The organism is Niveispirillum sp. FG148, assembly GCF_057809655.1.
The window spans coordinates 55,462-112,058 of sequence record NZ_JBMDKJ010000019.1 but is presented as its reverse complement, the minus strand read 5'-3'; the positions used below and the strand labels follow the sequence as shown (position 1 = coordinate 112,058).

General features: G+C 65.4%; 49 protein-coding genes (1 of these 49 running past the window's edge). 24 read left to right on the top strand and 25 right to left on the bottom strand.

The window, feature by feature from the left end; genetic code table 11:
• Positions 1-91 precede the first annotated feature (91 nt).
• The 4 genes from ACODTW_RS18940 to ACODTW_RS18925 are packed head-to-tail and all read left to right on the top strand — an operon-like array spanning position 92 to position 6,631.
• Positions 92-2,740 carry a nitrate reductase gene (locus ACODTW_RS18940; RefSeq protein WP_488947612.1) on the top strand — a complete coding sequence of 883 codons (2,649 nt, stop codon included), beginning with the start codon at positions 92-94 and terminating at the stop codon, positions 2,738-2,740.
• Positions 2,715-4,178: a siroheme synthase CysG gene (gene cysG, locus ACODTW_RS18935; RefSeq protein ID WP_488947611.1), complete on the top strand. Its 1,464-nt coding sequence runs from the start codon at positions 2,715-2,717 to the stop codon at positions 4,176-4,178. The genes ACODTW_RS18940 and cysG overlap by 26 nt, the downstream gene beginning before the upstream one ends.
• Before the next feature lie 54 nt (positions 4,179-4,232).
• The gene (locus ACODTW_RS18930; protein WP_488947610.1) at positions 4,233-5,639 is read left to right on the top strand and encodes an amidase; all 1,407 of its coding nucleotides are present in this window, start codon (positions 4,233-4,235) and stop codon (positions 5,637-5,639) included.
• The gene (locus ACODTW_RS18925; protein ID WP_488947609.1) at positions 5,636-6,631 is read left to right on the top strand and encodes a P1 family peptidase; all 996 of its coding nucleotides are present in this window, start codon (positions 5,636-5,638) and stop codon (positions 6,629-6,631) included. The genes ACODTW_RS18930 and ACODTW_RS18925 overlap by 4 nt, the downstream gene beginning before the upstream one ends.
• A gap of 33 nt (positions 6,632-6,664) precedes the next feature.
• Here ACODTW_RS18925 and ACODTW_RS18920 read toward each other — a convergent pair whose 3' ends face one another.
• Complete coding sequence (locus ACODTW_RS18920) at positions 6,665-7,849, bottom strand: aspartyl/asparaginyl beta-hydroxylase domain-containing protein (RefSeq protein WP_488947608.1); 1,185 nt, start codon at positions 7,847-7,849, stop codon at positions 6,665-6,667.
• 97 nt (positions 7,850-7,946) lie between these two features.
• Positions 7,947-8,909, bottom strand: coding sequence for a patatin-like phospholipase family protein (locus ACODTW_RS18915; protein WP_488947607.1), 963 nt, complete (start codon positions 8,907-8,909; stop codon positions 7,947-7,949).
• A gap of 101 nt (positions 8,910-9,010) precedes the next feature.
• Between ACODTW_RS18915 and ACODTW_RS18910 the strand changes: the two genes are divergently transcribed.
• The 3 genes from ACODTW_RS18910 (at position 9,011) to pgmG (ending at position 12,909) form a co-directional block, all read left to right on the top strand.
• On the top strand, positions 9,011-9,892 hold the full coding sequence (locus ACODTW_RS18910; RefSeq protein ID WP_488947606.1) for a sterol desaturase family protein: 882 nt from the start codon (positions 9,011-9,013) through the stop codon (positions 9,890-9,892).
• A gap of 109 nt (positions 9,893-10,001) precedes the next feature.
• Positions 10,002-11,336, top strand: coding sequence for a UDP-glucose dehydrogenase family protein (locus tag ACODTW_RS18905; RefSeq protein ID WP_488947605.1), 1,335 nt, complete (start codon positions 10,002-10,004; stop codon positions 11,334-11,336).
• Positions 11,337-11,514: 178 nt separating this feature from the next.
• Positions 11,515-12,909, top strand: coding sequence for a phosphoglucomutase/phosphomannomutase PgmG (gene pgmG / locus ACODTW_RS18900; protein WP_488947604.1), 1,395 nt, complete (start codon positions 11,515-11,517; stop codon positions 12,907-12,909).
• A gap of 128 nt (positions 12,910-13,037) precedes the next feature.
• Here the strand turns inward: pgmG and malQ are convergent, their stop codons facing one another.
• A complete protein-coding gene (gene malQ / locus ACODTW_RS18895) occupies positions 13,038-14,600 on the bottom strand; it encodes a 4-alpha-glucanotransferase (protein WP_488947603.1) in 1,563 nt (520 codons plus the stop codon).
• A gap of 112 nt (positions 14,601-14,712) precedes the next feature.
• On the opposite strand from malQ, the gene ACODTW_RS18890 reads away from it, so the two are divergent.
• Positions 14,713-17,931: a glycoside hydrolase family 15 protein gene (locus tag ACODTW_RS18890; protein WP_488947602.1), complete on the top strand. Its 3,219-nt coding sequence runs from the start codon at positions 14,713-14,715 to the stop codon at positions 17,929-17,931.
• A gap of 216 nt (positions 17,932-18,147) precedes the next feature.
• On the opposite strand, the gene ACODTW_RS18885 is transcribed toward ACODTW_RS18890, so the two are convergent.
• Both ACODTW_RS18885 and rsmI read right to left on the bottom strand, forming a co-directional pair.
• Complete coding sequence (locus tag ACODTW_RS18885) at positions 18,148-18,528, bottom strand: YraN family protein (protein WP_488947601.1); 381 nt, start codon at positions 18,526-18,528, stop codon at positions 18,148-18,150.
• Positions 18,515-19,480, bottom strand: coding sequence for a 16S rRNA (cytidine(1402)-2'-O)-methyltransferase (rsmI, locus tag ACODTW_RS18880; RefSeq protein WP_488947600.1), 966 nt, complete (start codon positions 19,478-19,480; stop codon positions 18,515-18,517). Before rsmI ends, ACODTW_RS18885 begins: the two co-directional genes overlap by 14 nt.
• Positions 19,481-19,511: 31 nt before the next feature.
• On the opposite strand from rsmI, the gene ACODTW_RS18875 reads away from it, so the two are divergent.
• Entirely contained in the window at positions 19,512-20,843 is a 1,332-nt protein-coding gene (locus tag ACODTW_RS18875) for a penicillin-binding protein activator (protein WP_488947599.1), read from the top strand.
• An 18-nt stretch (positions 20,844-20,861) separates the two neighbouring features.
• Positions 20,862-21,431 carry a L,D-transpeptidase family protein gene (locus ACODTW_RS18870; protein WP_488947598.1) on the top strand — a complete coding sequence of 190 codons (570 nt, stop codon included), beginning with the start codon at positions 20,862-20,864 and terminating at the stop codon, positions 21,429-21,431.
• A gap of 72 nt (positions 21,432-21,503) precedes the next feature.
• Here ACODTW_RS18870 and ACODTW_RS18865 read toward each other — a convergent pair whose 3' ends face one another.
• Positions 21,504-22,442 (bottom strand): SAM-dependent methyltransferase, encoded by a 939-nt coding sequence (locus ACODTW_RS18865; RefSeq protein WP_488947597.1) that lies wholly within the window; start codon positions 22,440-22,442, stop codon positions 21,504-21,506.
• A 169-nt stretch (positions 22,443-22,611) separates the two neighbouring features.
• Between ACODTW_RS18865 and ACODTW_RS18860 the strand changes: the two genes are divergently transcribed.
• Positions 22,612-23,187: a Pvc16 family protein gene (locus ACODTW_RS18860; protein WP_488947596.1), complete on the top strand. Its 576-nt coding sequence runs from the start codon at positions 22,612-22,614 to the stop codon at positions 23,185-23,187.
• Positions 23,188-23,199: 12 nt separating this feature from the next.
• On the opposite strand, the gene ACODTW_RS18855 is transcribed toward ACODTW_RS18860, so the two are convergent.
• Positions 23,200-23,850: a LuxR C-terminal-related transcriptional regulator gene (locus tag ACODTW_RS18855; protein WP_488947595.1), complete on the bottom strand. Its 651-nt coding sequence runs from the start codon at positions 23,848-23,850 to the stop codon at positions 23,200-23,202.
• A gap of 334 nt (positions 23,851-24,184) precedes the next feature.
• On the opposite strand from ACODTW_RS18855, the gene galU reads away from it, so the two are divergent.
• The 4 genes from galU to ACODTW_RS18835 all read left to right on the top strand — a co-directional run bounded on the left by galU (position 24,185) and on the right by ACODTW_RS18835 (position 29,513).
• A complete protein-coding gene (galU, locus tag ACODTW_RS18850) occupies positions 24,185-25,054 on the top strand; it encodes a UTP--glucose-1-phosphate uridylyltransferase GalU (protein ID WP_488947617.1) in 870 nt (289 codons plus the stop codon).
• Between the two features lie 249 nt (positions 25,055-25,303).
• On the top strand, positions 25,304-25,729 hold the full coding sequence (locus ACODTW_RS18845) for a DUF2946 family protein (protein ID WP_488947594.1): 426 nt from the start codon (positions 25,304-25,306) through the stop codon (positions 25,727-25,729).
• A 105-nt stretch (positions 25,730-25,834) separates the two neighbouring features.
• Entirely contained in the window at positions 25,835-28,129 is a 2,295-nt protein-coding gene (locus ACODTW_RS18840; protein ID WP_488947593.1) for a TonB-dependent receptor, read from the top strand.
• 4 nt (positions 28,130-28,133) lie between these two features.
• Positions 28,134-29,513, top strand: coding sequence for a PepSY-associated TM helix domain-containing protein (locus ACODTW_RS18835; RefSeq protein ID WP_488947592.1), 1,380 nt, complete (start codon positions 28,134-28,136; stop codon positions 29,511-29,513).
• A 174-nt stretch (positions 29,514-29,687) separates the two neighbouring features.
• On the opposite strand, the gene ACODTW_RS18830 is transcribed toward ACODTW_RS18835, so the two are convergent.
• Positions 29,688-31,010, bottom strand: coding sequence for an RsmB/NOP family class I SAM-dependent RNA methyltransferase (locus tag ACODTW_RS18830; RefSeq protein ID WP_488947591.1), 1,323 nt, complete (start codon positions 31,008-31,010; stop codon positions 29,688-29,690).
• A gap of 156 nt (positions 31,011-31,166) precedes the next feature.
• On the opposite strand from ACODTW_RS18830, the gene msrA reads away from it, so the two are divergent.
• The 4 genes from msrA to ACODTW_RS18810 all read left to right on the top strand — a co-directional run bounded on the left by msrA (position 31,167) and on the right by ACODTW_RS18810 (position 32,808).
• Positions 31,167-31,676, top strand: a complete 510-nt coding sequence (gene msrA / locus ACODTW_RS18825) for a peptide-methionine (S)-S-oxide reductase MsrA (RefSeq protein WP_488947590.1) — start codon at positions 31,167-31,169, stop codon at positions 31,674-31,676.
• A gap of 81 nt (positions 31,677-31,757) precedes the next feature.
• Positions 31,758-32,036: a YciI family protein gene (locus tag ACODTW_RS18820; protein WP_488947589.1), complete on the top strand. Its 279-nt coding sequence runs from the start codon at positions 31,758-31,760 to the stop codon at positions 32,034-32,036.
• Between the two features lie 20 nt (positions 32,037-32,056).
• Positions 32,057-32,470, top strand: coding sequence for an EVE domain-containing protein (locus ACODTW_RS18815; protein ID WP_488947588.1), 414 nt, complete (start codon positions 32,057-32,059; stop codon positions 32,468-32,470).
• Positions 32,467-32,808, top strand: coding sequence for a Rieske (2Fe-2S) protein (locus ACODTW_RS18810; RefSeq protein WP_488947587.1), 342 nt, complete (start codon positions 32,467-32,469; stop codon positions 32,806-32,808). The genes ACODTW_RS18815 and ACODTW_RS18810 overlap by 4 nt, the downstream gene beginning before the upstream one ends.
• On the opposite strand, the gene ACODTW_RS18805 is transcribed toward ACODTW_RS18810, so the two are convergent.
• Positions 32,799-33,029 (bottom strand): hypothetical protein, encoded by a 231-nt coding sequence (locus tag ACODTW_RS18805; RefSeq protein WP_488947586.1) that lies wholly within the window; start codon positions 33,027-33,029, stop codon positions 32,799-32,801. The genes ACODTW_RS18810 and ACODTW_RS18805 overlap by 10 nt on opposite strands.
• Positions 33,030-33,371: 342 nt before the next feature.
• Between ACODTW_RS18805 and acs the strand changes: the two genes are divergently transcribed.
• Positions 33,372-35,315 (top strand): acetate--CoA ligase, encoded by a 1,944-nt coding sequence (gene acs, locus ACODTW_RS18800; RefSeq protein WP_488947584.1) that lies wholly within the window; start codon positions 33,372-33,374, stop codon positions 35,313-35,315.
• Between the two features lie 89 nt (positions 35,316-35,404).
• Here acs and ACODTW_RS18795 read toward each other — a convergent pair whose 3' ends face one another.
• Both ACODTW_RS18795 and ACODTW_RS18790 read right to left on the bottom strand, forming a co-directional pair.
• Complete coding sequence (locus ACODTW_RS18795) at positions 35,405-36,682, bottom strand: pentapeptide repeat-containing protein (RefSeq protein WP_488947583.1); 1,278 nt, start codon at positions 36,680-36,682, stop codon at positions 35,405-35,407.
• A gap of 6 nt (positions 36,683-36,688) precedes the next feature.
• Positions 36,689-37,660 (bottom strand): protein phosphatase CheZ, encoded by a 972-nt coding sequence (locus ACODTW_RS18790; protein WP_488947582.1) that lies wholly within the window; start codon positions 37,658-37,660, stop codon positions 36,689-36,691.
• 310 nt (positions 37,661-37,970) lie between these two features.
• On the opposite strand from ACODTW_RS18790, the gene ACODTW_RS18785 reads away from it, so the two are divergent.
• Positions 37,971-38,852, top strand: coding sequence for a ribose-phosphate diphosphokinase (locus ACODTW_RS18785; protein WP_488947581.1), 882 nt, complete (start codon positions 37,971-37,973; stop codon positions 38,850-38,852).
• 12 nt (positions 38,853-38,864) lie between these two features.
• Here the strand turns inward: ACODTW_RS18785 and htpX are convergent, their stop codons facing one another.
• Positions 38,865-39,839, bottom strand: coding sequence for a zinc metalloprotease HtpX (gene htpX / locus ACODTW_RS18780; protein WP_488947616.1), 975 nt, complete (start codon positions 39,837-39,839; stop codon positions 38,865-38,867).
• Positions 39,840-39,981: 142 nt separating this feature from the next.
• On the opposite strand from htpX, the gene ACODTW_RS18775 reads away from it, so the two are divergent.
• Both ACODTW_RS18775 and ACODTW_RS18770 read left to right on the top strand, forming a co-directional pair.
• On the top strand, positions 39,982-40,146 hold the full coding sequence (locus ACODTW_RS18775) for a succinate dehydrogenase assembly factor 4 (protein WP_488947580.1): 165 nt from the start codon (positions 39,982-39,984) through the stop codon (positions 40,144-40,146).
• Positions 40,147-40,273: 127 nt separating this feature from the next.
• The gene (locus tag ACODTW_RS18770; protein ID WP_488947579.1) at positions 40,274-40,777 is read left to right on the top strand and encodes a thermonuclease family protein; all 504 of its coding nucleotides are present in this window, start codon (positions 40,274-40,276) and stop codon (positions 40,775-40,777) included.
• A 7-nt stretch (positions 40,778-40,784) separates the two neighbouring features.
• Here ACODTW_RS18770 and ACODTW_RS18765 read toward each other — a convergent pair whose 3' ends face one another.
• The 8 genes from ACODTW_RS18765 to ACODTW_RS18730 form a co-directional block, all read right to left on the bottom strand.
• Complete coding sequence (locus ACODTW_RS18765) at positions 40,785-41,816, bottom strand: Rieske 2Fe-2S domain-containing protein (RefSeq protein WP_488947578.1); 1,032 nt, start codon at positions 41,814-41,816, stop codon at positions 40,785-40,787.
• 100 nt (positions 41,817-41,916) lie between these two features.
• Positions 41,917-43,710, bottom strand: coding sequence for an acyl-CoA dehydrogenase (locus tag ACODTW_RS18760; RefSeq protein WP_488947577.1), 1,794 nt, complete (start codon positions 43,708-43,710; stop codon positions 41,917-41,919).
• A gap of 93 nt (positions 43,711-43,803) precedes the next feature.
• Positions 43,804-45,258 (bottom strand): TrkH family potassium uptake protein, encoded by a 1,455-nt coding sequence (locus ACODTW_RS18755; RefSeq protein ID WP_488947576.1) that lies wholly within the window; start codon positions 45,256-45,258, stop codon positions 43,804-43,806.
• Between the two features lie 193 nt (positions 45,259-45,451).
• Positions 45,452-45,715, bottom strand: coding sequence for a DUF2312 domain-containing protein (locus tag ACODTW_RS18750; protein WP_054168339.1), 264 nt, complete (start codon positions 45,713-45,715; stop codon positions 45,452-45,454).
• 175 nt (positions 45,716-45,890) lie between these two features.
• The gene (locus ACODTW_RS18745) at positions 45,891-46,784 is read right to left on the bottom strand and encodes a DMT family transporter (protein WP_488947575.1); all 894 of its coding nucleotides are present in this window, start codon (positions 46,782-46,784) and stop codon (positions 45,891-45,893) included.
• A gap of 98 nt (positions 46,785-46,882) precedes the next feature.
• Positions 46,883-49,024: an elongation factor G gene (gene fusA, locus ACODTW_RS18740; protein WP_488947574.1), complete on the bottom strand. Its 2,142-nt coding sequence runs from the start codon at positions 49,022-49,024 to the stop codon at positions 46,883-46,885.
• Positions 49,025-49,267: 243 nt separating this feature from the next.
• Entirely contained in the window at positions 49,268-51,208 is a 1,941-nt protein-coding gene (locus ACODTW_RS18735) for an acyltransferase family protein (protein ID WP_488947573.1), read from the bottom strand.
• Between the two features lie 31 nt (positions 51,209-51,239).
• Positions 51,240-52,490, bottom strand: coding sequence for a helix-turn-helix domain-containing protein (locus ACODTW_RS18730; RefSeq protein ID WP_488947572.1), 1,251 nt, complete (start codon positions 52,488-52,490; stop codon positions 51,240-51,242).
• On the opposite strand from ACODTW_RS18730, the gene ACODTW_RS18725 reads away from it, so the two are divergent.
• Positions 52,476-53,273 (top strand): hypothetical protein, encoded by a 798-nt coding sequence (locus tag ACODTW_RS18725; RefSeq protein WP_488947571.1) that lies wholly within the window; start codon positions 52,476-52,478, stop codon positions 53,271-53,273. The two genes, ACODTW_RS18730 and ACODTW_RS18725, sit on opposite strands and share 15 nt — an antisense overlap.
• An 86-nt stretch (positions 53,274-53,359) precedes the next feature.
• Here the strand turns inward: ACODTW_RS18725 and rplQ are convergent, their stop codons facing one another.
• From rplQ to ACODTW_RS18700, 5 genes are all read right to left on the bottom strand, one after another.
• Positions 53,360-53,785 carry a 50S ribosomal protein L17 gene (gene rplQ / locus ACODTW_RS18720; protein ID WP_488947570.1) on the bottom strand — a complete coding sequence of 142 codons (426 nt, stop codon included), beginning with the start codon at positions 53,783-53,785 and terminating at the stop codon, positions 53,360-53,362.
• Between the two features lie 155 nt (positions 53,786-53,940).
• The gene (locus ACODTW_RS18715; protein ID WP_488947569.1) at positions 53,941-54,957 is read right to left on the bottom strand and encodes a DNA-directed RNA polymerase subunit alpha; all 1,017 of its coding nucleotides are present in this window, start codon (positions 54,955-54,957) and stop codon (positions 53,941-53,943) included.
• Positions 54,958-55,088: 131 nt separating this feature from the next.
• Positions 55,089-55,487, bottom strand: coding sequence for a 30S ribosomal protein S11 (gene rpsK / locus ACODTW_RS18710; protein ID WP_054168333.1), 399 nt, complete (start codon positions 55,485-55,487; stop codon positions 55,089-55,091).
• Positions 55,488-55,505: 18 nt separating this feature from the next.
• Complete coding sequence (rpsM, locus tag ACODTW_RS18705) at positions 55,506-55,874, bottom strand: 30S ribosomal protein S13 (protein ID WP_488947567.1); 369 nt, start codon at positions 55,872-55,874, stop codon at positions 55,506-55,508.
• Between the two features lie 367 nt (positions 55,875-56,241).
• On the bottom strand, positions 56,242-56,597 hold the 3' portion of the coding sequence (locus ACODTW_RS18700) for an adenylate kinase (protein ID WP_488947566.1). Its footprint extends 289 nt past the window's final position; only the last 356 of its 645 coding nucleotides appear in the window; its start codon lies beyond the right edge, outside the window; its stop codon occupies positions 56,242-56,244.

Sequence of the window (56,597 nt, the reverse complement as noted above, 5' to 3'; positions counted from 1 at the left end):
GAGTCTATATCGCGGCAGACGCCGCTCTGCGCTGGGCCCCGGCTTTCGCCGGGGTGACGGAAGAAGCAGAAAAGCAGTCCAAGGAGCCCCCATGCCCACAACCGACATCAAGACCACCTGCCCCTATTGCGGCGTCGGCTGCGGCTTGATCGTCAGTCAGGCGCGGGATGGCTGGGTGGTGGGGGGCGACCCGGAGCACCCAGCCAATTTCGGCCGCCTCTGTTCCAAAGGCTCCGCCCTGATCGACACGGTGAATGCGGAGGCACGCGGCGATGTCCGCCTGCTGCATCCCCAGATCGGCAATACCCGTGTCGGCTGGGAAGAAGCAATTGCGGAGGTGGCGACCAGGCTTTCCGCCACCATCGCCGAACATGGGCCCGATGCCGTCGCCTTCTATGTCTCCGGCCAGTTGCTGACGGAGGATTATTATGTCGCCAACAAGCTGCTGAAGGGCTTCATCGGCAGCCCGCATATCGACACCAATTCCCGCCTGTGCATGGCCTCCACCGTCGCCGGGCACAAACGCGCCTTCGGGGCGGATGTGGTGCCGGGCTGTTACGAGGATCTGGAACTGGCCGATCTGGTGGTGCTGGTCGGGTCCAATCTGGCCTGGTGCCATCCGGTCCTGGCCCAGCGCCTGCGCAAGGCAAGGCGTGACCGGGGCACCCGCGTCGTCCTGATCGACCCGCGCGCCACAGCCTGCAACGATCTGGCCGACCTGCATCTGCCCGTGAAGCCCGGCACGGATGTGGCCCTGTTCAACGGGTTGCTGGCGCATCTGGATAATGCCGGCGCCATCGACCGCGCCTATGTGCTGCGCCATGTCACGGGGTTGGAGGCGGCGCTGGAGGCGGCGCGGGCCGATGCGCCTGATGTGGCCGCGACCTGCGGCCTGGACCCGGCCGACCTTGCCCGTTTCTATGACTGGTTCACGGCCACCCCGCGCACGGTCACCGTGTTCAGCCAGGGGGTGAACCAGTCGTCGCGCGGGACGGACAAGGTCAATGCCATCCTGAATGTGCATCTGGCCACGGGCCGGGTGGGCAAGCCGGGGTCCAGCCCCTTCTCTGTCACCGGCCAGCCCAACGCCATGGGCGGGCGGGAGGTGGGCGGTCTGGCCAACCAGCTGGCGGCCCACATGAACCCGGACGATGCGGGCGATGTAGAACGGCTGCGCCGGTTCTGGAAGGCGCCGGCCCTGAAGGGCGGGCAGGGTCTGAAGGCCGTGGACATGTTCCGCGCCATCCGTGACGGGCGGATCAAGGCGCTGTGGATCATGGCCACCAACCCCGCCGTCAGCCTGCCGGAAGCCGATCTGGTCCGCGAAGCCCTGGCCCTCTGCCCCACGGTCATCGTGTCGGACATTGTGGGCAGCACCGACAGCCTGGATTACGCCCATATAAGCTTGCCCGCCGCCGGCTGGGGGGAAAAGGACGGCACCGTCACCAATTCCGAACGCCGCATTTCCCGGCAGCGCCCCTTCCGCCCCCTGCCAGGCGAGGCCCGGCCCGACTGGTGGATCATGGCGAAGGTGGCGGCGGCCCTGGGCTTCGGCCCGGCCTTTGCCTGGACCAGCCCGTCCGCCATCTTCCGCGAACATGCCGCCCTGTCGGCGTTTGAGAATGATGGGCTGCGCGCCTTCGATATCGGTGCCTGGGCCGACGCCAAGGACAATGCCTACCAGTCCATGCCGCCCTTCCAATGGCCGCAGCCGGCGGGGGCCAAGCGCGGCACGGACCGGCTTTATGCCGATGGCCGCTACACCCATGCCAATGGCCGGGCCCGCATGTGGCCTGTGTCCTTCCAGCCGCCGGTAGAGCGGCCATCCCTGCGTTTCCCCCTGATCGCCAATACCGGACGGTATCGCGACCAGTGGCACACGATGACGCGCACGGGCCTGTCCGCCCGCCTGTCCGCCCACCGCCCGGAACCACTGCTGGAGATGAACCCGGCCGATGCCGCCGCCTGTGACGTGATGGAGGGGGAATTGGCCCGCATCACCAGCATGCAGGGCGAGGCGCTGATGCGGGTGACCATCACCCAGGCGCAGCAGCCCGGACAGGTCTTCGTGCCCATGCACTGGTCCGATACGCTGTCGGCCAGGGGCGGCATCGGCCGGCTGATCGCCGGCCACACCGATGCCATCTCCGGCCAGCCGGAAAGCAAGCATGTGCCCGTGCGGGTTGAACGGTTCATCACGCAATGGGCGGGGCTACTGTTCACCACGCGCGACCTGGACCTGTCCGCCATCCCCTATTGGGTGCGGCAGGAGGCGGGCGCCTGCCGCATCATCGAACTGGCCGGCGATGCGGAACCCGCCTTCCCCGCACTGACCGATTGCGAGCATCTGGATTATGCCGACCCGGCCCGTTCCACCCGCCGTCAGGCCTGGCTGAAGGACGGCCATCTGGTCGCCTGCCTGTTCCAGGACGGGGACCGGCCGGACGTGGCGCGCGACTGGCTGACGGACCTGTTCGCACAAGGCCCCCTGTCGCCCGCCGACCGCACCCGCCTGCTGGCCGGCCGCGCACGCCTGGCCGACGGGCAGGGCGATGCCGGCCCCATCGTCTGTTCCTGCTTTGCCGTGGGCCGCAACCGCATCGCCGACGCCATCACCTGCGGCAAGGCCCGCACGGTGGAACAGGTGGGCGCGGTGCTGGCCGCCGGTACCGGCTGTGGTTCCTGCATTCCCGAGATCAAGGAGATCCTGCGCCATGCTGCACCAGACGTCGCGGCCTGATCCGGCCCAGCCCATGCCTTACTTCCCCGTCTTTCTGGACCTGCGCGGCCGCACCGTGCTGCTGGCCGGCGGTGGGGAGGTGTCGGCGTCGAAGGCCCGCCTGCTGGCCCGTGCCGGGGCCGCCATCCTGCTGGTGGCTGATGAGCTGTCGGCGGAGATGCTGGAACTGCTGGAAACGGGCGCCATCACGCGGCGGGAGCTTGAATTCCGCCCCGACCTGCTGAACAGCGCCGTGCTGGCCATCGACGGGGCGGGCGATCCCGACCTGACCGACCGCATCCGCAGCGCCGCCTTTTCCCGCAATGTGCCCGTCAATGTCGTGGATGTGCCCGCACTCTGCGATTTCACGGTGCCGGCCATTCTGGACCGGTCGCCGGTGGTGGTGGCCGTGTCCACGGGCGGCGGCGCCCCGGCACTGGCCCGCAATATCCGCCAGCGGCTGGAAGCGGCCATCCCCGCCGGCTATGCCAATCTGGCCCGCGCCGCACGGCAGGCCCGCACCCGCGTGCGCGACCGGCTGGAGACCATGCGCGACCGTCAGCGCTTCTGGGACCGCGTCCTGTCCGGCCCCACGGCCGACCGGCTGATGGCCCTGCCGGAGGATCAGGCGGTAGCGGCCATCGAGGCGGAGCTGGCCCGGTTCATCGCCGGCGGCCGTGACCGCGAAGGCTCTGTAATGCTGGTCGGGGCCGGCCCCGGCGATCCGGGCCTGCTGACCCTGACGGCCGCGCGCGCCATCGGCACGGCCGACATCATCCTGCATGACGCGCTGGTGCCTGACGCCATCCTGGATCTGGCGCGGCGGGAAACGCGGCTGGTGTCGGTGGGAAAGCGTGCGGGCTGCCGCTCCGTCCCGCAAGCCTTCACCAACCGACTGATGGCCGCCTGCGCCCGGCGGGGGCTGAAGGTGGTGCGGCTGAAGGGCGGCGACCCGTTCGTCTTCGGCCGAGCGGGGGAGGAAGCGGATTTCCTGCGTGCCCAGGGTATTGCCGTGCAGGTGGTGCCCGGCATCACCGCCGCCATGGGTGCCGCCGCCCAACTGGGCCTGCCGCTGACCCATCGCGGCGTGGCCCGGTCGCTGCGCATCGTCACGGCCCATTGCCGCACGGGCGCCGAAACGGACGCCATCGACTGGCGCCCCCTGGCCGATGCGGGCACGACCCTGGCGCTTTATATGGGGCGTGACCGGCTGGGGGAAATCGCCGCCAGCCTGATCGCCGCCGGCCTGCCGCCCGTAACCCCCGCCGCCCTGGTGTCCAACGCCACAAGGCCCGAGATGGAGGCACGCTTTGCCAGCATCGCCGATCTGGCCGCCGCCCCCGCCCTGTCCGATCCCGCCGCGCCGTCACTGATCCTGGTCGGCGATGCCGTGGCGGAGGCGCCGGGCTGGGCCGCGCGGTTCGTGGCGGAGGAATGTGTGCGGGCGGTGGCGGTGTAGCCCTGCGGCACGCCGTCCGTTGCGCGCCTGGAAACAAGGCGCTATCGATGGGGGATGACTGAGCCCTGTGATCTTGGTGCCGTCGATCTGCTGGCGGCCTATCGGACCGGCGCGCTGTCACCTGTGGAGGTGATGCGTAGCGTCCTGGACCGCATGGATGCGGCCGAACCGCTGATCGCCGCAACCTGGGCCGCCCGGCCGGACGCAGCGCTGGCCGAGGCCAGGGCGTCGGAGGCAAGGTGGCTCGCCGGCACCCCGAAAGGGCCGCTGGACGGACTGCCCGTCACGCTGAAGGAACTGATCGCGACCAGGGGCGTGCCCAAGCCCATGGGTACGGCCGCCGCCGACATGACCCCGCAGGCAGCGGACGCGCCCCCGGCCGCCCGACTGGCCGAAGCGGGCGCCATCTGCTTTGCCAAAACGACCGTGCCGGATTTCGGCATGCTGTCATCGGGCCTGTCCAGTTTCCACCGTCTGACCCGCAATCCCTGGAATCCCGCGCTGAACCCCGGCGGGTCCAGTGCCGGAGCGGCCGCCGCAGCGGCGGCCGGCTATGGCCCCCTGCATGTCGGGACCGATATCGGCGGTTCGGTGCGCCTGCCCGCCGGCTGGTGCGGTATTTTCGGCTTCAAGCCCAGCAATGGCCGTATCCCCATCGACCCGCCCTATTACGGTCGCGTCGCCGGCCCCATGACCCGCACCGTCACCGACAGCGCCCTGATGATGGCCGTCCTGTCGCAGGCCGACGACCGCGACCACATGTCCCTGCCCCCGGCCACCCTGCCCTGGCCGGACCTGGACGCCCCTGTGAAGGGGTTGCGCATCGGCCTGATGCTGGATGCCGGCTGCGGCCAAGCGGTGGAGCCGGAAGTGGCCGCTGCGGTCATCGACGCCGCCCGCGCGCTGGAAGCCGAAGGGGCCATTGTAACCCCCGTCGGCCCCATCATCAGCCGGGAGATGCTTGACGGGCTGGACCGGTTCTGGCGCACGCGCTTCCTGCATGAAATGGAAAAGCTGCCGCTGGCCCGCCAGGCCTTGATCCTGCCCTATATCCGCGACTGGGTGGGGGCCGCCCGGGGTTACAGCGCCATGGATGTCTATACGGGCCAGGATCAGATGATGCGGATGAAGGACGCGGCCCGCGCCATATTCCAGGGGCTGGATTTCATCCTGTCGCCGACATCGCCCGGCCCTGCCTTTCCGGCAGAATGGGCCAGCCCCGTCAATGATCCGGCCCGGCCCTTTGAACATATCGCCTTCACGGTCGCCTGGAACATGTCGGACCATCCGGCATCGTCGATCAATTGCGGCTACACATCCGACGGGCTGCCCATCGGGTTGCAGATCGTGGGGCGGCGGTTTGACGATATGGGCGTGCTGCGCCTGTCCCGTGCCTTTGAACAGATCCGCCCGGCCCAGCGCCCCTGGCCCACGCCGTGGCAGCAACAGGTGACCCTATGAGCTTCCGTCCCGGCCCCCGCAACAGCATCACCGACATTGACGGGCTTCTGGTCGGCCATGCCACGGACGAGGTGATCGGGTCAGGCGTCACCGTCATCCGCTGCGGCGGGCAGTGGGTAGCGGCCGTGGATGTGCGTGGCGGCGGCCCCGGCGTGCGGGAGACGGAGACGCTATCGCCCGAAAATGTCGTGGGTGGCATCCATGCCATCTGCCTGTCGGGCGGGTCCGTCTTCGGGCTGGCGGCGGCGGACGGGGTTGTGGGCTATCTGTCGGAACGGGAGATCGGCCTGCGCCTGCGCCCCGGCGGCCGCGCCATCCCCATCGTACCCGGCGCCGTGCTGCACGACCTGAACAATCAAGGCGACAAGAATTGGGGGGAGATTTCCCCCTATCGCGCCCTGGGCGCACAGGCCGTGGCCCATGCCGGGGTGGATGTCGCCCTGGGCAGCGTCGGGGCCGGGCGCGGGGCCATGGCCGGCTATATCAAGGGCGGGATCGGTACGGCGTCCATCGATCTTGGCGGCGGCTTGATGGTGGCAGCACTGGTTGCCGTCAACCCCGTCGGCTCCGTCTTCATGCCGGACGGCCGCAGCTTCTGGGCCTGGCCCTATGAGATTGACGGCGAATTCGGCGGCATCCGCCCCGACCCGGCCCAACCGCCCGCCACGGACCCGATCCCGGACGAAACCCGCCTGCGCGAGCTGGGCCGGTTGCAGCCGGGCGCCAACACCACCCTGGCCGTCGTCGCCACCAATGCCGCCATCGACAAGGTGGAGGCCAAGCGCATCGCCATCATGGCCCAGGACGGCTTGGCCCGCGCCATCCGCCCCGTCCATACGCCGTTTGACGGCGATCTGGTCTTCTGCGTGGGCAGCGGGGCCGTGGCGCTGGGCGATGAGCGGGCCCGTTCCTGGCAGGCCGCCCGCATCGGCACGGCCGCCGCCGACTGCCTGGCCCGCGCCATCGCCCGCGGGGTGCATGCGGCGGGGTGACTTGGGCCAGCCGTCCCCTGGTGGACGGGGCCCCTAATTCCCCCAATCGCCCGACCCGGCCCCGTAATCGTCAATGGCGGTCAGCATGGCGGAGACCAGATCGCGTTCCCGCGTCGTCAGCTCCGGGCGCCAGATGTCGAACAGCAGGATGACGCGGGTCTGATTGCTGTTGTTCCAGGCTTCGTGCTCGATCGTGTCGTCAAAGACCCAGGCCCTGCCCTCCTGCCATTGCCTGGTGTCATTGCCGACGCGGAAGCCACATTTTTCTGGCACGATCAGCGGCAGATGGCAGATCAGGCGGGTATTCACGAAACCTGTGTGCGGCGGGATATGCGTGCCCGGCCGCAGCATGGAGAACAGCACCGACGGCGCCCGCCCCCGGATGCCGGCCAGCGGCAACCCTTCCAGCGCCTTCACCGTGGCGGGGCAGCGGGCGATATTGTCCGGCTGCGGTTCCCCGTTCTTCCACAGGAAGAAGGCGCCCCAATCCTTGTTGCCGCGCAGGCCCGACCGGTCGATCTGGGCGCGGTCGGCGCTGGCTTCCAGATAGGGCTGGAAGGCATCGGGCCCATCCAGCACGGCCTGAAGCTCTGTCCGGATGGCGTCCGTCTGTGCTTCCAGCGGCTCCAGCCAGGGGAAGACGTCCCGCTCATAGAACTGCACCTGCGGCAGTTCGGGGAACAGGAAGGCCTGCGGCTGCTGGTAGAAGACCTGACGGCGACCGAACAGGATGTCCAGGGACCGGGCGAAGCGTCCGCCGGACGTGGCCGGGTCGAACCCGTGGCCCTTCAGGCTGGACAGAAGATGCGCCTCGAACTTGGCGCCATAATCCTGCACCACCTGCTGCACGCGCTTCAGTTCGGCCACCAGATCGGCCGGCAACTGCGCGGCTGGCGGGGCGACGCGCAGGGCGTTGCCATAGAAGGAGGTGGCGGCCTTATCGGCACCCGTGGCAGCGAAATGGTCGCCCTTCAGGATCAGGGCACGGACATTGCGCGGATCGATCAGCAGAACCTGATCCAGCGCCGACAGCATGCCGCCGACATCCCCCACCCCACGGCAGCCATAGGCCAGCCCCAGCAGATTGCCCAGGTCCCGTGCCCCGGCGGCCACTGCCCGCCCGAACCCCGCCTTGGCCCCGGCGAAATCCCCCCGTTTCAGGGCTTCGGCCCCGGCGCGGGAATGCGGGGTGGGGTCGGTGGTGGGGCGCGTGAACATGGGGTACCCGGTCGAATTTGGATCGGGTCATTGAAGGGATGCGGGGGCGATGCGTCAACTATGTTCCGGCCGCGCACCAGCGCGACGTACGCCCCCCTCACCGCACCATGGCCAGTTCCACGGCCGGGCGCATGGCGACGGCGGCGGAGTAGCCCAGCTGGATCAACTCCTCCGCCCGTTCGAATTCCAGGATGCCGATATGGCCGATGCGCGGTGTGATCAGCACGTCGGGCGGTTCACCGGCCAGGCGAGACCGGGTAATGCGGTCCTGCATGATGTCGATGGAACTGGCCATGACCTCCAGAATGCCGGGGGCGGGGCTGCGCGGCTTGGCGAAGCGGGCCTGGAACTGCTGCCGGGCGTTCTCTCCCACCTCGTTCAGCTTGGCCGCCAGCTTGGCCAGCGGCTTGGCGATCTGCCGCGGCGGGTTCCCCTCCGTCACCAGTTCCACCGGATGTTCGGGCAGGCTGACATTGACGGGCCCCAGCTGCTGCTTGCCCAGCCGCGGCATCTGCGACAGGTCGCCGTTCAGGTTGATGGCGATCACCACTTCGGCACCCAGGGCCCGGCACAGCGATACCGGCACGGGGTTCACCAGGGCGCCGTCGGCCAACCACATGTTCTGATGCGGCACGGCCGGGAACATGCCGGGAATGGCGGCCGAGGCGCGGACGACATCCAGCAGGTGCCCTTCGCGCAGCCACACCTCCTTGCCGGTGGCAAGATCGGTGGCGACGGCGGCAAAGGGGATGGACAGCGATTCGATGGGCACGTCCGTGCGTTCATTGCGGAACCGCTCATAGGCCTTTTCAACGCTGACCAGACCGCCGCGGGAGAAGGTGAGGTCCAGCAGTTTCAGCGCGTCCAGCATGCCGAAACCCTGGGCATATTCCTGCAATTCCGGCAGCAGGTCAGTCAGATAGGCAGCCCCGACCAGCGCGCCCACCGACGTGCCGGCGATGACGTCCGGCTTCAGCCCGATTTCGGCCAACGCCCGCAGCACGCCCACATGTGCCCAGCCGCGTGCGGCGCCACTGCCCAATGCCAGACCGATCTTCATGATGCGACAGCCCTTTTTCCCGCCCTGCGACCGCGCGGAACCTTGCGCGACCGGGTGCTAAACGGCAATACATCCATGTGATTTTGCCAAAAGGAAGACCGATGCGTGCCGTCATCGCCCATCTCTTGTGGCCCCTGCTGGTTGCGGTCTGTATCGCCGGCTACTGGTATGGCTGGCAATCGGGCCATGCGGTGCTGGCTTTCAACGCGACCTATTTCGGGCTGGCGGCCGTGCTGCTGATCCTGGAACGGGTCATGCCCTATGAACAGGCCTGGATGAAAAGCGACGGGCAGCTGTTCAACGACATCGCGCATACGGTGCTGAACAAGGGCCTGGGTCAGGCCATCGCGGCGTCGATCGCCATCGCCGGGCTGGACCAGGCGGGACCGACGGCGGCGTCGGGCTTCTGGCCCGGCGACTGGCCGATGGCCGCACAGGTGCTGCTGGCGCTGATCGCCGGAGAATTCGGGCTTTATTGGGCGCACCGCACGGCCCATGAATTCCGCGCCATCTGGCACTGGCATGCCATCCATCACAGCGTCACCAAGCTGTGGATCGTCAATACCGGCCGCTTCCATTTCCTGGACAGCCTATGGAAGACGGCGTTTGCCATGGCCATTGCCGGGCTTCTGGGCGCGCCCAAGGATGTGATCCTGTGGGTGCTGGCCATCACCACCTATGTCGGCTTCCTGACCCATTGCAATATCGACATGCGTTGCGGCCCGCTGAACTGGATTTTCTCCACCCCGGAGCTGCATCGCTGGCACCACAACCGCGACCCGATTGAGGGCAATGTCAATTACGGGGAGAATTTCATCCTGTGGGACATCGTCTTCGGCACCCGCCTGCTGCCGTCCGATCGCAAGCCGCCGGTCAATATCGGCTGCAAGGACGTGGTGCCCGACAGTTTCCTGGGGCAACTGGCCTATCCGTTCCAGGCCTGGGCCCGGCGCGATTTCTGGAACAAGAAGAAGGCGGCGTGACGCCGTCATCATCACGGCAGAAGACCGCACCGGGCGGTTTGTGCTAAGGGCAGATTGTATGTCGGGGTGACCGTCAGGCGTCCCCCCTTTCAAGGATGGGAGATTTCCGATGCGCATTGCCGTCATCGGCACCGGCTATGTCGGTCTGGTTTCCGGGGCCTGCTTTTCCGAATTCGGTGTGGACACGGTCTGTGTCGACAAGGATGAAGGCAAGATCGCGCGGCTGCTGAAGGGGGAAATCCCCATCTATGAGCCTGGCCTTGAAGCCCTGGTGGAAAAGAACGCCAAGGCTGGCCGCCTGTCCTTCACCACCGATCTGCCCAGTGCCGTGCGCGGCGCCGATGCCGTGTTCATCGCGGTGGGCACCCCGTCGCGGCGCGGCGACGGCCATGCCGACCTGTCCTATGTCTATGGTGCTGCGGCGGAGATTGCGGCGGCGCTGGATCCCGATGATTACGCCGTCATCGTGACCAAAAGCACGGTGCCCGTGGGCACGGGGCGTGAAGTAGCACGCATCATCCGCACCACCCGGCCCGAAGCCGATTTCGACGTGGCGTCGAACCCGGAATTCCTGCGTGAAGGCTCGGCGATCGAGGATTTCATGCGGCCCGACCGCGTGGTCATCGGCACCGACAGCGACCGCGCGCGCCAGGTGATGCGGGCGCTGTACCGGCCGCTGTTCCTGATCGAAACGCCGATGGTCTTCACCAGCCTGGAGACGTCGGAACTGATCAAATATGCCGCCAATACCTTCCTGGCCGCCAAGATCACCTTCATCAACGAAATCGCCGACCTGTGCGAGAAGGTGGGCGCCGACGTGCATGACGTGGCCAAGGGCATCGGCCTGGACAACCGCATCGGCAAGAAGTTCCTGCATCCCGGCCCCGGCTATGGCGGGTCCTGCTTCCCCAAGGACACGCTGGCCCTGGTGAAGACGGCACAGGATTACGGCAGCCCGCTGCGCATCATCGAAACCGTCGTCGATGTGAACGACAAGCGCAAGAAGGCCATGGCGGACCGCGTGATCGCCGCCTGCGGCGGGTCGGTGGAAGGCAAGCGCATCGGCGTGCTGGGCGTGACCTTCAAGCCCAACACGGATGACATGCGCGACGCCCCGGCGCTGGACGTCATCCCGGCCCTGCAGGCGGCCGGCGCCCATGTCGCCGCCTATGACCCGGCCGGCATGCATGAGGCGGGCAAGCTGCTGCCCGGCGTGGAATGGGTGGCCGACACCTATGCCGCCTTGAACGGGGCCGACTGCGCCCTGGTCCTGACGGAATGGAACGAATTCCGCATGCTGAACCTGTCCCGCTTGCTGAAGGCGATGAAGGCGCCGGTCCTGGTCGACCTGCGCAACATCTTCAATCCCGAAGACGCGGAAATGGCCGGCTTCGCCTACCATTCCATCGGCCGTCCGGGGCGGGTGAAGAAGGGGCATCGGTAAGGGGATTTCGGGGCCGGCGGGCAGGCCAAAGACTTTTGGTAACGCCCGCTTCTCCACTACTTTCGCGTGTCGGCACAAACAGGTGCATTACCGCGTTCAACAGGCTGGCGGCAGCGCGCGGCTTGTGCTTTCCTGCCGTCCCAGACCTTTTAACCAACCCTGTTCAGGTGACCCCAACATGACCCTGGCGCACAATTTCCACCCCACGGTCCTGCGCGAATACGATATCCGCGGTATCATCGGCAAGACGCTGACGACCGACGACGCGCGTGCCATCGGGCGCGGCTTCGGCACCATGGTTGTGCGCGGGGGCGGCAAGAAGGTGGCGATCGGCTTTGACGGCCGTCTGTCCTCCCCGTCGCTGGAAGAAGCCGCGGTCGAGGGGCTGAAATCCACGGGCCTGCATGTCGTGCGCATCGGCCTGGGCCCCACGCCCATGCTGTATTTCACGGCCCGTCATCTGAAGCTGGATGCCGGCATGATGATCACCGGCTCCCACAATCCGCCGGATTATAACGGCTTCAAGATGATGATCGGCAAGGCGCCGTTCTATGGCGCCCAGATCCTGGAGATCGGCAAGATCGCTGCTGCCGGCGATTTCGAAACCGGTGAGGGCAGCGAAGAGACGATCGACATCCAGGACGCCTATGTCGAGCGTCTGGTGGCCGATTATGACGGCACCCGCGACCTGAACGTGGTCTGGGACAATGGCAATGGTGCTGCGGGCGAGATCCTGCGCCGTCTGGTCGCCAAGCTGCCGGGCAAGCATACGCTGCTGTTCGATGATATCGACGGCACCTTCCCCAACCACCATCCCGACCCGACCATTCCGGAAAACCTGGAAGACATCATCCACAAGGTGGCTGAAGAGAAGGCCGACCTGGGCATCGCCTTTGACGGCGACGCCGACCGCATCGGTGCCGTGGATGAAAAGGGCCGCATCGTCTGGGGTGACCAGCTGGTCGCCATCTATTCCAAGGATGTGCTGGCCAACCATCCCGGCGCCACCATCATCGCCGATGTGAAGGCCAGCCAGACCCTGTTCGACCAGATCGCCAAGCTGGGCGGCAAGCCGCTGATGTGGAAGACGGGCCATTCGCTGCTGAAGGCCAAGATGGCCGAAACCAACAGCCCGCTGGCCGGCGAAATGTCGGGCCACATCTTCTTTGCCGACAAATATTACGGCTTCGACGACGCGCTCTATTGCGCTGTCCGCCTGCTGGGTCTGGTGTCGCGCCATGGCGAACTGTCGGCCCTGCGCGATGAGCTGCCCGACGTGCTGAACACCCCGGAAGTCCGCTTCCAGGTCAGCGAGGAACGCAAGTTCGCCGCGGTGGAGGAGATCAAGGCCCGCGTGAAGGCGGAGGAAGCCGCCGGCGGTCCGGAGGTCAACGACATTGACGGCGTGCGCGTGAAGAACGCCGATGGCTGGTGGCTGCTGCGCGCGTCCAACACCCAGGACGTGCTGGTCGCCCGTGCGGAGGCGTTCAGCGCCGAAGGGCTGGAACGCCTGAAGGGCGCCATCAAGGACAATCTGGCCAAGAGCGGCATCGCCGCCCCGGCCGATTTCTGATCGGCGCCAGAGCGCGTGCGAGAAAGGCCGGCGGGGGTGACCCCGCCGGCCTTTTTGCTGCGGTGTGCAGCGTAAGTCTGAAGCCTCACCCGCGACCTACGGCCTTGAACTTCGCGCCGTGCTAGACGCTACCCCGCCAGCCGCCCCGCCGTCGCCGTCAGGTCGCGCAGCCGTTCCACATCCTCGTCCCGCCATTGTCCCGGCTGCAGGCGCCAGCCCCAATTGCCGTCGGGCAAGCCTGGAACATTCATGCGGCCTTCGGTGCCCAGGCCCAGCACATCCTGTACCGGCGTGATGACCAGTTCGGAATTGACGCCCAGGGCGAAGCGGATGAAGTCCCAGTGCAGTTCGCGCCCGTCCGTATTCAGGTAGGAGCGGATGCGCTGCCCCAGTTCCCCGTCCAGGCCACCGCGTGAGGCGACCCAGCCCAGGATCGTGTCATTGTCATGCGTGCCCGTATAGAACACGGAATGGGCGGCATAGCGGTTGGGGTCGTAATGCCAGGGTTCGAAATGGTCACCCCATTCAAAGGGCAGGACGCGCATGCCGGGGAAGCCGAAATGGTCGCGCAGCCGCTCCACCTCCGGCGTGATCACGCCCAGATCCTCCGCGATGATGGGCAATTCCCCGCACCGGTCCTTCAGCGACTGGAACAGTTCATAGCCGGGCGCCGGCACCCAATGGCCATGCATTGCCGTTTCTTCGTTCGCGGGGATTTCCCAATAGCTTTCGAAGCCGCGGAAATGGTCGATGCGGACCATGTCCACGGTTTCCAGGGTCTTGGCGATGCGCCGGTGCCACCAGGCGAACCCTTCGGCGCGGTGCGCGTCCCAGCGGTAGAGCGGGTTGCCCCAGCGCTGGCCCGTGGCACTGAAATAATCGGGGGGCACGCCGGCCACGACATGTGGCTGACCGCGTTCATCCAGTTCGAACAGGTCGCGGCGGGACCAGACATCGGCGCTGTCGCCCGCCACGAAGATGGGGATATCGCCCATGATGCGGATGCCGCGGGCATTGGCATCCTTCTTCAGGGCCATCCATTGCCGGAAGAACAGGAATTGCTGGACCTTCACCTTCTTGATGTCAAACGACAGGGTGTGCCGTGCCTCCCCGATGCCGATCGGGTCGCGCGTGGCATACAGCGCGTTCCAGTCCAGCCAGGCCCGACCCTGATGTCGGGCCTTCAGAACGGTATAGAGGGCGTAATCATCCAGCCATTCGGCATCGTTGCGGGCGCGGAAAAGCTCAAAATCGCCCCATTCATCATCATCTGACGACCGTTTCAGGAAGTCGCCGGCCACGATGTCGAGTGCCGCCAGCTTGGCCGCGGCCACCCCGTCATAATCGACCCGCGCCGCGTCATTGCCGGGCAGCCGTTCCAGCAGGCCAGCATCGCAGAAGCCATCGGCCACCAGATCATCGAAACTGATCAGCAGCGGGTTGCCGGCAAAGCTGGACAGGGCGGAATAGGGGCTGTTGCCCAGGCTGGTGGGGGCCAGCGGCAGGATCTGCCACACGCTTTGTCCGGCCGCCTGCAACTGGGCCAGGAAGGCGCGGGCCGCCGGGCCCATATCGCCGATGCCATGGCCGCCGGGCAGCGAGGTCGGGTGCAGAAGAAGGCCACTGGCGCGCGGGGTCGTCATGATGGGCGGGGTCTTTCCTGCGGGGTCGAAAGGGGCAAGCCGTGGCATCATCCTACACCATGATTTCGCATGCCATGTTGCATTGCAATAGTTGCACGCTTTGGTAACGCTGTTACAGTTATCACGCGCTGGATGGCGTGAATTCATGACGGGGTGCGGGATGCCGGAATCGCCACTGCCACGGGGTAGTGCCAAGCAGGGACCGCAGGCGGCGAAAAGCGCGCTGGACCGGCTGTTCGACCATGTGAACCGGGTGATCCTGTCGCGTCAGCACCCGATCACCGGCCTGCTGCCGGCCAGCACGGCCGTGACCGTGCATGGCAATTACACCCATGCCTGGGTGCGCGATAATGTCTATTCCATCATCGGCCCCTGGGCCCTGTCGCTGGCCTATCGCCGCCGGGGCGACAGCACGGCCCGCGCCCGCCTGCTGGAACAAAGCGTGGTGAAGACCATGCGCGGCCTGTTGCAGGCCATGATGAAGCAGTCGGCCAAGGTGGAGCGGTTCAAGCATACCCAGGCCCCGCTGGACAGCCTGCACGCGATCTATTCCGCCAGCACCGGAGAAGCGGTGGCGGCCGATGATGGCTGGGGCCATTTGCAGATCGACGCCACGTCCCTGTTCCTGCTGATGCTGGCGCAGATGACGCGGTCCGGCATGTCGTTGATCTACACGATGGACGAGGTGGCGTTCGTCCAGAACCTGGTCCATTACATCGGCCCCGCCTATCGCATCGCCGATTTCGGCATCTGGGAGCGCGGGCGCAAGATCAATGACGGAGCCGTGGAACTGAATGCCAGTTCCATCGGCATGGCCAAGGCCGCCATGGAGGCCATGCAGGGCCTGGATCTGTTCGGGGAGGATGGGGGCCGAGTCGCCGTCATCCATGCCGTCCCGGACGAGATCGCGCGGGCGCGCGCCACGGTGGAGGCGCTGCTGCCGCGTGAGTCCGGGTCGAAGGAGGTGGATGCGGCCTTGCTGGGCATCATCGGCTGGCCGGCCTTCGCCGTGGATGCGCCTGATCTGGTGGAGCGCACCCGCAGCGAGATCCTGGGCAAGCTGGGCGGCCCCTATGGCTGCAAACGCTTCCTGACCGACGGGCACCAGACGGTGCTGGAGGATCATTCCCGCCTGCATTACGAGGCTGGCGAGCTGGAGCGTTTCCGCGGCATCGAAAGCGAATGGCCGCTGTTCTTCACCTATTTCTACGTGACCGCCCTGTTGACCGGCAACGCGCGGGAGGCCGCGCAATGGCGTGAGAAGCTGGACGCGCTGCTGGTGGAAAAGGGGGCGGACGCCCTGCTGCCGGAACTGTTCATCGTCCCGGAAGCGGCGGTGGAGGCCGAGCGCGCCCATCCCGGCAGCCAGAAGCGCGTGCCCAACGACAATATCCCCCTGCTCTGGGCACAGAGCCTGTTCATCATGGGCCTGCTGCTGGAGGAAGGGTACCTGTCGGCGGGCGATATCGACCCGCTGAACCGCCGGGCCAAGCTGAAGCCCAAGCCGCCCGTGCCCCTGCGCCTGATCGTCCTGGCGGAGGACGAGAAGGTGCGCGGGCAATTGAAGGATCATGGTCTGTCCTGCCAGACGCTGGCCCAGGCCGGCGGTCAGATCCATATCTGCCATGTCGATGTGCTGGTCGGCGCGCTCGCCGAACTGGGACGGTGCGAGGCATTGGGTCTGACCGGTCGGCCGCCGCGCCGGCTGGGCACGCTGATCACGGCCAATGGCTTCCGCTTTGCCGGACAGCCGGCCGTCATCGTGCCCACCTTCGTGGATGAACAGGACGGGTTCTATTTCACCTATGACCACCGGTTCCTGGTCGACCGGCTGCTGTCGGAAATCGCCTATATCAACCGCACCTGGACCTTCACCAAGCCGCCGCTGCTGGTCTTCCCCGTGTCGCGCGGCATGGCGGCGGGCGAAGGCTTCGCGGAACTGGCCCGCACCCTGTCCGATCTGGTGGCCGGCCGTGTGCCCGATCTGGTCGTGCGCGGCGGCGACCTGACCGACGCCTATGGCAGTGCGCGCATCGTGCCGTTTGATCAGGTGGCGCCCAGTTGCCCCGTGTCGGCGCGCCCCGTGCGGGCGCAGGTGGGGGATGCCGGCTTCGACTTTGCGGCCCCGCCGCCCGGCGCGGAGGATCGCCGCTGGATCGAGGAGGGGGACACGCCCTGGCTGGCCAAGTCGCTGGACGGGGAACGCCGGGCTGGCTGGCACCTGCTGATGCTGTCGCTGCTGTGGCAGCGGCAGGGACGCGATTTCGTGCCTGATGGCGGACAGGCATTGTGGCAGCGGGCGGAGAAAATGTACCGCGCCGCCGGCCATGCCGGTCGCTGGGACATCGTGCGCCCGCTGGCCTGGCTGATGAACCGCCATGACGAGCGGCTGCAGGATGCGGTGAAGGAAATCGTCGTCCGGCAGAAGCATGTGATCCTGGGCGACAGCGCCCGCCCCGGCGCCGTCGTCGACCGGCCGCTGGCCAATGCCGATATCAGCAGCCGGCTGGCCGCCATCGGTGGCGACCCGGCGACGCTGATGCTGCGGGAGGAGATGCTGCTGTTCTCCGGCACGCTGATCAAGGCCAGCCCGGAACTGTTCCGCTATACACTGTCCCTGCGACCGGCCGATCTGCTGGGCCTGCTGATCCGCAGCGTGGGCCGGCAGCGTGGCCTGTCGGATGCGGCGGCGCTGGAGGTGCTGAAAGCCGAAGGGCCGCATGCCATCCTGACGCGCCTGCGCCGCCTGATCTCCCGCTGCCCTGGCATGACGGGGGATTTCTGCCTGCCCGTGCTGGCGCGGGCCAGTGCGGTCGACAAGCCGGAATTCGCCATGGACGGAGACCATTGGGCGGCCCATGTGCTGACCGGTGGGGACTGGTGGGGCTGGCGTGACACAGCCGGCGTGCTGCTGCCCATGCCGGAGGATTTCTTCCGCCGCGTCTGGGGCCTGCTGCGCCATTGCGACGGGCTGATCATCGCCGACCCGACCCACACGGACATGCGCCTGGACAGCGCCATGCTGCGCGCCGACCGCACGCCCGGCGAACGTGATTTCGCGCGGGAGGTGGAAGGCCGCCTGGACCGGATCATGAACCCGGAATACCGGCAATTGACGGTGGAGGCATTGTGGGCCCTGTCGGAGATGCTGGGGGTGCATCGCGACGTACACCTGCCGGGGCTGATTTCCACCGACCGTGTGGTATCCGCCGCCGTGGCCCGGCATTGGACCCTGACCCATCCCGGCCAGGGCGACCCGAACGGCGCCGCAGCCTGGAAAGCCTTCTACAACCTGTCACCCGTAGCGGCCGCCGAACACTTGGCCATGGGCGCCCTGATCCTGGCCGGGCTGGCGCAGGCCGTGCCAAACGCGGCGTGAGGGGGGGGTGCGCTGGGCCGGCCCCGCCTCAGCATTTGTCTGGTTTATGCTGAAGCATTCTCTACCGTCACCCCGGCGCAGGCCGGGGTCCACGGTCGTAGAGCATGGTGCCCTGCATTCTGGACCCCGGCCTGCGCCGGGGTGACGGTGGGGAGAACCATTCCGATTCTATCCAAACCTGACATGCTATAAGCCCCAGACCTCAACCGCGCCGCTCTACACCCCATCCACCCGCCACACATCCTTGATGTGCCGGGGCAGGCGGCGGGGCAGGACGGCCATCAGGTCGAAGCGGATGGCATGATGGGCCAGATGCGGGCGGCGGGCCACGAAATGGCTGATGGCGGCATGGCGCCGCCGCCAACTGGTGCGGGGAAGCGACGACAGGGCCAGGGTCAGGCTTTGCCGGGCCTTCACCTCCACCACCGCCACCACACCACGCTTGGCGGCGATGATGTCGATCTCCCCCACCGGCAGGCGCAGGCGGGTGGCCAGGATGCGGTAACCCTTCAGCCACAGCACCAGACAGCACAGCCATTCCGCCAGCCGGCCCAGCCGTTCGGCCCGGCGGCGGTCGATGCGGTTACGCCGCGTCATCGCCTCCTGTCCCCATTTGCAGGGCCCGCGCATAGACCTGTTTCTTGGGCTGGCCCGTGATGGTGGCGACATGGGCGGCCGCGTCGCGCACGCTCATGCCACCCGTCAGTGCCTGGCGCAGCAGGCTGTCCATGTCGGCGGCGTCCGTGGCCGCAGCATCGGCGGCGGGCGGACCGACAACGACGACGATCTCCCCCTTGGGCGGGCCGTTATCCGCATAATGGCGGGACAGGTCTGCGGCCGGACCGCGCCGCACCTCCTCGAACAGCTTGGTCAGTTCGCGCGCCACGGCCACTTCCCGGTTGCCCAGGCTGGCAGCGATGTCGGCCAGCATGTCGGCCAGACGCTGCGCCGATTCGTAGAAGATCAGCGTGGCCGGCAGGGTGCGGAACATCTCCAGCTCCGTCCGCCGCGCCGCCGATTTGGGCGGCAGGAAGCCGCCGAACAGGAAGCGGTCGCTGGGTAGGCCCGACAGGACCAGGGCCGTGATGGCGGCATTGGCGCCGGGCAAATGGGTCAGGGACAGGCCGCGATCCTTGGCCTCGCGCACCAGCTTGAAGCCCGGATCACTGACCAGCGGCGTACCCGCGTCGGACACCAGGGCGACCGACGCCCCGCCGGCGATGCGGTCCAGCAGCACGGGCCGCATCTTCGCCGCATTATGGTCGTGATACGGGATCATACGGGCACGGATGCCATAACGGCGCAGCAGTTTGCCGGTTACGCGGGTATCTTCGCAGGCGATGGCATCGACGCCGCGCAGGATCTCCAGCGCACGCAGGGTGACGTCACCGGCATTGCCGATGGGTGTGGCGACGATGTAAAGCCCCGCCTGCGGTTTACGGATCGGGCCGCTGCCGGTAGGCTGCGCGACCGTTTCATCGTCGCCGTCCGCTTCCTCGGGGAATTCCCCGTCGAACGGGTCGGCGTCAAGGTCGGGTTGGTCGTCCATGGGATGTGACGTCAAGGGGAAGGGGTTCCGGATGTTTGGGAATTCGCGTCGGCGCGGGGCATCGTTGCTGGTGACGTTGACAGCGGCCATGGCCCTGCTCGGCGCCTGCGCCAGCCCCAGCAGCGTACCGGCCCCGCCCCCCACCCCGCAACCCCCGCCGGTGGCCGCCCCCCCCAAACCCGCGGTGGAGGCTCCGCCCCCGGTCGCCCAACCCGTGATGCCGAAGGATGACAAGGTCCGCGTGGGCCTGCTGCTGCCTCTGACCGGCAACAGTGCCGCCCTGGGACAGGCCATGCTGGACGCGGCCCAAATGGCGCTGTTCGACCTGGGGGATGACAAGTTCACGCTGTTGCCCCGGGATACGCAGGGCAATCCGAATACGGCTGCGCTGGCGGCGCAGTCGTTGGTGGAAGACGGGGCGGGCATCATCCTGGGCCCCCTGTTCGCGGGCGAGGCGGCGGCGGTGAAGCCGGTCGCCGCCCGCGCCAACCGCCCGGTCCTGTCCTTTTCCAGCGATTGGAACATGGCCGGCGGCGGCGTCTGGATCCTGGGCTTCCAGCCCCAGGAACAGGTACGCCGCGTCGTTTCCCTGTCGCAGACCCGCGGCATGACCCGGTTCGCCGTCGTTGCCCCGGCCACGCCCTATGGCGATGCCGCCGTGGCGTCGCTGAAGGAAGCGGCCGAACAGGCCGGCGGGCAGGTGACCAAGATCGAGCGCTATACGGCTGGGGCCACGAACCTGACCGATCTGGTCAAGCGGCTGTCGGATTTCGATCAACGTCAGGCGGCCTTGGCCGCCGAGCGGTCGCGTCTGCAGGCGGCCGGCGATCCCGAGTCGCTGTCGGCCCTGCGCCGCCTGTCCAATGCCGACACGTTCGGCCCCCTGCCGTTCGACGCCGTGCTGATCGCAGAGGGCGGGCAGACCTTGCGCGAACTGGCAGCGCTGTTCCCCTTCTTCGATATCGATCCCGGGCCGGTGCGCATGCTGGGCACGGGTCTGTGGGACGAGGCGGGGCTGGGCCGGGAAGGCGCCCTGGTCGGCGGCTGGTTCGCCGCACCGGCCCCCGGCGGACGCGAAGCCTTTGAGGCGCGGTTCCAGCAGCTTTACGGCTATCGCCCGCACCGGCTGGCCACGCTCGCCTATGACACTACGGCGCTGTCGGCCGTACTGGCCAAGGGTGGCGCCGGGTTCAGCGTGGGCACGCTGACCAATCCCAATGGCTTTGCTGGCGTGGAGGGCATCTTCCGCCTGCTGCCCACGGGCACGGCCGAACGCGGCCTGGCCGTGATGGAAGTGACGCGCACGGGCACGGTGGAGGTCGATCCGGCGCCGCAGAGCTTCGTGCCGCCGCCCTCGTCATAACCGCAAGGGACATTTCCCATGGATATCACGGTCGCCAAATCCACCGACGGGCAGCATTACCTGACCTGGAATGGCATCCGCGTGCGCTGCGCCGTGGGGCGCACGGGCATCCGGCTGGACAAGCGGGAAGGCGATGGCGGCACGCCCGTCGGCGCCTTCACCCTGCGCCGGGTGCTCTACCGCGCCGACCGGCTGTCGCCGCCCGCGACCGCGCTGCCCCTGTCGGTGATCGGCAGGGACGATGGCTGGTGTGACGACCCGGCCCATCCCGACTATAACCGGCCGGTGAAGCTGCCCTTTGCCGCCAGTCACGAGGATCTGTGGCTGGACAGCGCCGTTTACGACATCATCGTGGTGCTGGGCCATAATGACGACCCGCCTGTGCCGGGGCTGGGCAGTGCCGTTTTCTTTCACCTGACCGGTGCCGATTACGGCCCGACGGCGGGATGCGTTGCCGTGCCGCTGGCCGATATGCTGCCCATCCTGGCCGCCGCCACGCCCGGTGACCGCATGGTCGTCACCCCACCGGCCCAGGCGATGGCGGCCTGTGACCCGGCCGACCGGCGGGGCGGCTGCTGGCCCACCTGATACACGGCAGCCGCCAGGGTTTGTCAGCCCGTCCAGGTCGGTGCGTTGGCGTGACGGACCTTTCGGCCTTCCTCACGCCCCCAGCCTGATCCAGGTCAGCTCATGCTTGTTCTGGCAGAGATGGACCAGCTGGCTGCCCGGAATGGCCGCGAAGGCGCGGGCGGTTTCGTGATCCGTCTCCCCCTGGAATTTCAGGGTGCAGATATAGTTACGGGCCAGACCCGACTCCAGCCAGCCCTGGATCATGCGCAGCAGCTTCGACGGATAGCAGATGACGTCGCAGGCCAGCCAGTCGACGGGGCCGATATCGGCGGGCATGATGCCAAAAGCACTTTCCCGCCGCTCCGTCACGCCGGGCAGTGCCGCGATCTTCGGGTCCAGCGGCGCCTTGTCCACGGCGATGACCTTGGCCCCGCAGCTTTGCATCACCCAGGTCCAGCCGCCGGGGCAGGCACCCAGGTCGATGCATTGCTCCCCGGGCTTGGGCGTGTAGCCGATGCGGGTAAAGGCTTCCCAGAGCTTCAGGTAGGCCCGGTTGGGCGGGGTGACCTTATCCTCGATGAACTCGATCTCCCCGTTCCAGAACGGGCTGGAACAGCGGGCGGCCGCCAGGATCGTGTTCTCGTTCAACAGGGTCCATGACCCCAGCGGGGCCGCCGGCGGGGCCGTGAAGAAGGTCAGCGGCTTGGCCGAGACATGGGGCAGATTGTCCTGGATCAGCTGCGCCCGGCGGTGATGCTGGAACCCGTAATGGGCCCAGTTGCGCTGGATGGCGCGCAGCGCCTTGGCGCCCTGCTTGATCGACTGGATGGGGATCAGGACGGGGTCGTACCAGATATTCTGGGCCCAGGCGGCCGGGCGCGGCGGCCCGTCGGCCAGCACCAGCCGCCCATGCACCGACCGCACCTCGCCCAGTTCGGCCAGCAGCGGTTCCAGGAATTCTTCCACTGCCAGATAGGCCGTAGCCCCGAGCGGGGTTGCCGTCGGGCCCGTCACATCATCGTCGGTCATGCCGATCCCCCTGGAAAAAGCCCTGGCACAGAGCATGGCTCGGCAAGTGTCGTCAAGACGATCGACCCATCACCACAGCCGAAAGCCGCAACGCCGGCATAGTCGCAGGGCCATATACACGCTATGGTTTGATTATGGATAATACAATGTGACACTGGAAGGCCCCACCATGGACCAGATCAAAAGCATAATGGAATTCGTCCTGAAGCAAGCCAATCAGGCCATTGACGGCCAGTCCGGCGCTTTAGAGGTTCCGGTCAAGCTCGGCAACCTGACGAATATCGACAGTCAGCCGAACCCCAACACGGCCGACAGCGTGGTGTTATGCTTGTATGGCCTTGAAAAGGAACAAGCCAATCAGCCCTATCACCACGCCAGTGGCGGGGTCAGCAGCTACGACGCCACCAGTATTAAGGTGCCGCTATACCTCAATCTGCACCTGATGTTCGTGGCAAACTTCGATAGCACCAATTACAGCGAAGGCCTCAGCAGGCTTTCGCGGCTGATCAACTATTTCCAGCGCACTCACACGTTCACACATAATGAACAGCCCGATCTGCCAAACTTCGTCGACAGGATCACGCTCGAATTCCAGCACCTTGGCATCAAGGAGGCGCACGATATCATGCGTGCCATGGGCGCCACCTATCGACCCGCGATTTTCTACAAACTGCGGACGATTGCCTTCGGACGGCGAGAACCCACACTGGCGGCACTCCCGGCATCGGAGGAGACCCACACCTGAGGGGGCGCCCCCTCAGGTGGCAATGTCACCGGACGCGATAACAGCCTGCGTGCGATTACGCACGCCCAGGCTGCGCATGACGGCCGTGACGTGGATTTTCACCGTGCCTTCGGACAGGCCCAGTTCATAGGCGATCTGCTTGTTCGACTTGCCCTCGCGCAGGCAGCGCAGCACGTCGCGCTGACGCTGGGTCAGCGCCGGCGCGCCGGCACCAGTGGCGGCCGGAGCGGCACCAGCCGGCGTCGCCGCAGCGACACCCGGTCCGTCGCCCAGCAATGCCGCCGGCGGAACATAGATGCCACCGGAGAAGATCAGATTGAGCGCCGACAGCATGATCTTCACGGATGATGATTTCGGGATATAGCCCGACGCACCGCTATCCAGCGCCGCCCGCACATCCGCTTGCGATTCGGAGGCCGAGACGATGACCACGGGCGTACCAGCCTGCGCCTCGCACACGTCCTGAACGCCGGAGAAACCGGGAAAGCCGGGCATTTGCAGATCCAGCAGCACCAGGTCGAAATCCTGCCCGTCATGGGCCAGATCCCGCACCTCGTCGAAGGTACCCGCCTCCACAAAGGTGGCATTATCGTCAAGCTGGGTCAGCAGGCGGCACAGCCCCTCTCGGAACAGCAGATGGTCATCGCCAATCAGGATTTTCATCACTTGATCCCAAGCCCGATTATCACAGTCCCCACCTCCCGCGCCGCCCCACATGGGAGATTGGCAAAGCCTTTTGCCGTGCCATCTTGTGGACAGTATCCCACCCTTAATAAATCAAATTTTCCGGATTGTCTGTGACAACCGTCGCCCGCTTCCGCGTTTCTGCGGATCGACGGCAACCCACGGTATCGATACCGTTGGGACAGGCTGCCGAACCGTATCGCGGCTTTGTTGCGGGACGGGCGGCGGACGTGGCACAACAGAGGAAGCGGCCGTTGGCACCATGCCTTCGGCACGGAACAGAGCGATCATGGCAGTCAATACAGGGATCAAGATGCCCCAGAAAGTGCGCAAGGCCGTGTTCCCGGTGGCGGGTCTGGGGACCCGCTTCCTGCCGGCCACCAAGGCCATCCCGAAGGAAATGCTGCCGCTGGCCGACCGCCCGCTGATCCAGCACGCGGTCGACGAGGCCAAGGCCGCCGGCATCGACCAGTTCTGCTTCGTCACCAGCCGCGGCAAGAGCCCGCTGGAAGACCATTTCGACCTGAATTACGAACTGAACGAGACGCTGCGCCGCCGCGGCAAGGCCGATCTGCTGAAGATCGTCGAAGATATCCAGATCGAATCGGGATACCTGTCCTATGTGCGACAGGCCCAGCCCCTGGGACTGGGTCATGCCGTCTGGTGCGCCCGCGAGTTCGTGGGTAACGAGCCGTTCGCCGTGCTACTGCCCGACGAACAGGTGCTGGGCGACAAGCCCTGCCTGGCGCAGATGATGGAAGCCTACGATCAGGTCGGCGGCAATCTGCTGTCGGTGTTCGAGGTGCCGCGCGAGCAGACGAACAAGTACGGCATCCTGGACATCGCATCGGAAGATGGAAAGCTGGTGTCGGTGAAGGGGCTGGTGGAAAAGCCGGACCCGGCCGTCGCCCCGTCGAACCTGTCGATCCAGGGTCGCTACATCCTGCAGCCCGACGTGTTCAAGCATTTGTCGGTGTTCGAAAAGGGTGCGGGCGGGGAGATCCAACTGACCGACGCCATGGCCAAGCTGATCGGCCATCAGCCTTTCCATGGCTTCAAGTTCGAAGGCCAGCGCTTCGACTGCGGTGACAAGCTGGGCTTCGTGCTGGCCAATGTCGCCTATGCGCTGGAACGGCCGGACATGGCCGACAAGGTGCGCAGCGCGCTGAAGGCCATGCTGTAAGGGCATTTAGTGTTCCCTCAGGCGCCGGGCGCCGCCATCCGGCAGCTTGGCTTACGCGGGCATCTGCCCGCGGGCCGGCGGTCGCCGTCCTCCAAGGGTCCATTGACCATGACCCTTGGCTTAAGATCGATGAAGGGCGGTCCTGATCGGGGCCGCCCTTTTTCTTTGACCCCGCCGATATTTGCGCCCGCACAAACGCCGCAGCGACAGGCCATTGACCGAATGGTTAAGGTTGGTCAAAAGAAGCGCATGGAACGGGCGAGAATCATTTCCAGTCTCAACAGCATGGCACGGCGTCTGGCGCCGTGGCTGTTGCTGCTCGCCCTGCTGCTGCGCGGCATGATCCCCGCCGGTTTCATGCCCAATCTGGACCCGGAAAACGGCAAGGGTTTCCTGGTCATCTGTACGGGCAGTGGCATGTCGACCATCGCCACCGGCGGCGATGGCGACAACGGGGGGGATGGCAAGGCCGCCCCCGCCGATACCGGCCATCAGGGCCTGTGCTCTTTCATGGCAATGACGCTGCTGGGTCCCGTCCTGCTGCTGCTGGCGCTGCTGTTGCCGGTCAACAGGGCGGGCATATCCCTCAGCCCAGCCTTGCGGGTCCTGTGCCGCCGCCTGCTGGTCGGCGCGCCCCTTGGCGCCCGCGCACCGCCAGCGCCGTTCGCTGCCTGACCTGCCGGCCCGCCCGGCCCATAGCCTTTTCCCCTTTCGCTTTCTCCCGACAGGCGCCGCCCGCCCTGACCTTCAGGTGCATTGCTGGCTGCCGGAGGAACATCCGTGATCCATGTACCTTTCCGCGCCCGAGCCCTGGCCTCCGTCGCTGCCTTCACCCTTTCCCTGCCCGCCGCGGCCCAGCAGCAGGTGGCCGAAGCCATGCCCGACACAGCGGCAGAGGTCATCGTCATCGGCCAGCGCGACGCGCCGATCACCATCGTGCCGCGCGGCCTGTCCGTATCGCTGGGGCAGGAACAGTTTGCGGCCGTCAATGCCGTCAATGTCGAAGACCTGATGAAATACGCGCCGAATTTCTTCGTGCGGAAGCGTTACATCGGCGACGCCAATGCCGTGCCGGGATTCCGTGGCACCCATTCCACGCAATCGGCCCGGTCGCTGGTGCTGGTGGATGGGTTCGTCGTGTCGAACCTGCTGGGCAACAGCTTCTCCTTCCCGCCGAAATGGGGCGTGGTCGGGCCGGGCGAGGTGCAGCAGTTCGACATCGTCTATGGCCCCTATTCGTCGCGCTATCCCGGCAATTCCATGGGCGGGATCATCTCCATCACCACCAAGCCGCCCAAGGAAGGGTTGGAGAGCTTCGCCACGGCCCAGTATTTCGTGCAGCCCTACAAGCAATATGGCACCGACCGGAAATTCGATGGCTGGACAGGGGAAGCCGGGTTCGGCTGGAAGCAGGAAGACGGCCCGTGGAGTGCCCGGCTGTCCTACCGCCACCTGGATAACCAGGGGCACCCGATGCAGTTCTATCAGGCCACAGCGGCGTCAGGGACGGCCGCCGGCACGGTTGTGACCGGTGCCGTGACCGATCCAAACCTGATCACCAAGACACCCGTTGTCGGCGCCTATGCGGTGGAAGACACCAACCAGGATCAGATCCGCGCCCGCATCGGCTATGATTTCGCCGATGGCTGGTCGGCGGCCCTACTGGCCGTGCTGTGGACCAGCGATTATGACGGCACCACCCCCACCAGCTATCTGCGGGACGCGGCCGGCAACGCGATCTATACGGGCCGCGTGTCGATCAACGGCAAGAACTACACCATGCCCACCATCAACCTGTCGCTGACCGAGCGGCGGGAAATGTTGCAGGGCGTGAAGCTGGAGGGGCCGCTGGGCGACTGGCAAGCGACACTCAACCTGTCGCATTTCGGCATCGATAAGCAGCGGGCACGGGCCAGCACGGGTTATGTGAACGGGATCAACAGCGGTGCCGGCACCGACACGCGCGCCGGCACCACCGGATGGTGGACAGGCGACGCGCAGGTGGAACGGGCCATCGGTGACCATGAACTGGCCATCGGCATCAATAGCAGCCTCTATGAAACCGATCAGACCATCTACAGCGTCAGCAACTGGCGCACGGGCGCCAATCCTGTCTTCTCCAGCGAAACCGCCGGCCGCACCCGCCTGCTGGGCGCCTTCGTGGACGAGGCGTGGCAGGTGGCACCGGGTGTCAAGCTGACCGGCGGCGTGCGCGTGGATCAGTGGCGAGCCTTCGATGGGTCCATCGGCAATCTGGTCAGCGGGTCGCCGCGGTTCCAGAACTATGCCGACCGCAAGGACACGTCCGTCAACCCGTCCGCCGGCATTCAGGCCGACCTGCCGGGCGATTGGGTGGGACAAGTCAGTCTGGCGACCGCCACGCGCTTCCCCACGGTGGGGGAACTGTTCCAGGGCAAACTTGATGGCAATGGCAATTTCGACATCAACAGCTTCGATCCCAACCTGAAGCCGGAGAAGTCGCGCGATGCCAACCTGATGCTGCGTCGGGCCTTCGACGATATCCGCTTCACCGGCTCTGTCTTCTACCAGCGGGTGGAAGACGCGATCTTCAGCCAGCAGGGCTTCAACCAGTTCGGTGTGGTCACCAGTTCCTTCAAGAATATCGAGCTGGTGCGCCAATGGGGCGTGGAAGCCATCATCGAGGCGGCGGACGTGGCCGGCATCGATGGGCTGAACCTGGATTTTAACGCGGCCTGGATCGATGCCGAAACGGTGCGCAACCCGTCCGTGAAGGCGTCGGAGGGAGTGCAATTCCCGCGCATTCCGAAATGGCGCCTGAACGGCAATGCCCGCTATCGCTTCGCGCCCGACTGGCAGTTCTCCACGGGCTGGCGCTACGCCTCGCGCCCCAACAGCAACCTGGAAGGCACGCAGCGCGGCGACACCTATGGCTATACGTCGGAATTCATGATCTTCGACGCGAAACTGTCCTGGGATGTCACGGACCAGACCCAGATCAGTGTCGGCGTCGACAATATCGGCAATGACAAGGCCTGGGTCTTCCACCCCTATCCGCAACGCACCTTCTCGCTTGAACTGAAATGGAAGGGCTGACGCCATGACGGACGCATCAAGTGCCGCCGACAGCCGCCGGGGCTGGCTGGATTACCGCACGATCTGGCGCTGGCATTTCTATGCCGGGCTGTTCTGCGTGCCCTTCATTATCGCGCTGGCTTTGTCGGGCAGCCTCTATCTGTTCAAGCCACAGGTGGAGGCCTGGATCGACCAGCCCTATGACAACCTGACCCTGACGGGGCTGGCAGCGGAAGCCAATGACCAGGCCCTGGCCGCCGTGGCCGCCGTGCCGGGGGGCAGCCTGAAGACCTATATCCTGCCCGAACACCCGACCGACGCCGTGCGCGTTCTGGTGCGCGACGGTCAGGGCGCGCTATGGCGGGTCTATGTGCATCCCCAGACGCTGTCCGTCCTGCATCAGGTACGCGAAGAAGACCGGCTGATGCAGGAGATCAAGAAGTTCCATGGCGAGCTGCTGATGGGCGACAATGGCTCCTATTTTGTGGAACTGGCCGCCTGCTGGGGCATCGTCATGATCGTCAGCGGGCTTTACCTGTGGTGGCCGCGCGATGGCCGCGGCTGGGCGGGGGTGCTTTACCCCCGTCTGGCGGCGGGCGGGCGCACCTTCTGGCGCGACCTGCATGCTGTGACAGGGTTCTGGATCTCCTTCCTGGCCCTGTTCCTGCTGCTGACGGGTCTGCCCTGGGCCGGGGTCTGGGGTGATGCCTTCAAGATGGTGCGCCAGGCCACGGGCACGGCCGCCGGCCAGCAGGACTGGACCACCAGCCGCCGGGCCGAACGCGCCGGCCATGACGCCCATGAACATCCGGAGGACCATGCCGCCATGGCCCATGGCGGGCTGTCCATGCAGGACATGATGGTGGGCGCCGTTACCTTGTCGGATGTGGTGGCCCGCGTCGCGCCGCTGCATCTGGCAGCCCCGGTGCATGTGACCATCCCGACCAGGATGGGTGCGCCCTGGGCCGTGCGGTCGCAGGCGCAGAACCGGCCGGAACGCGTCTCCATCGACCTGGACGGGGCCACGGGGGAGATGCTGCGGCGGGAGGATTTCGCCGATCGTCACATCATCGACCGCGTCATCGGCATCGGCGTCGCCGCGCATGAAGGGCAGCTGTTTGGCGGCTGGAACCAGTTCCTGGGCGTGGTCGCCGCCCTGGGGCTGGTCCTGCTTTCGGCCAGCGGCGTGGTGATGTGGTGGAAGCGCAAGCCCGACGGAGTCCTTGGCGCTCCGCCCCTGCTGCGCATGCGGGGCAGCCCGGCCGTGATGGGCCTGATCCTGCTGGGCTTCGCCCTGTTCATGCCGCTGCTGGCGGCATCACTGGTGATCGTGGCCCTGCTGGACCTGGCCGTGCTGCGGCAATGGGCCCGGGCCCGGCGCTGGCTGGGCCTGAAGGTGGCGTGAGGATGATGGGGGGCGGTTCAGCCCGCCCCTTAGACCACGTCCCGGTGATCGTAACCGATCACCGGGCTTCAATCGCCAGCGCCGCCATCCGGCGGCTCGGCTACGCCGCATGTGCGGCGCTGTGGCAGTCGCCGCGTACCAATCCCCGATGAGCCCGGCTTATCGGGGATTGGGTTACCCCCGCCGCCGCAGCCGGGCCGCGAAGAACCCGTCCATGCCACCCAGTGCTGCCAGATGGCCCGGCGTGCAGCGGACATAGCCTTCCGGCGTCAGCAGTTCCGCCAACCCGCCGACTTCATCGGCCGTCACGGGCACGACTTCCATTTCCGGGCGGCGGTACAGAAGGTTGGTGATCTGCCCCTCCCCCTCCTCCGGCTGGAGCGAACAGGTGCAATAGACCAGCGTGCCGCCGGGCTTCAGCATGTCGACGGCGCGATAGAGCAGGCGGGACTGGATGCGGCCCAGCTTCTCCACATCCTCTTCCGACTTCAGCCGCGCCACGTCGGGATGACGGCGAATGGTGCCGGTGGCCGAACAGGGCGCGTCCAGCAGCACGGCATCGACCGGCGCGTCCGGCCGCCATTCGGTGGCATCGGCCACCACGGTGGTGACGCGGTCGCCGAAACCCAGACGGGCCATATTCTCCGCCAGCCGGACCAGCCGCTTGTCCGACCGGTCCACGGCCGTGACACGGGCACCGGCCGCGGCCAGCTGCGCCGTCTTGCCGCCAGGGGCGGCGCACAGGTCGATGGCATCCAGGCCCGACAGGCCACCGAACAGTCGGGCGGGGATGGATGCGGCTGCATCCTGCACCCACCATCCACCTTCATCAAAGCCGGCCAGATCGGTGACCTGTCCGCCCGCCGGGCGGCGCAAGCTGCCCGTGGCCAGCAGTTCCGCGCCCAGCCGTTCAGCCCAGGCGGCGGCGTCACCCTTGACCGTGATGTCCAGGGGCGGCTCGACCAGATGGGTTTCAACGATGGCGCGGGTCAGCGCCGTGCCATAGGCCTTGCGCCAGGACAGCCACAACCAGTCGGGCGTGTTCAGCCGGCCGGGGTCTTGGGCCGCCAGGATGGCGTCGCGTTCGCGGTCGATGCGGCGCAGCAGGGCGTTGATCAGGCCCTTATAGGGGTGCTGCTTGCGCGCCACGGCCAGCTCCACGGCCGTGTCCACGGCGGCATGGGCGGGCGTGCCCAGGAACAGCAACTGGGCGGCGCCAATGCGCAGGATGTCCTGCACCACGGCCTTCAACTGCTGGCCCTGCTTGTTCAGCAGCCCCAGGATGGCCGCATCAATCTGGCCCAGGCGGCGCAGGGTCGTGGCCACCAGCAGCCGCACGAAGGCGCGGTCGCGCGGTTCCAGTGCGCGCAGCGCGCGGCTGGCGTCCCAGGCATCGTCGAAGGGCACGCGCTTGGCCAGCACGTTGAACAAAAGGTCGAGAGCCGCCCCGCGCGTGGCAAGCGCGCTGTCGGCCGGGCTGGTGGTCTGATCGATCATGGGGTGGGGATGTACCCTGTGCCACCCCACTTGTCGAACGCCGATGACGCAACTGTGACCAGAGATGGCGGGAGCCCCGGGGTGACCAGAGGCTGGACAAGCCGGCCCTTGGACACCATCTGTTCAGGCAATGAATCGCAAGCGATGGAGAGGAACATGGCGATCGAACGCGCGACCCTGGCCGGCGGCTGCTTCTGGGGCATGCAGGACCTGATCCGCAAAGTGCCCGGCGTGGTAGGCACGCGCGTCGGTTACACTGGCGGCAACCTGGCCAACCCCACCTACAAGGAGGTGAAGACGGGCCAGACCGGCCATGCGGAAGCCATCGAGATCAGCTTCGACAATGAGAAGCTGACCTATCGCCGGGTGCTGGAGTTCTTTTTCCAGATTCATGACCCGACGACACTGAACCGCCAGGGCAACGATATCGGCAGCCAGTACCGGTCCGCCATTTTCGTCCATGACGCCCAGCAGGCCGAAACCGCCCGTCTGGTGACGGCGGAGGCGCAGGAAAGCGGCCATTGGCCCGGCAAGATCGTCACCCAGATCGTGTCGGCTGGCCCCTTCTGGGAAGCCGAGGATTTCCACCAGGACTACCTGGAGCGCAATCCCAACGGCTATACCTGCCACTGGGTGCGGCCGGACTGGGTCATTGACGGGCGGTGATGTGGTTCCTGCCCCCTGGACGGCGCAGGCGCGCGCGGCTAAGCATGGGGCCTTCCACCGCCAACCGAAGGGGCGATCACGATGCAGTTCATCCTGGAATGCGAGGACAAGGACGGCGGGCTGGACCTGCGTCTGGCCACCCGGCCGGAGCATCTGGCCTATATGCAGAGCAAGCTGGACCATATCGTCATTGCCGGCCCCATCCTGGACGACGTCACGGGCAATCCTGTCGGCAGCCTGATCGTGCTGGACTATCCCGACCGCGCCGGCGCGGAGGATTTCGCCGCCAACGACCCCTATGCCAAGGTTGGTCTGTTCAAGTCGAGCAGCATCCGCCCGTTCCGTAAAGTTCTGCCCTGACCGGCCGGGGAGAGGTTGCAATGGCCTACTGGCTGGTGAAGTCCGAACCGTTCAAATATGCCTGGGACAAGTTCGTGGCCGATGGCCGCACGCACTGGGATGGCGTGCGCAACCACCAGGCGGCCCTGAACCTGAAGACCATGAAGGTGGGCGAACGCGCCTTCTTCTACCATTCCAATGAAGGGCTGGAGATCGTCGGCATCGCCGAGATCGTGCGTGAGGCCTATCCCGACCCGTCCGACCCGGCCGGCCGTTTCGTCATGGTCGATCTGAAGCCGGTGATGCCGGTGAAAACGCCCGTCACCTTGAAGCAGATGAAGGCCGATCCGGCCCTGGCCGAGATGCAGCTGATCAAGCAGTCACGCCTGTCGGTCTGCCCCGTCACCGATGATCAATGGGCCCATATCTGCGCCCTGGCCGGGGTGCCGGCATGAGCCTGCATCCGCTGTGCCGGGTGGAGGAGATTCCCGACGGGGAGGCGCGCGGCTTCGACTGGCCGCGCGGTGAGGTGAAGGTGAAGATCCTGGTGGCCCGCAAGGGCGACCGGGTCTTCGCCTACCGCAATTCCTGCCCGCATATCGGCGTGCCGCTGGAAATGGATCCGGACGATTTCATGAGCCTGGACGGGCTGCACCTGATGTGCAGCACCCATGGCGCGCAGTTCCGGGTGGAAGACGGCATGTGCGTGATGGGCCCCTGCAAGGGCCAGCCGCTGCGGCCGGTACCGATCAGCGTCACGGACGGTCAGATCTGCGTCGGCGATCAGGCCTGATCGGTTCCCTTTGCCATCACGGCGGCGAAATCGGCCGTGGCCATGTCCATGCGGCGTGCCAGCACACGCGCCTCCGCTGCGGCGTCGGCAAAGCCCGACCCGCCGGACGGCACCATCGACATCAGCAGGTTCAGCGCCATCAGACTGGTACGCGTCCCCAGCTTGGCCAGGTCGCCATCGGCCGCCATGATTTCCCCGCCACCCGGGATCACCCCGCTCATGCTGCCCCCCGCATGACCACGCCCCATGGTTAATTGGTGCCCGAACCATACCATGTTGTGCAGCCCTGTAAACAAGCACGGCCGGGCGGCAGCCAATGCCGGCCGCAGACGCCGGAACGATCATAAATTTCCCGCCAAACCAATTTGTTGGGTCGAAACCGTCACACGACGAATGTACATGTTCCAAATCGTCCCCCCGGTGCTTACATAGCCTTGCGTATAAGCGAACAAGGGTTAAGGGCGGCGGCCATCGGCGCCGCCAGTACCTGGACGAGATAAGCGGCGCCGGCCAGCCTGACGCTGGATTGTCGGCACGCCAACCGAATTGGGAGAAACACCGCCATGAGCAGCCCTACGTTCTTTCCTGTGACGGAAGAAGTCGCCAGCCGTGCCTGGGTCGACGAGGCCAAGTACAAGGCCATGTATGAGCGCTCCGTCACCGACCCGGATGGGTTCTGGGGCGAACATGGGCGGCGTATCGACTGGTTCACGCCTTATACCAAGGTCAAGAACACCAGCTTCGAAGGCAATGTCGATATCCGCTGGTTCGAGGACGGCACCACCAACGTCGCCTATAACTGCGTCGACCGCCACCTGGCCACGCGCGGCGACCAGACAGCCATCATCTGGGAAGGCGACAACCCGGCCGAAAGCGCCCACATCACCTATAACGAACTGTCGGAAAAGGTGAACCGGCTGGCCAATGTCCTGAAAGCGCATGGCGTCAAGAAGGGCGACCGGGTCACCATCTATCTGCCCATGATCCCCGAAGCGGCCTATGCCATGCTGGCCTGCGCCCGCGTCGGTGCCGTGCATTCCATCGTCTTCGGCGGCTTCTCCCCTGACAGCCTGAAGGACCGGATTGAGGGCTGCGAGGGTAAGGTCGTCATCACCGCCGACGAGGGTCTGCGCGGCGGCCGCAAGGTGCCGCTGAAGGCCAATGTCGACAAGGCGCTGGAACATCTGCCCGATGTCAGCTCCGTCATCGTGGTCAAGCGTACCGGCGGCAACGTCGCCTGGCATGAAGGCCGCGACCATTGGTACCATGACGAGGTCGCCAAGGTGTCGGCCGACTGCCCGCCGGAAGTGATGGGCGCGGAAGACCCGCTGTTCATCCTCTACACGTCGGGTTCCACGGGCAAGCCCAAGGGCGTGCTGCACACGACCGGCGGCTATCTGGTCTATGCGTCGATGACGCACCAGTATGTGTTCGATTATCACGAAGGCGACATCTACTGGTGTACGGCCGACGTGGGCTGGGTCACCGGCCACAGCTACATCGTCTATGGCCCGCTTGCCAATGGCGCCACGACGCTGATGTTCGAAGGCATCCCCAACTATCCCAATGTCAGCCGCTTCTGGGATGTCATCGACAAGCACAAGGTCAACATCTTCTATACCGCCCCCACCGCCATCCGCGCCCTGATGCGCGAGGGTGAGGGCCCGGTGAAGAAGACCAGCCGGGCCAGCCTGCGCCTGCTGGGATCGGTGGGTGAGCCGATCAATCCGGAAGCCTGGCTCTGGTACCATAATGTCGTCGGTGACAGCCGCTGCCCGATCGTCGACACCTGGTGGCAGACGGAAACGGGCGGCATCCTGATCACCCCGCTGCCGGGCGCCATCGGGCAGAAGCCGGGTTCGGCCACCCTGCCCTTCTTCGGTGTGCAGCCGCAGGTCGTGGACAATGAAGGCAACGTGCTGGAAGGGGCGACGGAGGGCAATCTCTGCATCACCGACAGCTGGCCGGGCCAGATGCGCACCGTGTTCGGCGATCATGAGCGCTTCATCCAGACCTATTTCAGCACCTTCCACGGCAAGTATTTCACCGGCGACGGCTGCCGCCGGGACGAGGACGGCTATTACTGGATCACCGGCCGCGTTGACGACGTGATCAACGTGTCGGGCCACCGCCTGGGCACGGCCGAGATCGAGTCGGCCCTGGTCGCCCATCCCAAGGTGGCAGAGGCCGCCGTCGTCGGTTACCCGCATGACCTGAAGGGCCAGGGCATCTATGCCTATGTCACCCTGAATGCCGGTGAGGACCCGACGGACGAGCTGCGCAAGGAACTGGTGGCCTGGGTCCGCAAGGAGATCGGCCCCATCGCCACGCCGGACCTGATCCAGTGGGCGCACGGCCTGCCCAAGACCCGGTCGGGCAAGATCATGCGCCGCATCCTGCGCAAAATCGCCGCCAACGAGCATGAGGCCCTGGGCGATACCAGCACGCTGGCCGACCCCAATGTCGTGACCGATCTGGTCAACAGCCGCATGAACCGCCCCGAATAAGGACCGCCTTCATCGGAAATGCGAAACGGCGGGGGAGACCCCGCCGTTTTCGTCTGCCGGGATGAAGGAGCCCCGCGAAAGGCCACTGTTTACGACGGCAGTGTGATCCCCCGCGCGGCATCGATATCCGCATCGGTCAGAATGGCCCCGTCCAACACCGTCGCGGTCAAGTCCGCCCCGGTGAAATCCACACCCGTCAGGTCGGCGCCGCGCAGCACGGCCGCCGCCAGCCGCGCGCGCACCAGCGAGGTGCGCAGTTCATGCCCCCGCGCCGTCTTCAGCCGTGACAGGTTGGCCTTTTCCAGGTTGGCGTCAATCAGGTTGACCCGGTCCATGGTGGCGCCACGCAGGTCGGCATAGCCCAGGTTGGTGGATCGCAGATCGGCGCCGGCCAACTGTGCCGCCTGCATCTGGGCACCCCGCAGATCGGCGCCGCGCAGGCTGGCCCCCGTCGCCTTCATCAGGGTCAGGACGCGGCCAGCCAGATCAGCATTGCTGAGGTCCAGACCGCTGATATCCAACTGGTGGCCCGACTGCCCGCCCGTTGCCACCCATTGCGCATGGGCGCGCAGCATCGCTTCCAGCCGTTCCGGCGGGGGTGGGCTCTTATCATCTACCGGCTCTGCGGAAACCGGGACGCTGATGGGAGCGTCGGCCGCGACACCGCGGCGCGCAGCGTCGGCATCGGTGCGGATGGCGCTCTGCAGCGCCTGGGGCGACACCTTGGCCCCCGACAGGTCCGCACCACGCAGATCGGCATCGGCCAGATCGACGCCATCCATGTTGGCCGACCTGAACTGGGCGTTGCGCAGATCGACACGGGCCAGCTGCGCCCCCGCCATGGTCGCGCCAGAGAAATCCGCCTCCCGCGCACAGGACCCCGTGAGCCGGGCCCGCGTCAGGTCGGCATCGATCATGATGGCTTCGGAGATGTCGGCCGGCCCGATCTCCATGCCCAGGACACGGAAATCGGCGCGCGTGCTGACGGCCATGTTGCCGTCGCGCAGGTCGCATTCCACCATCTTGGCGCCGCGCAGAATGGCACCGCGCAGGCTGGCAGCACGCAGGTCGGTGCGGGTCAGCTGTGCGCTCGACAGGTCAGCGTTGGACAGGTCGCAACCGAACAGGTCGGCATAATCCAGCTTGGCACCGATGAATTTCGTGCCTCGCAGGATGGCGCCGGACAGGTTGGCATTGGTCAGGTTGCGGGCGTTGAAGGACAGGCCCGACAGATCGAAGAAGGGCAGACTGAGCTTAGCCCCCCCTTGCATGCCTGACAGGTAGGCCAGATGCCGTTCGCACGCCCGGTCGAGTTGCGCCTGGGTGAGGCGCACGCGGGGAGCGACATTGTTGTTCTCTGTCGACATGCGTGCTTACCCGAACAAGGCGTCGATATCCGCCTGCGACACCGTGGCGCCTGCCGCTGGCGGGGGTGGGGGTGGAGGGGGTGGAGGGGGCGGTGGGGGCGGTGGGGGAGGCGGTGGCGGTGGCGGGGGGGGAGGTGGCGGCGGTGGGGGGGGCGCCATATCCTCCGCAGGCAGGCCCCAATCATCCATGTTGGTCAGGGCATCATTGGCATCGGCCTTGGGTGCCGGGCCGCTGTCCAGACTGTCGAACAGGGCGTCGATGTTGGCCTGGCTGACGGCCTCCAGCGCCGGACCGTGCAACAGGTGCTTGTCCGGGCGATCGTCGTCGGGGCGCAGGGCGATCAGGCCATCGGAACCCAGCTTCTTGGTCCCGACCTCCGTATCCTCCACACCCCAGATCTCGATCATGGTATTCACGCGCTGCTCGATATAGCGCAGCGTGTTGACGACCTTGGTGGTGCGCTGACCGGTAATGTCCTGGAACGAACAGGCGGTCATGATCTCGATGGTCTGGGCATCGATATCGTTGGTGATGTCGCTGGGCGGCAGGCGGTTGACCAGCGCCTGAATGCGTTCCGTGGCGTTCAGGATGTCGGACGTGGCGCGTTCCGTGGCCGTGACAATGGCATCCAGCTCGTTGGTGGCGGCCATGATTCGGTTGGCCCCGGCATCCATGGGCCGCAACTGGGCGATTTCCTGCCGCGTCTGCTCGATATAGTTGGAAAGCTGTTTAAGTTCTTCGCGCATGATATGCAGGTGCGGACTTTGATCCGCAACGACGGCGGGCCCGCCACCACCGATCCCCTGCAGGCGCTGCACCTGCTCCGTCATGGTGCCCAGAAGAGCACGCCAATCATCCTGGGCGACGACCCGGGTCTGCCGGTCCCGTTGCCGGAGGAAGGCCCGGCCACGCGACGACGCCATCAGCGCCTCTTCCAGTGCGGCATATTCCTTTTCGGACAGTTCCAACGGTTCCATGCCGCTTCCGCCTAGCCCCCACATCGGGCCACCCCTTTCGAACGACGCAAGACCTGTGACGCCAGACCCATGATGCACCATCCTTGAACAGGGCGCGAGGCCGGCCGACGGGACGATGCCGGAAGAACCTGGAAAGAATGACCTGATCCGGTCGCTGTCATAGTCGAATAAATCCAATCGCCAAATTTCGCCACAGTCATTTCGTCCCTTGGCGCTTCCACCCCCTGCGCAAATGGGCCGGCAAGGTGTAGGCTGGCGACAGTATAGTTGAACAAGGGGCCGACGGAACGGCCCGTGAAAGAGGAACGCGATGGATATTCTGATCGGCTTTCAGGACGGCGAGGCTTTAGCCGGCAAGCTGTCAACCCGACTGGGTTTGCCGATGCATATGGTGACCCTGCACCGCTTTCCCGACGGGGAAAGCCTGGTGCGGCTGGAAGCGGCGCCCGAACGCGCGATCATCGTCCGCTCGCTGCATCAGCCCAATGACAAGCTGGTGGAGTTGCAGTTCCTGGCCGGTGCGCTGCGCGAGCGCGGGGTGCGGGAACTGACGCTGGTCGCCCCCTATCTGGCCTATATGCGCCAGGACATGGAATTCCGCCCCGGCGAGGTGGTCAGCCAGCGCATCATGGGCCGATGGCTGGGCGGGCTGTTCGACCGGATCGTCACGGTGGAACCGCACCTGCACCGCACCCACGACCTGGACCATGTCTTTCCCGACTGCCGGTCGGCGGCGCTGACGGCGGGGCCGCTGCTGGGCCGCTGGGCCCGCGAACAAGGGGCCGATGCCACCTGGACCATCCTGGGTCCGGACGAGGAGTCGGAACCGCTGGTCCGCGGTGCCGCAGCGGGCGCTGGCGTGCCCGGCGTGGTCGGGCTGAAGGTGCGGCGCGGCGACCATGATGTCAGCGTCGGCCTGCCGGAAGGCACCGATCTGTCGGGCCGCACCGTCCTGTTCGTCGATGATATCGTCAGTTCCGGCGGCACCCTGATCGATGCGGCCAAGGTCGCCTATGCCCACGGCGCGGCCCGGGTCCTGGCCGCCACCGTCCATGCCGTCTTCCCCATGGAACGTCTGGCAGCCTTCAAGGCGGCGGGGATCGACAGTGTGGTGTCGGCCGACGGCATCCCGCATCCGACCAATGCCATCGGTCTTACCGACCTGATCGCGGACTGTCTGGCGACGCTTTAAGACGGTCCTGCCTCAGCCCCAGGGCATGCCGCGGGGGCGCGAGGTACCGCCGGCGTCGGGCACGCTGCCACCCCGACGCGGCGGCGTGCTGGCCGGACGGCGCGGCGTCTCCCCCCTGCCCGTGCCAACACTCCCGGTCATGGCACGCAGGCGGCGTACCCGTTCGGCCGTGCTGGGATGGGTGGAAAACAGGCTGTCCACGCCCCGCCCGTGCAGCGGGTTGATGATGAACATATGCGCCGTGGCGGGGTTGTTCTCCGCCTGGTGGTTTTGCACGCGGGCTGCCCCGTTCTGCATGCCTTCCAGCGCGTCCGCCAGCCAGCCCGGCTTGCCGCAGATGCCGGCGCCGATCCGGTCCGCCTCATATTCGCGGGAACGACTGATGGCCATCTGCACCAGCATGGCGGCAATGGGGGCCAGGATGGACACCAGCAGCACCCCGACGAACCCCAGGGGATTGCCCCGGTTCTCTTCGCTGCTGGAATGGCTGCCGCCGAAAAACATGGCGAAATTGGCCAGCATGGACAGCGCACCGGCCAGCGTCGCCGTCACCGTCATGATCAGCGTGTCGTGATTCCTGATATGGGCCAGTTCGTGGGCCATCACCCCCGCCACCTCTTCCGCCGACAGGCGGTTCAGCAGGCCGGTGGTGGCGGCCACAGCCGCATTCTCCGGATTGCGGCCCGTGGCGAAGGCGTTGGGCTGATCGCTGTCAATGATGAAGACCTTGGGCATGGGCAGGTCGGCGCGCTGCGCCAGATGCTGCACCATGGTGTAGAATTGCGGCGCCGTGGCGGCGTCCACCTGGCGCGCACCATACATGCGCAGCACCATCTTATCGGAATTCCAATAAGCGAAGGCGTTCATCCCCACGGCAAGGACCAGGGCGATCAGCATGCCTGACTGGCCACCCAGCATGAAACCGACCGCCAGGAACAGGCCGGTCAGCCCCGCCAGCAGCATTGCGGTTCGGAAATAGCCGTTCATGACCTCTGCCAACTCCATTTTTCGTTCCGGGCATGCCTGTCGCCCGCCCTTTCAGATATGGCCCCTGGCCTGCGCGCATCAAGGCTTGGCAGGTCGCCGCCCCCGCGCCATATCTGCACCGACGCGCATGATGAGGTGCCCCATGGAGAGTGAGATCAAGCAGCCCGACGCCGCGAAGGCCGAACAGCCGACCCAGGCGCGCAAACCGGTGGTTACCCAGCCGCCGGGCGAGATCGGGGGCCCTGCCGGGCCGGAGCCGACACGGTTCGGCGATTGGGAATTCAAGGGTCGTTGCAGCGACTTCTGATCTTCCCAGTTGCAAATGAACCTACATGTATACGCATAATACGCCATTGATCCTAAGTGTATTCAACTTAGGACGATGGTCTTAGATTTTTGTTCCGTCTCTGTCGGGTTGGGCGTAAAGTGCTTGCATGCAAACCCCAACCCGTCAAAGCCGCACCGTGCCTCGCCACCGCCCCCTTGCCATTGCCCTGCTCGCTGCGTCATGGCTGCTGCCGCCCGCGGCAGCGCTGGCCGGCAGCCGCGTGCCGGGCCCCCTGCCCGCGCGGGTGATGGAAGTGGTGGATGGCGACACGCTGGAAGTCCGGGTGACCATCTGGCTGGACCAGGAGCTGGTGACGCGGGTGCGGCTGGACGGCATCGACACGCCCGAAAGCCGGTCCGACTGTGCCGATGAAAAGCGCATGGCCCAGGCGGCCAAGGAAAAGCTGACCTCTCTGGTCGGTCCCGCCACGGAAGGGCGGGGTGATGGCACGATCCGCCTGTATGACGTGGTTTATGACAAATATGGCGGCCGGGTCCGGGCCCGTGTCACCTTGGCCGACGGCACCGACCTGTCCCAAGCCTTGATCCGCGCCGGTCATGCCCGCCCCTATCAGGGCGGCAAGCGCCAGCCCTGGTGCGCCGGCATGTGACGCGGGCCTAACTGCGCCAGCGCAGGACCGTATCCTTCACCGGATTGACGAATTCACGGCCCTCTGCCCGGGCACGGGCATATTCATTCTTCAGCTGGTGGTACCAGCGGGCCTGGGTATCGGCGTCCTTGATCAGCATCAGGGGCGGATCATGGGCCAGACCCTTCTGCTGCATCACCACGGCATCCCGGTCCTGGCCCAGAAAGCGGCGGACGAAGCGGCGCAGGACGGGGCGGGCGATGTTGGCCCAGCCCAGCGTCCAATAGAAGCTGTTGGTGACTTCCGTATTGTTTTCATCAATCGGCGTGACCGTTGTCAGGTTGACGACGCGGTGGCGGCCGGCCGCGATATGTTCAACCCGGATACCGGGAAGGCGGAAGCTGATCTCCGTCTCCGGCGCCCCGCCCAACAGCTTATAGGCGGCGGAGTTGGAAGAGGGCCGGTGCCGCTTCATGGCGAAGCCAAGAGGGGCGGGGCCAAAAGCCTTGGCTTTTTCATGGATGGACCGGGCCGACCGCCAGAACCAGCTTTGATGCACGAAGGGACCATGGGCCGGGTCCATCAACCCGATGACGGCATGGTCAACAGGACAGGGGAAGGCCATCACTTCCGTCAGGTTGGGTACGCGGCCTTCCATGTCCGGCATCTGCGGCGGCGGTCCGTCGGGTGCCCCCTCCCCCATCCAGATCCAAAGATTGCCCTGCGCCTCTATGACCGTATAGCGGCGAACCTTGATCCGGGAAATGTCGAAATCCTGCCCTTCCACCAGGGATGGAATGGCGGTGCAGCCGCCAGACCCGTCGAAACGCCAGCCATGGTAGCGGCATTCCACCTCCCGCCCGTCGAATCGGCCACAGGACAGCGGAATGCCCCGGTGTGGACAGATGTCGCGCAGGGCAAAGACCACCCCATCCTGCCCGCGCGCAAACAAAACGGGCTGGCCTAGCAGCATCTTCGCCTGCATGGCGCCACGTTTCAACGCTGCGGATGGCAGGGCGAAGTACCAGATATCGGTCAGGAAGGGGGCGGGTTCAGCCATATTGGGCGCTGCCGGTGACGGGGGGCGCCGCACCATATAGCACAGCCCCTCCCGCACATCACCTGCCCGTCATTCTGCGCGACCAAAGGTGCCGAGCCGGTCACAACCAGTCGGGCGACACGTCCAGCACAGTGCGGTCCAGGCTGGTCAGCAAAGCCGCCTGCGTCGCGGTTTTGGGCAGTTCATGGGCGAAAAACCAGCGGCAGGCTGCCAGCTTGCCCTGCATATGTGCCGCATCGCCCCGGCCCTGTTTCAGCCATGCCGACGCGACCAGGGCCTGACGCAGCCAGATCCAGGCCATGACCGTGTGCCCGAACATCTCCAGATAGGCGGTGGCATTGGCCAGGCACAGCGCTACCTGCCCTTCTGCCCGCACCTTACCCAGTTGGGCGGTGACAGTGCCGACCCGCGCCAGTGCCTCGCCCAGTGCTGTGGCATGGGTGGCCAGCGCGGGCATGCCCGCGGCCTGCCGGATCGTCTGCTGCACGGCCGCGCCCAGCACCTCCAGCGCCGCCCCCCCTTCCATGAACACCTTGCGGCCCAGCAGGTCGTTGGCCTGGATGCCGTAGGTGCCCTCATGAATGGGGTTCAGGCGGTTGTCGCGGTAATACTGCTCCACCGGGTAATCGCGGGTATAGCCATAGCCGCCCAGGATCTGGATGGCCCATTTGTTGGCTTCCAGACAGTGCTCCGACGGCCAGGACTTGGCGATGGGGGTCAGCAGTTCCAGCAGCAGGCTGGCCCGGCGGCGCTCTGCCGCCTCCGGCGCTGTCTTCTCCTCATCCACCAGCCGGGCGCAAAGCAGGCAGAGCGCGATGGCCCCTTCCGAGGCGGCCTTCTGTTGCAACAGCATGCGGCGGACATCGGCATGGTCGATGATGGGGATCATGGGCGTCGTCGGGTCGCGGCCGTCGATGGGCCGCCCTTGCGTCCGCGTGCGGGCATAGTCGGCCGAGTAGCGGTAGCCGGCATAACCCAGAACCGATGCGCCCAGGCCCACGCCAATCCGCGCCTCGTTCATCATCTGGAACATATAGGACAGGCCATGATGTTCCTTGCCCACCAGGAAGCCCTGGCAGCGCCCGTCCTCGCCAAAGGACAGGATGGTGCTGGTGGTCCCGCGATAGCCCATCTTGTGCAGCAGGCTGACCAGCTTCACGTCATTGTCGGGGCCCAGGCTGCCATCGTCATTGACGCGGATGCGCGGCACGATAAACAGGCTGATGCCCTTCACCCCCGCCGGCGCGCCCTTGATCTTGGCCAGCACCATATGGATGATATTGTCCGACAGCTCATGTTCGCCCGCACTGATCCATTGCTTGGTGCCGGTGATGGCATAGGTGCCGTCGCCATTGGGCGTGGCCGTCGTGCGGATGTCGGCCAGACTGCTGCCGGCCTGCGGCTCTGACAGGGCCATGGTGCCGAAGAAGCGGCCCGTCAGCATGGGCGCCAGGAATCGCGCCCGCTGTTCATCGGTGCCGAAGGCCCGGATCAGATTGCCCGCCCCGATGGTCAGGAACGGATAGGCGGCCGTGGAGATATTGGCCGTCTGGAAAAAGCTGAAGGCCGCCTGCACCACCGACCAGGGCAGCTGCAGCCCGCCCAGTTCCTCGTCATGATGGGCCGCCATGAACCCGGCCTCGGCCAGCGCCTGCACCGCCTCCTTCACGGCGGGCAGCATCACCACCTTGCCGTCGATGCGCTCCGGCTCGTGCTTGTCCACGTCATGATAGTGGGGGGCGAACTTCTCCGCCGCCAGCTTGTCCGCCGTATCCAGGACCTGCGCGAGTGCGTCACGGTCCAGATGGGCATAACGCGGGCGCGCCAGCAGTGCTTCGATCTCCAGCATCCCGTCCAGCAGGAAATCGATCTCGCGGCGATCCATCAGGCTCATGTCCGTTCCCTTCCCGACTATCCGTGTTGGTCGGATCGTGCGCCGACCTTCAAACAGATGTTTAAATCGGGAAGGCGCCGCGGTCGAGCGGTTTTACCGCCGCCAGAAGGACGGGCTCAGCAGCACAAAGACGGTGAACAGCTCCAGCCGGCCCAGCAGCATGGCCAGAGACATGACCCAGACGGCGAAATCATGCAGCGGTTCGTAATTGCCGGAGGGGCCGATCATCTGCGACAGGCCGGGACCGACATTGCCAAGGGCGGTGGCAGCCCCGGAAATGGCGGTCACGTAGTCCAGCCCCGTCAGGCCCAGCAGAACCGCGAAAATCAGGATCAGGGCAATATAGAGGAAGGTGAAGCTCATTACCGAGACGATGACATCGGCATCCACCAGTTTGCCATTATAGGTCAGCGGGATGACACGGTTGGGACTGAACAACCGGTTGATCTGCATGCGCAGGGCCAGCCACAGGATCTCGAACCGGAACATCTTGATGCCGCCCGACGTCGATCCGGTGCAACCGCCCACCAGCGTCAGGATGAAGAACAGGGCAACCGGCCCGGGCCCCCACATGAGGTAATCGGTGGAGGCAAAACCCGTCGTGGTGATCAAAGACACGCAGTTGAAGAAGGAATGGCGGATGGCCTCGCCCACTCCCATCTGCCGCGTCGCCACCAGATAGACGGCCAGAAGCCCGGCCACAACACAGGTGAAGGCCAGATAGGTGCGCACCTGGCTGTCGCGCCACAGGGCCTTCACATCCCCCTTCATCATGCTGATGAAGCGGACGAAGGGCAGACTGCCCAGGAACATGAACAGGGCCAGGATCCACTCCACACCAGCATTGTGGAAATAGCCGATGGAACTGTCCTTGGTGGAGAAGCCACCCGTCCCCAGCGCCGTCATTGAATGATTGATGGCGTCGAACATGGGCATGCCGGCCAGCTTCAGCATGATGATGCAGGAGATGGTCAGGGCCAGATAAACCCAGCCGAAGCCCAAGGCCATGTCAGCGGCCCGCGGCACCACCTTGTCCGATTTATCCGACGATTCGCTGCGGAAAAGCTGCATCCCGCCCACCCGCAGGAAGGGAAGGATGACGATGCCCATGCCGACAATGCCGATACCGCCCAGCCAGACCAGCAGCGATCGCCACAGCAACAGCCCCGGCGGCAGGGTCTGCACCGATGCAAATGCGCTGGCCCCCGTCGTGGTCAGTCCGGACATGGCCTCGAAATAGGCATTGGCAAAGGTCAGCCGCTGTTCAGCCAGCGTGAAGGGCAGCGCCGCGAAGGCCCCAACCGCAATCCAGGCGAAGGTCGTCAGGATGAAGGTCTGGCGCAGCGACAGGGCGATGCGCTCCGTCCGATTCATCAGCATCAGCAGGACACCGAAGAACAGGGTCAGCGCAGCCGACGCGGCGAAGACACGCCAATCATCCTGACCGGCCGCCAGGTCGGCAATCATCGGCGCCACCATCGCCATGGCGATGACGGACAGCAGGGCACCAATGACGTAGAAAATGGGGCGGACGTCCAGGGAGAGCATGGAACTCCGACTCTAGGGGGCCGGCAAGGGTGCAGGCGACGGCAACGGACAGGCGGCACAGGGCGCAACCGGCGGGGGCCGTGCCACCACACCCTTGATGATGGCGATGGTCCCCGTCAAGAGGCACCATGTCGAAATACGAACGGCCGGGGCAAGCCCCGGCCGTCGATGGACCTTGTGCGCAATCGCCCGGTCACTCGATCCCAAGGGCCGCCTTGTACAGTTCCAGCAGCGCGTCCATCTCCTGGCGATCCTCCTTCTCCATCCTCCGGATCCGGATGATCTGACGCATCACCTTGGTATCGAAACCGGTGCCCTTGGCCTCGGCATAGATATCCTTGATGTCGTCCTGAATGCCCTTCTTCTCCTCCTCCAGGCGCTCGATACGTTCGATGAAGGAGCGCAGCCGGTCGGCCGCGATACCGCCGACATCATTGGAGGTTGCGGCGTCAGACATGATGCCTCTTACCTTGCAAAAGTGTTTGAAAGTGCCGGGACCTTATCCAGCCCCGGGGGGATAAGCAAGCCGGTTGGTGGGACGGGAGACGCGGGATAGCCTGACCATGACCGCAGGAGGTATGCCATGGACGGCCACGGCAACAGCACGATCCGCTATGCCAGCGAAGGGCCCCCTACCCCCGCCGCAGCACCAGGGCCACGCCGGCCGCCGTCAACCCCATCCCCGCCAGCGCCGTCGGGCCCAGCTTCTCCCCGAACAGGGCCCAGGCCATCAGGGCTGTGACGGGCGGGACCAGATAGAACAGGCTGGCGACACGGGACGCCGCCCCCCGGCGGATCAGAGCGAACAGCAGGAAGATGGCGCCCACCGACAGGACCAGGCACAGCCAGCCCAAGGCGAAGATGAATTCGCCCGTCCAGTCGATGCGCATCGTCTCCAGAAACGGCGCCACCACGGCCAGCACGGTGCCCGTGGCGCCATATTGGATGGCCGTGCCGGTGCGCAGGTCCATCTCCGTGCAATAGCGTTTCTGGTAAAGGGTGCCGATGCTGATGCCCAGCAGCGCGAAGAGTGACAGGCCGATGCCCATCGGATCCCCGATATTCAGCGACAGCTTCTCCCACACCACGGCCGTGACGCCGGCCAGCCCGAAGACAAAGCCAAGCCATTGCCCACGCGTCAGCCGCTCGCCCAGAAGCGGACCGGCCACCAGCGCGGTCAACAGGGGTTGCAACCCCACGATCAGGGCCACAGTGCCGGCCGGCAGCCCGTGCTTCAGGGCCTCGAACACGCCAGTCAGATAGACCCCATGCACCAGCAGGCCGGCCACGGCGATATGGCCGACCAGGCGCCAGGATGTCGGCCATGGTGCCTTCTGCCACGCGGCAATGGCCAGCAGCACCACGGCCACCAGCGACATGCGCCAGAGCAGAAAGGTCAGCGGCTCCGCATGCGGCAGGCCCAGCTTGCCACCGATGAAGCCCGTGCTCCACAGCACCACGAACAGGGCAGGGGCCGCCTTACCCCAGTCAAGGCTGTTATGGGACGGATTGGGCGGGTTGGACATGGGGATCACCAGGAATCGCGGGAGCCTGAAACAGCAAACGGCCGCCCCTTGCGGGAGCGGCCGTTCACCTTAGTCAACGCTGGGAAGCGTCAGCAGGATCAGTTGCTGTTCTTGCCCTGCTTGGCAACGATTTCGTCAGCGACGTTCTTCGGCACCGGATCATAGTGCGAGAATTCCATCGTGAACGAACCGCGGCCGGAGGTCATGCCGCGCAGCTGGCCGATATAGCCGAACATGTCGGACAGCGGCACATGGGCTTCGACGGCGATGTTGTTGCCGCGCTCCAGCTGACCCAGGATCGTGCCACGACGACGGTTCACGTCGCCGATCACGTCACCCAGGTAATCTTCCGGAACCACAACCTCGACCTTCATGATCGGTTCCAGCAGGACCGGACCAGCCAGCTTCATGGCTTCACGGAAGCAGGCCTTGGCGGCGATTTCGAACGTCAGAGCGTTCGAGTCGACGTCGTGGTACTTACCGTCGATCAGGGTGGCCTTGAAGTCCACAGTCGGATAGCCGGCGATGACACCGTCTTCCTTCTGCATCTGCAGGCCCTTGTCGACCGACGGGATATATTCGCGCGGAACCGTACCACCGACGACCTGGTCGACGAAGGCATAGCCCTGACCGCGCTCCTGCGGTTCGAAAATGATCTTCACTTCGGCGAACTGGCCCGAACCGCCAGTCTGCTTCTTGTGGGTATAGATGTGCGTGACCGGACGGGTGATCGTCTCACGATAGGCCACCTGCGGACGGCCCATGACGCCTTCCACACCATATTCAGTGCGGACGCGGTCCAGGGTGACTTCCAGATGCAGTTCGCCCATGCCGCGCAGCAGGGTCTGACCGGTCTCACGATCGGTTTCCAGACGCAGCGAGGGATCCGCGCGGACCATCTTGCCGATGGCGGCGCCGAACTTGTCCTGGTCACCGCGGTTCTTCGGCTCGATGGAGACGGAGATCACGGGCTCGGGGAAGCGCATGCGCTCCAGCACCACCGGCTCGGAGGCGTCGCACAGGGTGTCACCCGTGTCGGTCTCGGCCAGCGACACGAAGGCGACGATGTCGCCGGCGCGGCACTCTTCAAGATCGTTGGTGTCCTTGGCGAACATTTCCACGATACGGCCGATACGCTCGCGCTTGCCGCGGGTCGCGTTCAGCAGGGTCGTGCCCTTGCTGACAACGCCCGAATAGACGCGCACGAAGGTCAGCGAACCGTACTTGTCGTTCAGCACCTTGAAGGCCAAGCCCGAGAACGGCTCGTCGTCAGAGCACAGACGCTCGCCATTCGGGTTGCCATCGGGATCCACCGTCTTGATGGCTTCCACGTCGGTCGGGGCCGGCAGGTACCACACGACGGCGTCCAGCAGCTGCTGCACGCCCTTGTTCTTGTAGGAAGAACCGCACAGCACCGGCACGAAGGCGCCGTTCAGGGTCGCCTTGCGGATGCATTCGCGCAGCTTGTCGGCCGACGGCTCATTGCCTTCCAGATAGGCTTCCATCAGCTCGTCGTCCTGCTCGACGGCAGCTTCGACCAGCTCCTGACGATACTGCTTGTACTGGCTCAGCAGGTCACGGTCATAGGCGTTGGTGATCTTCAGCTTGTCGGCCAGATCATCCGTGACGTCCCAGATTTCCCACTTGCTGTCCTTCTCCTCGGAGAACCAGACATAAGCCTTCATCTCGACAAGGTCGATCATGCCGTGGAAGTCATCTTCCGAGCCGATCGGCATCTGCAAGCAGACCGGGCGCGAGCCCAGACGGTCGATGACCATCTTCACCGTGCGGCGGAAATTCGCGCCGGAGCGGTCCATCTTGTTGATGTAGCACATGCGCGGAACCTTGTAGTTGTCCGCCAGGCGCCAGTTCGTCTCGGTCTGCGGCTCCACGCCGGCCACACCGTCGAACACCACGACCGCGCCGTCGAGCACGCGGAGCGAGCGATTCACCTCAATGGTGAAATCGACGTGGCCCGGGGTGTCGATGACGTTGATCTTCTTGCCCTTCCAATGGCAGGACACGGCGGCCGACTGGATCGTGATGCCGCGCTTCTGTTCCTGCTCCATGTAGTCGGTCGTGGTCGACGTCTTCAGATCCTTGGTATCGTGAACGTCGATGATCGTGTGCTTGCGACCGGTATAGTACAGGATGCGCTCAGTCGTCGTCGTCTTGCCGGCATCGACGTGGGCGATGATGCCGATATTCCGAATATCAGAAAGCGGGGTAGTGCGGGGCATAAGAAGGGCTCCGTCGTCCAGCGTCGTGTCAAAACAGATCAACCGACCCGGCGTGGTGTGGTCGAGTGCGTGGATGGGGCGGGAGGAACCACGCTGCCGCAGCACCCTTCCCGCACGAAAAAAACCGGGAAGCCGAAAGGCGCCAGACGCCTCGGTCTCCCGGGTGGCGGCCTATTTACCGCGCTTGGGCCCGCATGCCAAGGGGGGATATGGCATGACGGCCAAGCGTGACGGGAGGGGATATCATGGCTCCTCCGGATGTGCGGGCGTCAGCCGCAGCGCATCACGCATCATCGGTGCCAATTCCGCCGCTGCGCTGGTGGTCAGGTGGCTGAAATCCGCAAACAGCATCCTGCCATCCCGGACATACCAGCAGCGGTCGCCGCATTGCCAGCGATCGGGCCTGATGAAGGCTCGCAGTCGGGGATCATCGGCATAACGGTCGATCAGCATCCGCCAGCGCGCGTCAAAGGCATCGCGATCCTCGCCCAACGCCACATCCTGCGTCGAAAGGCCAAGCCGGATGCGCTTGGCCATGTTGATCGCCGTATCGCCGTTGGGAATCGCGATCGGCCCGATCAGGAAAACCGTCTTTCCCTTGGCGCGCAGCCGATCAATGGTCGCATCAAGCCCTTTCGCAACGGCTTGCCCGTTCGCCAGGTCCTGCCTGCCATCCCGCCCGCGCCAGACACGATCTGCGGGGCCTTCGTCCCAGTCGAACGCGATGACGATGCGGTCAATGCCGGGAAGATCGGCCATCTCATCGATCAGACGATCCATGCTGGTCAGGCACGGCTGGCTGATATTCAATCCGTAGAAGGGCTTGCACAGCGGAATGAAGGGCGCGAGGCCCGACCGGCCGGTCTCGGCCAATATCTGTTCGAAGGCGGGGACGTACATCTGCGCATGGGAATTGCCGAGCAGGATTGTGTCCAGCCGGCCGGCGGGTGCCCCAAACCGGCACCCTTTGTACCCCAGTGGCGCGCCGTCGGGGACCTTGCTGCACCAACGGAAGTCGTCGATCGCGTCCGAATAGGCCCGAACCGCTGGCAACATACGGTGAGGCAGGCCGCGCGTGGCCAGGGCGAGGCCGGCATAGCCACCTATGACCAGCACCAGCACAGCGGCGATCAGCAGCGACCACCGCACCGACACTTGCCCCGTCAGAAACGGCTGTTCGATGAAGCGATAGGACATCGCCGCCAGAATCGCGGCAGCAGCCACCACCGATGCGATAGCCACGGGCGGGGGCTTTCCCGGCAGAGTGTGGGCGACAAAATAAAGCAGGGGCCAATGCCAGAGATAAAGCGAATAGGACATCCGGCCCAGATGCTGCAACGGACGCCATGAGAGCCCGGCCCCGACCCAGGTCCGTACGCCCTCCTGGCCGACGCCGATCATGGCCGCCGTCCCCAGCACAACCATCGTGGCCTCCGCCACCTGCCACTGGCTGGGTGAACCCGTCACGCAAAAGACGACGGCAACCACGCCCGCGATCGACAGCCACTGTGCGGCCGGTCTGCGGATCGCGACACGCTGGCTTGCACAAGCCAGCAGCCCACCCACCCCGAACTCCCATAGACGCCCTGGCGGCAGATAGAACAGCCAGCGCTCCGGCACACGGTCGACGAAGTGGAGAGACCATGACAGCACGGTGACTGCCGCAAGAATCCGGATCAATTGCCTCGGAAATCGACGCAGCACACCCAACAAGAAGAATGGCGCCACCAGATAAAATTGCTCCTCCAGCGCCAGGGACCACAGATGGAGAAACGGATCGTCCACCGCCGCTCTTCCGAAATAACCGGCATTCTGTGCATTGAATATATTAACGGTGAAGCTGAGCGCATGAAACATATTGCGCGCGAATATCTTCATATATACTGGCAACAGCAGAAAATGCGCAGCAATTGTCACCAGCGCCAACATCACCATCAGCGCTGGCAGCAGGCGCCGGGCCCTGCGCCGGTAGAAATCGCGGATGGAGACGTCTCCTGATCGCGCATATTCCCGCAGCAGCACCCGCGTAATCACGAAGCCCGAAACGACGATGAACATGTCGACGCCATAGAAACCGGCGGGCGCGGCGGCCGGCATCGCGTGGTACAGCAGGACGGCCAGAATCGCCAGCGCCCGGATGCCATCAATATCCGCGCGGCGGGATTGATCCGGTGATCGCGTCATACCATCTCCCACAGGCCTGTGCGCCCGTGTATCATCCGCTGGCGGTCCCGCCTTCGCCCAGATGCCGAATCCACCGGGAAATGACTTCCGCATCCGACAGCCCATCCCCCGCCCCATCCGCTGTCGGCCCCGCCCCCTTTTCCCGAAGGGCGCGTGCCGCCTCCCGCACTTGCGACGGCGGCCAGCCGAACTCCGACCTGAACCGGCTGGTGAAGTGGCTGGCGCTGGTAAAGCCATAATCCATGGCAACATCGAAAATGCCCCGCCCGCCGTTACCGGGCGCGGTCAACGCCTTGAACGCCGCGGTGAGGCGTCGGCGCTGGATGAAGTCTCTGACACCGCCCTCGTCCTGGAACAAGCGGTATAACGTCGCCCGTGACATACGGAAGTGGGCGCACAGCAGTCCGACGCCCAGATCAGGCTCCATCAGGTTGGCATCGATAAAGCGTCGCACGGAGTTGAACACCGCCTGACGCGACTCCCGGGCGGACGGGTCGCTGCCCGCGTGCAGAACGGACAGCAGCCCGAACAGCGCCTCTGTCATGACGGGTACGTCTTCACGCCTGGCACCCCTGATATTGCGCCCCAGTGACTCCATGAAATCGCCGAACATGCGTCCTGTAAGCGTGTCGGGCGCAAACAAGGTGCCGCTGCGCCGGGACAGCTGCGGCAGATGGAAATCCAGAACTTCCCGCGGCAGGATCAGGCTCAACACATCATTGTCGGTCGAGTAGGCGTCGGTTTCATAAGCCAGATTGACGATGTAAGTGCCGCCGGACCGCGCGGAATAAGCCGCTTGCCCGTTCTCCACCTCATTGCCGCCGGATCGATAATATTGGATGGCGAAATGCTCGACGTCGTCGTTCTGTCTCAACCACGTCCCGTCGCGGACAAACCGCTGCCGGGAAAATTTCGTGTCAAAGAACAGAAAATCACCAGCATTGAACAGGTGGAACTCCGGCACCACGGGCGGGCGGGCGGGATCGGCCAGCGGTACAGACTCGAAGTAAGGAAGGATGCTCTGCCGCCAGCACCAAAACATCTCCGCGTCCGGTAACATACCGGGGATGATTGATATCGAAGGAATTGGGGTTCCCGTCATCTGACCTTCAACCCTCCTTGAGATGCTGGCGACAGGGTTGTGAGACAATGATGATAGCAATTTGCTCGCCAACGCCGGTAAATTCCAGCAAAGAAACGGGATGTGACTGTGCACCGGCACCTGGCGAACATAAACACCATGTCCAGCCGCCCCACGCGAGGTGAAATGGAAAACTGCCATGGTCAGCCCCCCTCGCCCCCCCTGCCCGGCCCCGGCCATGTCGGTGTCGCCGAAGCCGACCTGTCGCCCCCCAATCCGGCCTCACCGGAAGACAGCTGCCCCTCCCCCACCACGGGCCTGGATGGCCGCGACGGTGCCGCTGCCGTTTCGGGAAAGGGGCAGCAGGGCCGGGTGGTTCGCGTCCTGAAATCTGCGCTGCTGGGCTCTATCCAGATCCGGGGCGTCGTCGATGAAGCCCGTGATCTGGCGCGCCGGGCGCACGCCGCGCCGCCCGATGCCGTGGCGGAGCGCGCCGCCCTGGCCGCGGATTTCGATATCCTGCTTGGCCAGATCGACCAGATCGTCGAAGATGCGAGCTTTGCTGGCAGCAATCTGTTAGCGGGGCAACCGCCGATGCCGGACCATGACCGACGCGTCACGCATGCGCTGCTGGTCGTGCTGGATGGATTGCTCGATAACGGCCCCCTGATCCGTTATCACGACCTGCGCGCCAACCCCGACGGGCTGGGGCTCGAACCGGCGCGCAATGGCTGGGCCACGTCAGAGGATATTGACCGGGCCGTCTACCAACTCGACATCGCCCACTGGCATGTGCAGCAATCCGGATCGGAACTTGCCGTCAATCTGCGCATCCTGGAATCGCCCGCGCGGCCGGCCGGCCTGGACGCTGAAAGCGCCGATGGTGACGGTGCCGGCCTGATCCTTCAGGTTCGCAGCCAGCTTGCGGGCACAGAGCATGGTCTGGCCACACCCACCCAGAAAAACATCCTGCGCCTGTTCTGACCCTGCCCGCTGTGGGACAGGCAAAAGAAAGCCCCGCCCGGATTTCTCCGCGCGGGGCTTTCAACTCCTGACCGTCGAACCTGAAATCAGGCGGCGGCTTCATCGCTCTCGTCGGCAACGACCACCGGGCCGCTGTCCTGGCCCTTGGCGGCCACGTCGCGGTCAACGAACTCGATGATGGCCATCGGGGCGTTGTCGCCATAACGGAAACCGGCCTTCAGGACGCGGGTGTAACCACCATTGCGGTCCTTATAGCGCTCGGCGATGACGGTGAACAGCTTGTCCACAACGGCATTGTCGCGCAGCTCGGCATAGGCCAGACGCTTGTTGGCGAGGCCGCCCTTCTTGCCAAGCGTGATCAGCTTCTCGACGATCGGACGCAGGTCCTTGGCCTTCGGCAGGGTCGTCTTGATCTGCTCGTGCTTGATCAGGGCGTTGGCCATGTTGGAGAACATGGCGAGACGGTGGGAGGTGGTGCGGCTGAACTTACGCCCGGACATACCGTGACGCATGGTTGCTCTCCTTACATAGCGTGGCCCCGCTGGGCGGAACCGATGGCGATCCCCGCAGACGCCGGTACCCGGATGGGCCAGTACGGCGGGGGTGGGCGGAATGCCCCTGTAAAACAGGCGGCGGACCATAGGGACCGCCACCTGAAAGGTCAAGCTCAGTACGGTTCTTCCAGACGCTTGGCCAGGTCCTCGATATTCTCGGGCGGCCAGTTCGGGATTTCCATGCCGAGATGCAGACCCATCTGGGCCAGCACTTCCTTGATCTCGTTCAGCGACTTGCGGCCGAAATTCGGAGTACGGAGCATCTCCGCCTCGGTCTTCTGCACCAGGTCGCCGATATAGACGATATTGTCGTTCTTGAGGCAGTTGGCCGAACGGACCGACAGTTCCAGTTCGTCGACCTTGCGCAGCAGGTTCTTGTTGAAGGGGATCTCGTCCGCCTTCGACTCAGCCACGGCTGCCTGCGGCTCCTCGAAATTGATGAACATCTGCAGCTGGTCCTGCAGGATACGGGCGGCAATGGCCACCGCATCTTCCGGCGTGACGGCGCCGTTGGTCTCAACCGTCAGCAGCAGCTTGTCATAGTCCGTGGTCTGGCCGACGCGGGTGTTTTCCACCTTGTAGGCGACCTTGCGGACGGGCGAGAAGATGCTGTCCACCGGGATCAGGCCGATGGGGGCGTCTTCGGGACGGTTCATGGAGGCCGGGACATAGCCCTTGCCCGAATGAACGGTCAGTTCCATGTTCAGACGCGCGCCGGCATCCAGCGTGCAGATCAGGTGATCGGGGTCCAGCACCTCGATATCGGCGCCGGTGTCGATCATGCCGGCAACAACGTTGCACGGGCCTTCGGCGCGCAGACGCATGCGGCGGGGGCCTTCGGCACCCATCTTCAGCGCCATGGCCTTGATGTTCAGGACGATGTCCGTGACATCCTCGCGCACGCCGGGGATCGACGAGAATTCATGCAGCACGCCGTCGATATGGATCGACGTAACAGCGGCACCCTGCAGGGACGACAGCAGGACGCGACGCAGCGAATTGCCCAACGTCAGACCAAAGCCACGCTCCAGCGGGCCGGCGACGATGACGGCTTCACGCTTCGGGTCGTTACCCGGCGTGATTTCCAACTTGTTCGGCTTTTCGAGAGTCTGCCAGTTCTTCTGGATCACGGCTGTGCCTCATGCCATCGGGGGAAAACAACGTCCCGGAACAGGGATATCCGTTCAATTCTGGGTGACCGCGATGGCGTGCGGCCGCCTTTCCCGAACGGTTGCTGTTCCGGGACGCATAGGTGCGAAAATCAGACGCGGCGCTTCTTCGGCGGACGAACGCCGTTGTGCGGGATCGGCGTCACGTCGCGGATGGACGTGATCTGGAAGCCGATCGACTGCAGGGCGCGCAGAGCGGACTCACGGCCCGAACCCGGACCCTTGACTTCCACTTCCAGCGTCTTCATGCCGTGCTCCTGGGCCTTGCGGCCCGCGTCCTCAGCAGCCATCTGGGCGGCGTAGGGCGTGGACTTGCGCGAACCCTTGAAGCCCATCGTGCCCGACGAGGACCAGGCAATCGTGTTGCCCTGGGCGTCGGTGATGGTGATCATGGTGTTGTTGAAGCTGGCATTCACATGGGCGACGCCAGAGGTGATGTTCTTGCGCTCGCGACGGCGAAGACGTGCGGCGTTGGCATTGGGCTTGGCCATTTGGTCTTACTCCGTCTCTTACTTCTTCTTGCCGGCGATCGGCTTGGCCGGGCCCTTGCGGGTGCGCGCATTGGTATGCGTGCGCTGACCGCGAACGGGCAGGCCCTTGCGGTGACGCAGGCCGCGATAGCAGACCATGTCCATCAGCCGCTTGATGTTCATGGCGGTCTCACGACGCAGGTCGCCTTCGACCTTGTAGTCGGCGTCGATGGTCTCGCGGATGCGCAGAACTTCGTCGTCGGTCAGCTGATTGACACGGCGCTCGTCGGGGATGCCGACCTTGGCGCAGATGTCAGAAGCGAACTTCGGGCCGATGCCGTGAATGTACTGAAGGGCGATCACCACGCGCTTGGCCGTGGGGATATTGACGCCAGCGATACGCGCCACGTGTCTTCTCCTCGTTATGCCCGGCCCGCTGGCCGGACGATCTTCGTCCACGTCCCGCCTGCCTTTTCCGGTACCCGTGGCGGGGCGGCCGGTCGGCTTCGGGACATCTCATCCGAAGAAACCCGGAAAAACTTCCAGGCCTCCAAATGCATACGCACGCCAACTGCCCTCCCCAGGCCTGAAGGCGAAGGGCGGACAGCAAACGCGCGCGTCCAATCCATGACGGATTGAAGGCGCGCAGTATAGGCAGGCAAGAACCGGAGTCAAGCGCCGATACGCCGGGCCGTCATGCGGGCAACCACGGCCAAACACGAAAAAGGCGGCCCGCTTCCGGACCGCCTTTTCCTGGACCCCTTCGCGACGATTGTCAGCCGATGATGGCTTCCAACTGACGCGTGACCTCGTCAATGTCGGCCATGCCGTCAACCTGCTTCAGCACACCATGAGAGATGTAATAAGGCAGGATGGGCGCGGTGTCGCGCTCATAGGCAGCCAGACGCTTGCTGAACGTCTCCGGATTGTCGTCGGCGCGACGCGTGAACTCCGTGCCGCCGCAATTGTCACACACGCCGGCCACGGCGGTCGGCTTGAACGTGTCATGGTACCCGGCGCCGCACTTGGCGCAGGTGAACCGACCGGTAACGCGCGTCACCAGGGCCGGACCATCGACCTTCATTTCGATCACATGGTCCAGCTTCAGGCCCTTATGCGCCAGCATGTCGT

What these genes read in the sequence shown, in the direction of transcription:
- ACODTW_RS18905 (WP_488947605.1), top strand. Translation starts at nt 10,002, where the DNA reads ATGCGCATTGCCGTCATCGGCACCGGCTATGTCGGTCTGGTTTCCGGG.
- ACODTW_RS18735 (WP_488947573.1), bottom strand. Translation starts at nt 51,208, where the DNA reads ATGACGCGATCACCGGATCAATCCCGCCGCGCGGATATTGATGGCATC.
- ACODTW_RS18925 (WP_488947609.1), top strand. Translation starts at nt 5,636, where the DNA reads ATGAGCTTCCGTCCCGGCCCCCGCAACAGCATCACCGACATTGACGGG.
- rpsK (WP_054168333.1), bottom strand. Translation starts at nt 55,487, where the DNA reads ATGGCCAAGCCCAATGCCAACGCCGCACGTCTTCGCCGTCGCGAGCGC.
- ACODTW_RS18765 (WP_488947578.1), bottom strand. Translation starts at nt 41,816, where the DNA reads ATGGCTGAACCCGCCCCCTTCCTGACCGATATCTGGTACTTCGCCCTG.
- ACODTW_RS18920 (WP_488947608.1), bottom strand. Translation starts at nt 7,849, where the DNA reads ATGTTCACGCGCCCCACCACCGACCCCACCCCGCATTCCCGCGCCGGG.
- ACODTW_RS18885 (WP_488947601.1), bottom strand. Translation starts at nt 18,528, where the DNA reads ATGACGCGGCGTAACCGCATCGACCGCCGCCGGGCCGAACGGCTGGGC.
- ACODTW_RS18875 (WP_488947599.1), top strand. Translation starts at nt 19,512, where the DNA reads ATGTTTGGGAATTCGCGTCGGCGCGGGGCATCGTTGCTGGTGACGTTG.
- fusA (WP_488947574.1), bottom strand. Translation starts at nt 49,024, where the DNA reads ATGCCCCGCACTACCCCGCTTTCTGATATTCGGAATATCGGCATCATC.
- ACODTW_RS18870 (WP_488947598.1), top strand. Translation starts at nt 20,862, where the DNA reads ATGGATATCACGGTCGCCAAATCCACCGACGGGCAGCATTACCTGACC.
- ACODTW_RS18915 (WP_488947607.1), bottom strand. Translation starts at nt 8,909, where the DNA reads ATGAAGATCGGTCTGGCATTGGGCAGTGGCGCCGCACGCGGCTGGGCA.
- ACODTW_RS18890 (WP_488947602.1), top strand. Translation starts at nt 14,713, where the DNA reads ATGCCGGAATCGCCACTGCCACGGGGTAGTGCCAAGCAGGGACCGCAG.
- ACODTW_RS18940 (WP_488947612.1), top strand. Translation starts at nt 92, where the DNA reads ATGCCCACAACCGACATCAAGACCACCTGCCCCTATTGCGGCGTCGGC.
- htpX (WP_488947616.1), bottom strand. Translation starts at nt 39,839, where the DNA reads ATGAACGGCTATTTCCGAACCGCAATGCTGCTGGCGGGGCTGACCGGC.
- ACODTW_RS18775 (WP_488947580.1), top strand. Translation starts at nt 39,982, where the DNA reads ATGGAGAGTGAGATCAAGCAGCCCGACGCCGCGAAGGCCGAACAGCCG.
- ACODTW_RS18785 (WP_488947581.1), top strand. Translation starts at nt 37,971, where the DNA reads ATGGATATTCTGATCGGCTTTCAGGACGGCGAGGCTTTAGCCGGCAAG.
- ACODTW_RS18845 (WP_488947594.1), top strand. Translation starts at nt 25,304, where the DNA reads ATGGAACGGGCGAGAATCATTTCCAGTCTCAACAGCATGGCACGGCGT.
- ACODTW_RS18745 (WP_488947575.1), bottom strand. Translation starts at nt 46,784, where the DNA reads ATGTCCAACCCGCCCAATCCGTCCCATAACAGCCTTGACTGGGGTAAG.
- ACODTW_RS18820 (WP_488947589.1), top strand. Translation starts at nt 31,758, where the DNA reads ATGCAGTTCATCCTGGAATGCGAGGACAAGGACGGCGGGCTGGACCTG.
- malQ (WP_488947603.1), bottom strand. Translation starts at nt 14,600, where the DNA reads ATGCCACGGCTTGCCCCTTTCGACCCCGCAGGAAAGACCCCGCCCATC.
- galU (WP_488947617.1), top strand. Translation starts at nt 24,185, where the DNA reads ATGCCCCAGAAAGTGCGCAAGGCCGTGTTCCCGGTGGCGGGTCTGGGG.
- ACODTW_RS18855 (WP_488947595.1), bottom strand. Translation starts at nt 23,850, where the DNA reads ATGAAAATCCTGATTGGCGATGACCATCTGCTGTTCCGAGAGGGGCTG.
- pgmG (WP_488947604.1), top strand. Translation starts at nt 11,515, where the DNA reads ATGACCCTGGCGCACAATTTCCACCCCACGGTCCTGCGCGAATACGAT.
- ACODTW_RS18730 (WP_488947572.1), bottom strand. Translation starts at nt 52,490, where the DNA reads ATGGCAGTTTTCCATTTCACCTCGCGTGGGGCGGCTGGACATGGTGTT.
- ACODTW_RS18725 (WP_488947571.1), top strand. Translation starts at nt 52,476, where the DNA reads ATGGAAAACTGCCATGGTCAGCCCCCCTCGCCCCCCCTGCCCGGCCCC.
- rsmI (WP_488947600.1), bottom strand. Translation starts at nt 19,480, where the DNA reads ATGGACGACCAACCCGACCTTGACGCCGACCCGTTCGACGGGGAATTC.
- ACODTW_RS18770 (WP_488947579.1), top strand. Translation starts at nt 40,274, where the DNA reads ATGCAAACCCCAACCCGTCAAAGCCGCACCGTGCCTCGCCACCGCCCC.
- ACODTW_RS18860 (WP_488947596.1), top strand. Translation starts at nt 22,612, where the DNA reads ATGGACCAGATCAAAAGCATAATGGAATTCGTCCTGAAGCAAGCCAAT.
- ACODTW_RS18755 (WP_488947576.1), bottom strand. Translation starts at nt 45,258, where the DNA reads ATGCTCTCCCTGGACGTCCGCCCCATTTTCTACGTCATTGGTGCCCTG.
- ACODTW_RS18795 (WP_488947583.1), bottom strand. Translation starts at nt 36,682, where the DNA reads ATGTCGACAGAGAACAACAATGTCGCTCCCCGCGTGCGCCTCACCCAG.
- acs (WP_488947584.1), top strand. Translation starts at nt 33,372, where the DNA reads ATGAGCAGCCCTACGTTCTTTCCTGTGACGGAAGAAGTCGCCAGCCGT.
- ACODTW_RS18760 (WP_488947577.1), bottom strand. Translation starts at nt 43,710, where the DNA reads ATGAGCCTGATGGATCGCCGCGAGATCGATTTCCTGCTGGACGGGATG.
- ACODTW_RS18790 (WP_488947582.1), bottom strand. Translation starts at nt 37,660, where the DNA reads ATGGAACCGTTGGAACTGTCCGAAAAGGAATATGCCGCACTGGAAGAG.
- ACODTW_RS18910 (WP_488947606.1), top strand. Translation starts at nt 9,011, where the DNA reads ATGCGTGCCGTCATCGCCCATCTCTTGTGGCCCCTGCTGGTTGCGGTC.
- ACODTW_RS18865 (WP_488947597.1), bottom strand. Translation starts at nt 22,442, where the DNA reads ATGACCGACGATGATGTGACGGGCCCGACGGCAACCCCGCTCGGGGCT.
- ACODTW_RS18930 (WP_488947610.1), top strand. Translation starts at nt 4,233, where the DNA reads ATGACTGAGCCCTGTGATCTTGGTGCCGTCGATCTGCTGGCGGCCTAT.
- rplQ (WP_488947570.1), bottom strand. Translation starts at nt 53,785, where the DNA reads ATGCGTCACGGTATGTCCGGGCGTAAGTTCAGCCGCACCACCTCCCAC.
- ACODTW_RS18830 (WP_488947591.1), bottom strand. Translation starts at nt 31,010, where the DNA reads ATGATCGATCAGACCACCAGCCCGGCCGACAGCGCGCTTGCCACGCGC.
- cysG (WP_488947611.1), top strand. Translation starts at nt 2,715, where the DNA reads ATGCTGCACCAGACGTCGCGGCCTGATCCGGCCCAGCCCATGCCTTAC.
- ACODTW_RS18815 (WP_488947588.1), top strand. Translation starts at nt 32,057, where the DNA reads ATGGCCTACTGGCTGGTGAAGTCCGAACCGTTCAAATATGCCTGGGAC.
- ACODTW_RS18805 (WP_488947586.1), bottom strand. Translation starts at nt 33,029, where the DNA reads ATGAGCGGGGTGATCCCGGGTGGCGGGGAAATCATGGCGGCCGATGGC.
- ACODTW_RS18810 (WP_488947587.1), top strand. Translation starts at nt 32,467, where the DNA reads ATGAGCCTGCATCCGCTGTGCCGGGTGGAGGAGATTCCCGACGGGGAG.
- ACODTW_RS18750 (WP_054168339.1), bottom strand. Translation starts at nt 45,715, where the DNA reads ATGTCTGACGCCGCAACCTCCAATGATGTCGGCGGTATCGCGGCCGAC.
- msrA (WP_488947590.1), top strand. Translation starts at nt 31,167, where the DNA reads ATGGCGATCGAACGCGCGACCCTGGCCGGCGGCTGCTTCTGGGGCATG.
- ACODTW_RS18835 (WP_488947592.1), top strand. Translation starts at nt 28,134, where the DNA reads ATGACGGACGCATCAAGTGCCGCCGACAGCCGCCGGGGCTGGCTGGAT.